Source organism: Butyricimonas sp. Marseille-P2440, from assembly GCF_900091675.1.
Taxonomy (GTDB): Bacteria; Bacteroidota; Bacteroidia; order Bacteroidales; family Marinifilaceae; genus Butyricimonas; species Butyricimonas synergistica.
The window spans coordinates 461,374-504,807 of the sequence record NZ_LT594607.1; the positions used below are offsets into that span (position 1 = coordinate 461,374).

General features: G+C 44.5%; 39 protein-coding genes, 1 tRNA gene and 1 rRNA gene. 26 read left to right on the forward strand and 15 right to left on the reverse strand.

Translation table 11 applies throughout. The annotated features are described in order from the left end of the window. Positions 1–193 precede the first annotated feature (193 nt). Complete coding sequence (locus BN8899_RS03330) at positions 194–1,195, reverse strand: ornithine carbamoyltransferase (protein WP_065218281.1); 1,002 nt, start codon at positions 1,193–1,195, stop codon at positions 194–196. 96 nt (positions 1,196–1,291) lie between these two features. Further along, the gene (locus tag BN8899_RS03335; RefSeq protein WP_018338286.1) at positions 1,292–2,260 is read right to left on the reverse strand and encodes a carbamate kinase; all 969 of its coding nucleotides are present in this window, start codon (positions 2,258–2,260) and stop codon (positions 1,292–1,294) included. A gap of 248 nt (positions 2,261–2,508) precedes the next feature. On the opposite strand from BN8899_RS03335, the gene BN8899_RS03340 reads away from it, so the two are divergent. From BN8899_RS03340 to BN8899_RS03365, 6 genes are all read left to right on the forward strand, one after another. Next, the gene (locus BN8899_RS03340; RefSeq protein WP_051082733.1) at positions 2,509–2,820 is read left to right on the forward strand and encodes an FtsB family cell division protein; all 312 of its coding nucleotides are present in this window, start codon (positions 2,509–2,511) and stop codon (positions 2,818–2,820) included. Positions 2,821–2,824: 4 nt separating this feature from the next. Continuing rightward, on the forward strand, positions 2,825–3,250 hold the full coding sequence (gene ruvX / locus BN8899_RS03345; RefSeq protein WP_065218282.1) for a Holliday junction resolvase RuvX: 426 nt from the start codon (positions 2,825–2,827) through the stop codon (positions 3,248–3,250). A gap of 1 nt (position 3,251) precedes the next feature. After that, a complete protein-coding gene (gene def / locus BN8899_RS03350) occupies positions 3,252–3,812 on the forward strand; it encodes a peptide deformylase (protein ID WP_018338283.1) in 561 nt (186 codons plus the stop codon). Positions 3,813–3,829: 17 nt separating this feature from the next. Then, positions 3,830–5,773, forward strand: coding sequence for a ComEC/Rec2 family competence protein (locus tag BN8899_RS03355; RefSeq protein WP_065218283.1), 1,944 nt, complete (start codon positions 3,830–3,832; stop codon positions 5,771–5,773). Positions 5,774–5,845: 72 nt separating this feature from the next. Further along, positions 5,846–7,189: a Trk system potassium transporter TrkA gene (trkA, locus tag BN8899_RS03360; protein ID WP_065218284.1), complete on the forward strand. Its 1,344-nt coding sequence runs from the start codon at positions 5,846–5,848 to the stop codon at positions 7,187–7,189. Then, the gene (locus tag BN8899_RS03365) at positions 7,186–8,634 is read left to right on the forward strand and encodes a TrkH family potassium uptake protein (protein ID WP_065218285.1); all 1,449 of its coding nucleotides are present in this window, start codon (positions 7,186–7,188) and stop codon (positions 8,632–8,634) included. The genes trkA and BN8899_RS03365 overlap by 4 nt, the downstream gene beginning before the upstream one ends. 49 nt (positions 8,635–8,683) lie before the next feature. Here BN8899_RS03365 and BN8899_RS03370 read toward each other — a convergent pair whose 3' ends face one another. The 8 genes from BN8899_RS03370 to BN8899_RS03405 all read right to left on the reverse strand — a co-directional run bounded on the left by BN8899_RS03370 (position 8,684) and on the right by BN8899_RS03405 (position 14,932). Beyond that, on the reverse strand, positions 8,684–9,292 hold the full coding sequence (locus BN8899_RS03370; RefSeq protein ID WP_065218286.1) for an L-threonylcarbamoyladenylate synthase: 609 nt from the start codon (positions 9,290–9,292) through the stop codon (positions 8,684–8,686). Between the two features lie 10 nt (positions 9,293–9,302). After that, complete coding sequence (fsa, locus tag BN8899_RS03375; RefSeq protein WP_018338278.1) at positions 9,303–9,959, reverse strand: fructose-6-phosphate aldolase; 657 nt, start codon at positions 9,957–9,959, stop codon at positions 9,303–9,305. Between the two features lie 108 nt (positions 9,960–10,067). Further along, the gene (locus tag BN8899_RS03380) at positions 10,068–11,315 is read right to left on the reverse strand and encodes a YeiH family protein (RefSeq protein WP_018338277.1); all 1,248 of its coding nucleotides are present in this window, start codon (positions 11,313–11,315) and stop codon (positions 10,068–10,070) included. An 88-nt stretch (positions 11,316–11,403) separates the two neighbouring features. Continuing rightward, complete coding sequence (locus BN8899_RS03385; protein ID WP_018338276.1) at positions 11,404–11,784, reverse strand: SRPBCC domain-containing protein; 381 nt, start codon at positions 11,782–11,784, stop codon at positions 11,404–11,406. 61 nt (positions 11,785–11,845) lie between these two features. Next, on the reverse strand, positions 11,846–12,439 hold the full coding sequence (locus tag BN8899_RS03390; protein ID WP_018338275.1) for an OmpH/Skp family outer membrane protein: 594 nt from the start codon (positions 12,437–12,439) through the stop codon (positions 11,846–11,848). Between the two features lie 90 nt (positions 12,440–12,529). Further along, on the reverse strand, positions 12,530–13,204 hold the full coding sequence (locus BN8899_RS03395; RefSeq protein WP_018338274.1) for a peptidase associated/transthyretin-like domain-containing protein: 675 nt from the start codon (positions 13,202–13,204) through the stop codon (positions 12,530–12,532). Then, a complete protein-coding gene (locus tag BN8899_RS03400; RefSeq protein WP_026207619.1) occupies positions 13,191–13,811 on the reverse strand; it encodes an RNA polymerase sigma factor in 621 nt (206 codons plus the stop codon). The genes BN8899_RS03395 and BN8899_RS03400 overlap by 14 nt, the downstream gene beginning before the upstream one ends. Beyond that, entirely contained in the window at positions 13,802–14,932 is a 1,131-nt protein-coding gene (locus BN8899_RS03405) for a glycosyltransferase (RefSeq protein WP_018338272.1), read from the reverse strand. The genes BN8899_RS03400 and BN8899_RS03405 overlap by 10 nt, the downstream gene beginning before the upstream one ends. Positions 14,933–15,061: 129 nt before the next feature. Between BN8899_RS03405 and BN8899_RS03410 the strand changes: the two genes are divergently transcribed. The 5 genes from BN8899_RS03410 (at position 15,062) to lysA (ending at position 21,998) form a co-directional block, all read left to right on the forward strand. Beyond that, positions 15,062–16,252 carry a 6-phosphofructokinase gene (locus tag BN8899_RS03410; RefSeq protein ID WP_065218288.1) on the forward strand — a complete coding sequence of 397 codons (1,191 nt, stop codon included), beginning with the start codon at positions 15,062–15,064 and terminating at the stop codon, positions 16,250–16,252. Positions 16,253–16,921: 669 nt separating this feature from the next. After that, positions 16,922–18,283 (forward strand): TrpB-like pyridoxal phosphate-dependent enzyme, encoded by a 1,362-nt coding sequence (locus BN8899_RS03415; RefSeq protein ID WP_065218289.1) that lies wholly within the window; start codon positions 16,922–16,924, stop codon positions 18,281–18,283. Positions 18,284–18,333: 50 nt separating this feature from the next. Next, positions 18,334–19,185, forward strand: a complete 852-nt coding sequence (gene prmA / locus BN8899_RS03420) for a 50S ribosomal protein L11 methyltransferase (RefSeq protein WP_065218290.1) — start codon at positions 18,334–18,336, stop codon at positions 19,183–19,185. 314 nt (positions 19,186–19,499) lie between these two features. Beyond that, the gene (locus tag BN8899_RS03425; RefSeq protein WP_065218291.1) at positions 19,500–20,819 is read left to right on the forward strand and encodes an aspartate kinase; all 1,320 of its coding nucleotides are present in this window, start codon (positions 19,500–19,502) and stop codon (positions 20,817–20,819) included. A 33-nt stretch (positions 20,820–20,852) separates the two neighbouring features. After that, on the forward strand, positions 20,853–21,998 hold the full coding sequence (gene lysA / locus BN8899_RS03430; protein WP_065218292.1) for a diaminopimelate decarboxylase: 1,146 nt from the start codon (positions 20,853–20,855) through the stop codon (positions 21,996–21,998). Positions 21,999–22,078: 80 nt separating this feature from the next. Here lysA and floA read toward each other — a convergent pair whose 3' ends face one another. Together floA and BN8899_RS03440 are read right to left on the reverse strand one after the other, a co-directional pair. Continuing rightward, positions 22,079–23,065 carry a flotillin-like protein FloA gene (gene floA, locus BN8899_RS03435; RefSeq protein ID WP_018338266.1) on the reverse strand — a complete coding sequence of 329 codons (987 nt, stop codon included), beginning with the start codon at positions 23,063–23,065 and terminating at the stop codon, positions 22,079–22,081. Between the two features lie 3 nt (positions 23,066–23,068). Next, positions 23,069–23,536 carry an NfeD family protein gene (locus BN8899_RS03440; protein ID WP_018338265.1) on the reverse strand — a complete coding sequence of 156 codons (468 nt, stop codon included), beginning with the start codon at positions 23,534–23,536 and terminating at the stop codon, positions 23,069–23,071. Between the two features lie 296 nt (positions 23,537–23,832). Between BN8899_RS03440 and BN8899_RS03445 the strand changes: the two genes are divergently transcribed. From BN8899_RS03445 to BN8899_RS03510, 14 genes are all read left to right on the forward strand, one after another. Next, the gene (locus BN8899_RS03445) at positions 23,833–24,729 is read left to right on the forward strand and encodes an Rpn family recombination-promoting nuclease/putative transposase (RefSeq protein ID WP_065218293.1); all 897 of its coding nucleotides are present in this window, start codon (positions 23,833–23,835) and stop codon (positions 24,727–24,729) included. Between the two features lie 600 nt (positions 24,730–25,329). Further along, positions 25,330–29,067: a PL29 family lyase N-terminal domain-containing protein gene (locus tag BN8899_RS03450; RefSeq protein ID WP_065218294.1), complete on the forward strand. Its 3,738-nt coding sequence runs from the start codon at positions 25,330–25,332 to the stop codon at positions 29,065–29,067. 25 nt (positions 29,068–29,092) lie between these two features. Beyond that, positions 29,093–29,653 carry a hypothetical protein gene (locus BN8899_RS03455; RefSeq protein WP_065218295.1) on the forward strand — a complete coding sequence of 187 codons (561 nt, stop codon included), beginning with the start codon at positions 29,093–29,095 and terminating at the stop codon, positions 29,651–29,653. Positions 29,654–29,841: 188 nt separating this feature from the next. After that, positions 29,842–30,504: a hypothetical protein gene (locus BN8899_RS03460; RefSeq protein WP_148375247.1), complete on the forward strand. Its 663-nt coding sequence runs from the start codon at positions 29,842–29,844 to the stop codon at positions 30,502–30,504. An 87-nt stretch (positions 30,505–30,591) separates the two neighbouring features. Beyond that, positions 30,592–31,146: a hypothetical protein gene (locus BN8899_RS03465; RefSeq protein ID WP_065218297.1), complete on the forward strand. Its 555-nt coding sequence runs from the start codon at positions 30,592–30,594 to the stop codon at positions 31,144–31,146. 561 nt (positions 31,147–31,707) lie between these two features. Next, on the forward strand, positions 31,708–32,346 hold the full coding sequence (locus tag BN8899_RS03470; protein ID WP_065218298.1) for a DUF6266 family protein: 639 nt from the start codon (positions 31,708–31,710) through the stop codon (positions 32,344–32,346). 156 nt (positions 32,347–32,502) lie between these two features. Beyond that, complete coding sequence (locus tag BN8899_RS03475; protein WP_065218299.1) at positions 32,503–33,162, forward strand: hypothetical protein; 660 nt, start codon at positions 32,503–32,505, stop codon at positions 33,160–33,162. Between the two features lie 166 nt (positions 33,163–33,328). Continuing rightward, a complete protein-coding gene (folE, locus tag BN8899_RS03480; protein ID WP_065218300.1) occupies positions 33,329–33,955 on the forward strand; it encodes a GTP cyclohydrolase I FolE in 627 nt (208 codons plus the stop codon). 18 nt (positions 33,956–33,973) lie between these two features. Continuing rightward, the gene (fabD, locus tag BN8899_RS03485) at positions 33,974–34,849 is read left to right on the forward strand and encodes an ACP S-malonyltransferase (RefSeq protein WP_018338254.1); all 876 of its coding nucleotides are present in this window, start codon (positions 33,974–33,976) and stop codon (positions 34,847–34,849) included. A 168-nt stretch (positions 34,850–35,017) separates the two neighbouring features. Beyond that, positions 35,018–37,078, forward strand: coding sequence for an HD family phosphohydrolase (locus BN8899_RS03490; RefSeq protein WP_231932253.1), 2,061 nt, complete (start codon positions 35,018–35,020; stop codon positions 37,076–37,078). Positions 37,079–37,095: 17 nt separating this feature from the next. After that, positions 37,096–38,127: a LacI family DNA-binding transcriptional regulator gene (locus BN8899_RS03495; RefSeq protein ID WP_065218301.1), complete on the forward strand. Its 1,032-nt coding sequence runs from the start codon at positions 37,096–37,098 to the stop codon at positions 38,125–38,127. A 132-nt stretch (positions 38,128–38,259) separates the two neighbouring features. Beyond that, entirely contained in the window at positions 38,260–39,186 is a 927-nt protein-coding gene (locus tag BN8899_RS03500) for an ATP-binding cassette domain-containing protein (protein WP_018338251.1), read from the forward strand. 3 nt (positions 39,187–39,189) lie between these two features. After that, positions 39,190–39,912: an ABC transporter permease gene (locus BN8899_RS03505; protein WP_018338250.1), complete on the forward strand. Its 723-nt coding sequence runs from the start codon at positions 39,190–39,192 to the stop codon at positions 39,910–39,912. Positions 39,913–39,925: 13 nt separating this feature from the next. Beyond that, positions 39,926–41,425, forward strand: a complete 1,500-nt coding sequence (locus tag BN8899_RS03510; RefSeq protein ID WP_018338249.1) for a GldG family protein — start codon at positions 39,926–39,928, stop codon at positions 41,423–41,425. Between the two features lie 6 nt (positions 41,426–41,431). On the opposite strand, the gene dapA is transcribed toward BN8899_RS03510, so the two are convergent. Together dapA and BN8899_RS03520 are read right to left on the reverse strand one after the other, a co-directional pair. Then, positions 41,432–42,307 (reverse strand): 4-hydroxy-tetrahydrodipicolinate synthase, encoded by an 876-nt coding sequence (gene dapA, locus BN8899_RS03515; protein WP_065218302.1) that lies wholly within the window; start codon positions 42,305–42,307, stop codon positions 41,432–41,434. A 1-nt stretch (position 42,308) separates the two neighbouring features. Beyond that, positions 42,309–42,827, reverse strand: coding sequence for a DUF6913 domain-containing protein (locus BN8899_RS03520; RefSeq protein ID WP_065218303.1), 519 nt, complete (start codon positions 42,825–42,827; stop codon positions 42,309–42,311). Between the two features lie 164 nt (positions 42,828–42,991). Between BN8899_RS03520 and BN8899_RS03525 the strand changes: the two genes are divergently transcribed. Beyond that, positions 42,992–43,064: transfer RNA gene (locus tag BN8899_RS03525), tRNA-Arg, on the forward strand. Between the two features lie 245 nt (positions 43,065–43,309). Here BN8899_RS03525 and rrf read toward each other — a convergent pair. Next, positions 43,310–43,420 (reverse strand): 5S ribosomal RNA (rrf, locus tag BN8899_RS03530). Positions 43,421–43,434 lie beyond the last annotated feature (14 nt).

The window sequence follows — 43,434 nt, forward strand, 5'->3', positions numbered from 1 at the left end:
ATTATTAAAGATTCCTCGAGCGGATGTTACATTATTTTCATAAAATCCCTTCCAAAGCCACTTCGTATATGCACTCTTAAGCCGTTCAGGAATACAAGGTAGAGCACCATACAAGAAGGAACATATATCCCAAAAGGATAAAAAAAGCCGTCTTTTGGAGAAGACGGCTTAAATTATATTTCAAAAACTAGTATTAGTCACCTAAAGTAGCCACCATCACGGCTTTGATCGTGTGCATACGGTTCTCGGCCTCGTCGAACACGATGGAGTTCTCCGATTCGAACACTTCCTCGGTTACTTCCAAGCCGTTCATTCCGAATTGCTTGTAAACGTCACGACCTACTTGAGTTTCCAGGTTATGGTATGCCGGCAAGCAGTGCATGAATTTGCAGTTCTTGTTTCCTGTCAATTCCATCACGCGTTTGTTCACCTGGTAAGGAGTCAACAATTTGATACGCTCTGCCCATACTTCAGCAGGCTCGCCCATGGATACCCACACGTCGGTGTACAAGAAATCGCAACCTTTCACGCCTTCTTCCACGTTGTCGGTTATCGTCACCGTCGCACCGGTTTCTTCAGCGATAGCCTTGCAAGTAGCCACCAGTTCGGCATCCGGCTGCAATTCTTTCGGGGCAACGATACGAACATCCATACCCATTTTGGCACCACCGACCATCAAGGAGTTACCCATGTTGAAACGGGCATCACCGAGATAAGCGAAAGTCACTTTGTTCAACGGTTTGTCGGAATGTTCCATCATCGTCAGGAAGTCGGCAAGGATCTGGGTCGGGTGGAATTCGTTGGTCAAACCGTTCCACACGGGTACTCCCGCGTATTGAGCCAGCTCCTCAACGATAGCCTGACCGAAACCACGGTACTCGATACCGTCATACATACGACCTAACACGCGAGCCGTGTCTGCCATAGATTCTTTCACGCCGATTTGTGATCCGGAGGGACCAAGATAGGTCACGTGAGCACCTTGATCGTGAGCGGCAACCTCGAACGCGCAACGGGTACGGGTAGAAGTTTTCTCGAAAATCAAAGCGATATTCTTACCTTTCAAACGAGGTTGTTCGGTTCCGGCATATTTTGCCTTTTTCAGGTCGGCAGCCAAATCCAACATGTATTTGATCTCTTTCGGGGTGAAGTCCAACAACTTCAAGAAGTTTCTGTTTCTCAAATTAAAAGCCATAATTTTATAATTTTAGATTTATGATTTCAGGTTTCTATTCTCTTGAAAACCGGTCAAAATTACAATATCCCATCGAGAATAAAAAAACATTTTCAATTATCTTCTGTCGTCCTCGTATTCCATCGTGATCTTGGAGCCATAACGACGGTCTTCCAACTTGGTCGCTTCCGTGATCACGGATTTCTGCCCGCCATTCTTCACGAAACGCAAGCAAGCACGAATTTTCGGCGCCATGCTTCCCTCGGCGAATACGCCTTCCTCGAGGTATTTCATGGTATCGGCATAATCGAGGAACTCGAGTTTTTGCTGGGACGGTTTCTTGTAATCCTTGTATATATAAGGTACGTCCGTCAGGATGTAGAACTCGTCAGCTTTCACTCTCGTCCCGACCATGGCGGAAGCCAAGTCCTTGTCGATGACGCCTTCCAGGGGTTGAATATCCCCGTTCTCGTCGATATACACGGGGATACCGCCGCCACCGGTTGTAATCACGATGTTGCCTTCGCGAGCCAAACGCTCCACGAGGTCGGCATTCATGAAATCTTTCGGGTCCGGGGAAGGTACCACGCGGCGCCATCCTCCTTCTACCTTGATTTCTTCCTTGAAAATCCAACCTTTTTCCGCGGCTAATTTATCCGCCTCCGCCTTGGTATAGATTTTACCCACGCGTTTCGTGGGGTTCTGCATTGCCGGGTCGTTCTTGTCCACGATTACCTGTGACACCATGGAGATCACGTTGCGTTGCAAACCATGTTCTTTCAAGATATTACGCAAGTTACGCTCGATCATGTACCCGATCTGCCCTTGCGTGAAAGCCACGCAGGTATCCAGCGGCATGGCGGCGTTGCCATACATCTCCGCCCCGGCAGCGTTGTCCATGAGCACGTTTCCTACCTGCGGACCGTTCCCGTGCGAGATAATCAAATTGTATCCATCTTTAATCAAGTACACCAAATTTTCCAACGTGTCTACCGTGTTGGCATTTTGCTCCTCGATGGTTCCTTTCTGGTTTCCTCTTAAAAGAGCGTTTCCACCTAACGCGATTACCGCTAACTTCTTTTCCATTTCTAGTATTTTATTGTTATTCTTCTTTTTATCTATAAATTCTGAAAACACAAAGCTAATGAATTTAGTCACACGAAAAATAGGGAAAGTTCTTTTTTATTAATTTATAAAACACTGAAAATGAATGCGATGTATAAATATTCCCGCCGTTTTTATAAATATGCAGCGCGAAATCGTGATTTTACCCGTATGGAAAAAAATTACACGGGGATGCATCTTAACCATCTCTTTTTTTGTACCTTTGCATCATGCAAGACGAAAACAAAGAAACATCGAGGAATTTGTTTCAGCGATTTGCAAACAAATACACGATAGTGGGGCTGCTATTTGTTGTTTGGATCGCGTTGTTCGATAAATATAGTTTTATCGACCAGCTACAGTTGCGCGCGAAAATCAGCCAGATGGAGAAGGAGAAGAAATACTACCAGAAGAAGATTGAAGAGGACAAACGCAAGAAAGATGAGTTGTTGGGAAACAGGGATAACCTGGAGAAGTTCGCGAGAGAACAGTATTTGATGAAGAAAGAAAACGAGGATATTTTCATTATCGTAAAGGATTAGGGTATTGGGAAGAATTGTTGCTATCGATTACGGGAAAAAAAGGGTTGGCGTGGCGGTTACTGATCCATGCCAGATCATCGCCAACAGTCTCACGACGGTCAAATCACACGAGATATTACAATTTTTACAGGATTATTGCTCGAGAGAAAAAGTAGACCTCATTGTCGTGGGGCATCCCAAGCAAATGGACAACTCGGACTCGGAAAGTATGGCGTATATCAAACCGTTCCTCACCGCGCTCAAACGCAAATTCCCGGATATTCCTATTGTCATGTATGACGAACGCTTCACCTCTGTCTTGGCACACAAGGCGATGATCGAGGGGGGAGCCAAGAAAAAACAACGTCAGGATAAGGCGATTATCGATGCCATTAGTGCCACGATCATATTGCAATCCTACATGGAATCACAAAGAAATATGAATTTTTGATATGCTGTTACCTATTTACATTTACGGACATCCGGTACTTCGGAAGGTATCTGAAGACATTACCCCGGAATACGAGGGGTTGGGCAAACTGCTCGAGGATATGTGGCAAACCATGTACGAGTCGGACGGGGTAGGACTCGCCGCTCCCCAGATCGGGAGGAATATACGCGTTTTCGTCATTGACGGGAACCCGTTTGAAGAAATTGACCCGGACTGCAAGGGTTTCAAAAAAGCGTTTATTAACGCGCATATACTGGAACGCTCGGGGGAAGAAGTCCCCTTCAACGAGGGATGCCTAAGCATACCCGGCATTCACGAGGACGTGATGAGAAAAGACCGGATTAAAATTGCTTACCGGGACGAGAACTGGGAGGAACACGTGGAGGAATTCACGGGAACCCGTGCACGCATCGTGCAACACGAGTATGACCACCTGGACGGCATCGTGTTCACGGACCACCTGTCCGCATTGAAAAAACGCTTGCTGAAAGGGAAATTGAGCAATATCAGTGCCGGAAAATTTAAACAAAACTATCGGGTGGTTTTACCGAAACTGAAATAAAGGAGGGAGGGAGGTTCATGCATCCTATCCACTGGCACCGGTACCCGTACCTTTTCCTCGTGATCCCTTTGATTTCGGGCATTCTGGCTAGTGAATACGTTGCATTCGTCCCTTCCCGGATGGTTCTTTACACGCTGATCGGTTCGCTGCTTCCGCTCTTTTGTGCTTCCCGGATGCCCCGGGGAAGATACTTTTATGCCGTTACATTTTTGTTCCTTTTCTTGACAGGCGTGTATTGCCACCGCCCCCTCGACCTTTCGTTTACTCCCGGGAAAGTTTACACGCTAGAGGGGCGTTGCACGCGGATCATACCTCCCGACAAGGCTGTCATCTCGTCGAACGGGATACAAGTATTTACACAATACGGAGATTCCGTTCGTTTTTCTATCGGGGATTCGCTTTTGCTGAATGCCAGGATTTATCCCTTGACTTCAAGCGGGAATCTACATGAATTCGACTACAACACGTACCTTCGCCATCAGGGTATCCAAGCAAGGTGCGTACCTCTCTCGCCCCCGAAACACACGGGGCACTCGGAAGACATTCGTTCCTTTTGCCATTCTTTACAAGAATCCCTACAACATAAATTAGCCGCAATTGTTCCTGACAGCACAACTTACAACCTACTCACGGCTCTCTGTCTCGGCAACCGCCAAAGCCTTGCCCCGGACACGAAACAATTATTCCAAGACACGGGAACCATCCACCTGCTCGCCATTTCCGGATTACACATCGGGGCAATCTATCTCTTGCTACTTTACGGGCTGCGCCTTCTCGGCTTCAAGAAACGCAAATACACGCTCGTGCTGATTCCCTTATTATGGCTGATCACGGGGATTACCGGATTGTCGCCCTCCGCTTGCAGAGCCGCCACGATATTGAGTTTTATTATCGTCGGGGGAGCATTTCAACTGGATTATGTACCACTGAATGCCATAGCCGCCGCGGCATTCTTCACGTTGCTTATACAGCCGGAACTGCTTTATTCCGTGAGTTTTCAAATGTCATATGCCGCCTACACGGGTATCACGCTTATCTATCCGTTGACTGTTATCAAGAAAAAAGACCTCCCGCCGGTTGTCCGGAAAGTTTACACCCTCCTTTGTATCAGTTTTTCGGCACAGATACTGACCCTCCCGGTTATGGCCTATCACTTCCACGTGATCAATTTGAATAGCATTCTGTTCAATCTCGTTGCCGTTCCGGTAGCGACATTGCTACTTTATCTTGGCATCGCGTTACTTGCTTTACCTGTATTTATAAGTGCATACCTCGCGATGCTCTTGACAGGGATTACATATGCCCTGCTGCATTGCCTCCGGATATTTTCCCGTATCGCCATAAACCTGCCGGACTTACACCCGACTATTTTCCATATCATATTGATATACACGATAGCCTTGCTAACCATTCTTTACCTGAGAAATCGCCAGCGACGGGGACTGCAATTACTTTGTGGCGCAGTTTGCTTACTCGTTACTTTTACTTACGGACATACCTTCTACCGGCAAAACCGGCAAGAAGTCGTCGTGTACAATCGTTACCGACACTCCACGATACTGTTAAACCACAAGGGATATTACACGTTTTTAAAATACACGGACAATCCTTCACGGCAATTGGCTTACACGAGGGCGAACAAGTTACACCCGTTAAGAGGAAGCGATGGCTTTATCGGAAAGGGAATCACGTACGCGGACAACCAACTATACATACGCGAGCAAACAATCACCATAGCCGATCACCTTCACCCGGAATTACCGGGGCAAGGCACCTTAATTATCACGGAGAATATCTATCCTCCCACGGAAATGACAAAGAATTCATATCCTCATCAAATCATTCTGGATCAATCCAATTCTCCCCGATGCACCCAAGCATGGGATGATTTTTGCCGCGAAAGACAAATCCCCTTGTTCAAGACAAAGGAACTAGGCTCTATCGTGATCCCCTTAGAATAAAAATTGCTACATTTTTCTATGTTATTCGAATTATAATTCTTTATTTTGCCAGTTAATTAACACCTAACAAAAATGGACATAGTAATAGCGGGAGCCGGAGAAGTAGGGACACATCTCGCGAAAATGCTTAGTAAGCAGGAACATAATATCATGTTGATTGACAATGACGAAGAAAAGCTGGAATTACTTGAAAGCCAGCTGGATGTCATGTCTATCGTGGGATCATGTACCTCCATCGGCGCACTTAAAGATGCCGGTGTTCGCAAATGCGACTTGTTCATCGCGGTAAATCACCAGGAAGATCAAAATATCAACTCGGCAATCCTAGCCAAAAAATTGGGAGCGAAACAGACTATTGCACGAGTAAATAATAGTGAATACCTGGAAAATGAAAACACGGAATACCTGAAAATGATCGGCATCGACTCGTTGATCTATCCGGAACGCTTGGCAGCGGAGGAGATTGTCGCCTCACTAAAGCAAAGCGGTTCCCGGCAACTACACGAGTTCTCGGACGGTCGCCTGCAATTATTGGGTATCAAATTATGGGATAACGCTCCAGTCCTCAACCTCACCTTGATAAAAATGGCAGAGAGATACGGGGCGCAACACTTCCGCGTGGTGGCAATCAAAAGAGCCGAACGCACGATCATCCCCAGGGGAAACGATTCTTTCCGTTACGGGGATCTCGTGTTCATTGTGACCAAACCGTTTTATGTCCCGAATGTTTTCGCCCTTTGCGGCAAATCCCAGTACGAGGTCAAGAATGTCGTCATCGTGGGAGGCTCCCGTATCGGGATAAAGACGGCTTCCTTGCTCGAGAAAAACTATAACGTCAAGATTATCGAGAAAGACCGGGAGAAATGTATCCTCATCGCCGATAAATTAAAATCGACCCTGGTCATCAACGGCGACGGTCGGGATCTTGCTTTGCTACGAGAGGAAGGGATTAAGAACACGGACGCTTTTATCAGCGTGACGCATTCTTCGGAAACCAATATCCTCTCTTGTTTATTAGCCAAAAAATTGGGAGTTAAGAAAAGTGTCGCGGAAGTAGAAAATATCGACTATATCGACCTTGCCGAGAACATCGGGATCGGAACACTGGTAAATACGAAATTGATTGCCGCCTCACACATCTACCGCTACACGATGAACGTGGACGTGAAACACTTGAAATTCCTCACCTTCTCGGAAGCAGAGGTATTTGAGGTTACGGCTGAACCCGGCTCCAAGATCACTCGGAAAACATTGGCAGACATGAGCTTTCCGGAAAATGCTACCGTGGGTGGTGTCATTCGCAACGGGGAGGCCATTATCGCCAAAGGGGATGTTCAGATTGAAGCGGATGATAAAGTTGTAATTTTCGCCTTGCCCAGTGCGGTAAAGAAAGTAATCAAATTGTTCCAAAAATGATTAACTTTAGGTTCATTACCAACATTATAGGAAAACTCCTACTCGTCGAGAGTGCCTTTTTGATACTTTGTATCATTGTTGCCGTGATATACCAGGAAAATGATATGATGGCATTCGTGTATTCTTCCGCCATCACACTTGCCGCCGGAAGCCTGATGGCTTTCACTGTCAAGGTGAAAGATCGGGTACTTGCCAAAAAGGACGGATACTTCATTGTTACCAGTACGTGGGTGATGTTCACCATATTCGGCTGCCTTCCTTTCTTGTTCGGGGGTACCATTCCTTCCATTCCGGATGCCATATTTGAAACGATGTCCGGCTTCACGACAACGGGGTCAAGTGTCGTAAACGATATTGAAGCCCTACCGCACGCCACTCTATTCTGGCGTTCGCTGACTCAATGGATGGGGGGACTAGGAATTATCGTTCTGTTGCTGGCGATACTGCCAGGTCTGGGTATTGAGGGGCGCGACCTCTTTGTTGCCGAGGTCACCGGTCCCACGCATGACAAATTCACGGCAACTTTCACTTCCACTGCACGGCGTATGTGGTATCTTTATATATCTCTAACGGCTGCAGAAACCTTGCTTCTTCTACTAGGTAACATGGACTTGTTTGATGCTATCTGCCACTCGTTCACGACCATGGCTACCGGGGGATATTCCACGAAACAGGATAGCCTTGCCTACTGGAATTCTTCTTATATCCAGTACATTGTCACCATATTCATGTTTATTGCCGGAACGAACTTCGGCTTATTATATATTTTGATTCACGGGAAAATACAAAAAGTATTCCGGGATGAAGAATTCAGACTATATTTTTTCATCATCGTGATTTCAAGTACCATTATCGCCGGAGTATTGTATTTCAAAGGATATGACGATCTGGAATTAAGCATACGGGAAGCCCTGTTCCAAGTCGTTTCTATCATCACGTCAACAGGTTTCGCCACAGCAGATTATTTGCTATGGCCTCCTTTATTAGGAAGCATCATTTTCGTTCTCCTGTTTACCGGAGCTTGCGCGGGCTCCACTTCCGGTGGTCTGAAATGCATCCGGCTGAATCTGTTATTCAAGAATTCGTTTATCGAGATGAAGCGAATCATACACCCCAACGGGGTCATCAATGTAAAGTACAACGGAAAAAGTATTCACCCAAACATCATGACAGGAGTCATGGGTTTCTTTATTCTCTACATCCTTATTTTCGGGATATCGAGCGTGATTATGTCTTTGTTCACGGAAGATATTGCCACCGCTTGCAGTGCCGTCATTACCAGCATGAGTAATGTAGGACCGGGATTCGGGGAAATCGGTCCCATGAGTAATTTCGCCCATTTGAACGATTTTGCCAAGATTTTCCTATCCATCCTGATGATGGTAGGACGCTTGGAAGTATTCACCGTGCTGGTATTATTCAGCAGAGCTTTCTGGAAAAAGTAATCGTTTATATAAATAAAGAGAGGCTTTGGAACGAAGCCTCTCTTTTATTTTATAACTCACCCAATCCCTGTCGGGAAACTACAATCTCGTCACCGGTACAATCTATCACGGTGGAAGGAACGTTATTCCCGTATCCTCCGTCAATAACCAAATCGACCAGGCGACCATATTTCTCGTGAATCAATTCAGGATCTGTGATATATTCCTCCACCTCACCTTCCTCCGCCTTCACGGACGTTGTCAACAGTGGACCTCCCAATTCATCCACGATAGCTTGCACGATAAAATTTTTCGGGATACGAATACCGATCGTCTTACGTCTATTCATCAGAGCATTAGGCAATTTACTAGTAGCAGGCAACACGAACGTGAAAGGTCCCGGCAGATAGTGTTTCATCAACCGAAATTCCTCGTTAGTTACCTTAGCGTAAGCCGCGATATTCCCCAAATCCTTACAGATCATGGAGAAATTAGCCTTTTCCGGCTTTACTTTGCGGATAGCCGATACACGCTGTACGGCTTTCACGCTATTAATATCACACCCGATCGCATAAATAGTATCGGTCGGATAGATAATAACACCTCCATCACGTAAAAGCTCAACGATCTTTCGAATTTCCCTATCGTTAGGGTTATCCTCGAATAAACGTACAAGCATGATTGTAGATTTACGAGTTTACTTTCTTGTGGTCAGCCAGGAATGTTGCCAAACCGGAATCCGTCAACGGGTGTTTCAACAAACCTTTGATAGCGCTTAACGGACAGGTAGCCACGTCGGCACCAGCCTCAATACATTGTATAATATGTTGCGTGTGGCGGATCGAAGCAGCCAATACTTGAGTATTGAACCCATAGTAAGCATACATATCCACAATCTTCTCTACCAGCTCGATACCATCGCTGCTGATGTCATCCAAACGTCCCACGAAAGGAGAAACATAAGTCGCACCAGCCTTAGCTGCCAGTAAAGCTTGTCCCGGAGAGAACACTAATGTGCAGTTCGTACGGATACCTTTATTCGTGAAATATTTAATCGCCTTGATTCCATCGGCAATACAAGGAACTTTCACCACGATATTCGGGTGCAAAGCTGCCAAAGCTTCCCCTTCTTTAATCATCCCCTCGTAATCCGTGGCAATCACCTCAGCACTTACGTCACCATCCACGATATTGCAAATCTCAACGTAATGTTTTTTACAATTCTCGTCACCTTTAATACCTTCTTTTGCCATTAATGACGGGTTAGTTGTTACTCCGTCCAATACACCAAGGTCATTTGCTTCCCGAATCTGGTCAAGATTTGCCGTATCAATAAAAAATTTCATCTTCTATTATTTTTTGCGTTTAACTTCAAAAATTATGGACAAAATTACAAACAATATCGGTAATCCAATCATATTTAGTTTATAAAGTTTATAAACTTCACGAACTGACTAGGCAATAAGCCCGAAAAGTATCCAAGCCACGAACAACGTGAACACCACGTTAAAAGCTTGTGCACCCAGGAAAGCATACGTGGAGCGGCGATTCTCGGAAGTTATCAGACTTTTGAAATCGGTTTCCAAACCGATTGACATGAAAGCAAGAGCAAACCACATCCCCTGTATATTTTTCAATATCGGTTTTGCTTCCGAAACGACCTCCGGACTCACGAGAAAAGAGAAGACGAGAGAAGCCGCAACGAATCCTAACACGAATTTAGGAAAACGCAACCAAATTACTTTCAACGTCGGTTTCTCTTCTGCCACATCCTTTTTCGAATACGACCAATAGATACTGATTAAAAAAGCAGCAACGCCCAAAAGCACGTTCTGCGAGAACTTCACGATCGTACTGGTTTGCAAGGCGACCTCTCCGTAGATAGCTCCCGTGGCTGCCACGGCTCCTGTTGTATCGATTGTTCCCCCAATCCAAGCCCCCGCCATATCTTCCGGCAACCCCATCAACTTTGCCAAACCGGGCATGATCAAGATCATCGGCACGGCGACCACCAACACGAGGGATACCACGTATGAAAGTTTCGTTTTATCACCCTTTATTGCCCCAGCGGTTGCCACGGCAGCCGAAACCCCACAAATGGACACGGCACTGGAAAGCATCAGTGACATCTCTTTATCAATCTTCATCTTGCGGCACAGCCAGAAGCAAAAATTCCATACAGTGAAAACCACCACGCAAGACTGAATCAGCCCCAACGCCCCGGCTTTCAACAAATCGTCGAAAAGTACGGAAGTACCCAATAGTACCAAACCGATCTTCACGAACAACTCAGAGGAGAGCGATTCTTTCAACCACTTGGGAATAGAAAACACATTACTAATAAAAAGCCCAATCAAAAGACTGAATATCACGGTTTCGAATCCCCAATCTTTCAAGAACTTATTCCCCCCTACCACCATAGCCAAGAGGGTCAGAAAGAAGACCACGGGAAAACTAGCGGCAACGGTCTTCCACTTTTTCCCGGCAAGACATCCTGCCAGTAATGCCATGAAAAACATGAAGCAAAAGACGATTAAAGCGTGCCCCACGTTATCCAAGGTAAACACTTTATTTATTAATGCATCGGCATCAGGCCAACTGAATGAAGGCCAATGCGGTTTCAATTGAAATACGATCAAAAGGATGATAAACCATCCGACGATAGTAGAAGTCCAATCTTCCGAAATCTTTAACTTGCTCATGTGGAAATCTATTAATTAGTGAATAATATACCGGGCAAAGTTACGATCGGAAGTCGAATGTATAATCCGTATTTTTACTGATTTACACTTAGTACATTTCCAGCATCCCCTTTATAGAGCCCAAGTAGTATTCTTTCCACCCTTCCACGATCTCCTCGAATACATCGTCCGGAATATTCGTGTGCTCCAGCTCCACCCGGGTCTGCGATCCCTCTTTTTTCAATTTCAAGGTCACGATGGAACGCTCCTCCGTCTCGCCAAAGAACCATTCTTGCACCAGCAAACGATTGGGCTTTACTTCCAAGTTCACCCCGCATATATCACCTTCCCACAAGGAAAAAACAAATCCTTCCTCCGCTTTCATTTCTGCAGGATAACCACTCCATATTTCTATCTGGAAAGGATTGGTCAACGCCGTGAACACTTCCTCCGGGTCTGCTGCAATATCTACCGTGTATTTAAAGTTCATCTTCTGTTATATGATAAAAGAAAAGGCTGATTTCTCAGCCTTTCCCTGTATATTTTTCTGCCTATTTTTTCGGGTATTGGGCATTCAATAAGTTTACAACCTCGTTGGTAATGTCAAACCCTTTTTGGGCAAACAACACGTTACCACCTAACGTTGTGCTCAGGATCAACTCATAGCCCCGTGATTTATTATAATCGGTAAGGAAGTCCGTGATGGCATCGTACAATTTACGATTGATTTCCATTTGTTCCCGTTGGGCATTCTCGCTCATCTCCTGTTGGAGTTTTTGCAGGTTTTGTTGTTTAATCAACAACTCGGTTTGAGCCTGTTCTGCTCTTTCACGGGTAAGGAATCCATTATTCTCCACTCTGCGTTGGAAATCAGCCACTTCCCGATCAAGATTCTTTGCCTTCACATTCAATTCAGTACGATTCGCTTCCAATTTCTTCAAAAACGCCTCGTTCAACTCCCTTGATTGAGTATAATTATTGAGCAAAGTGTCCATGTTAATGTAGACTATTTTTGCCTCTGCATTCACAGTTGCAACTCCGTCTTGACTGCCCGTACTCTTACCATTCCCGGAGAAATGTAATATATACAAAACGATTACAGCAATCAGCAATAACACATTTAATCCTATCGACAAATTCTTCATAAAAACGTAACTTTGATATTAATAAATCGATTCACTGAAAACTTTGCCCACACGTGGCTTGTTTCGAATACAAAGATAATCTTTCTTCTTTTAGTTATCCGATTTTTCTCTTTTTTCTATATAAAAAATTTTCTTTAACAGGTCAATTTCCTCTGTTCTTATCACTTTGCCTTTGTCCGCCATACGGCGTGCCCGCATCAAGCCCTGCAACGCGGTAAGCGTATTTGTACCGACACCCAACTTCACGTCGACCATGCCCTTCATCTCCACCCGACGGGCGAAATCATTGATTACCATTTTCTGGTTCATTTCCCGATCCATCTCTTTCACGGGACGAGATGCGGCATGAACTGCCTGATTCATATTATTACGGGCATTTATCAAGTTGGCGTCCATCTTGAATTCCTCCATGAAAAAACGAGGCAATACCATGACTTCCGCCAATTCTATCGTATCTCGTACCATAAAAATTCCCAGGAGATAATCGTCTTTTTTCAACGTGTCGGATACGACAACCCTTACACTCTCGAAACCGATATGCGAGAAGTATAGAGTGTCACCGACTTTCACGTGCACGGAGAAGCGCCCTTGTTTATCTACCCCCCGAACTGCCTGCCCCAAACGATAGACCGCCTCGGGCAAAGGCTGCACACTGTCACGGTCACAAATCACGCCTGTCAGAAATATACTCTTGTCACTCGTGTTTTGTCCCCGTAAACCCAAACATAAAAAGATCAAAAGAATAAGAAGACTACGCTCTCTCATTTTCTCTGGCTATCTCGGTGTTCTGTAAAATATTCAGCAACAACTCTCTAGCCCGAAACAATTGAGCTTTCACAGTCCCTAACGGAATCCCCAGCTCCTGAGCGATCTCCTCGTAAGAATATTCCTCAAAATAACGCAATTCAATCAATTTACGATAGCGCCCTTTCAACATGGCAACTTTCTCTCTCATGAACTCCGCCCTTTGGTTGCGAATCGTTTCCTCCTCCGGAGTCAACACGTCAGCCGGAATACTATTAATATAGCCGCGATCATCCGGATTGATGTCATCCTTATCCAAGGAAACAATCTTTGCTTTCTTCTTCCGGATAAAATCAATCGTGTTGTTGGAGGCGATTTTAAACAACCAAGTACTAAATGCGAATTGAGGAGAATAGTAATTCAAACTCCCGAAAGCCTTCTCGAAAGCTTCGAACATCAAATCCTCTGCGTCTGTCCTATTATTTACCATCTTCAGTATCATAAAATATACTGAATCCTTATACCTTTTAAATAACTCGGCATAGGCTTTTTCATCTCCCGTAATAGCCCTTTTCACGATCTTGTAATCGTAGAGGGCTTTCTCTGACAAGTTGTTTGTTAGCTCCATTTCCTCCTATTAAAAAATGAGTATCCATTCCAATACCATCGATAAACGAAACCGATAGTGCTAATAATAAACGAAGTTAGGAATAATTTTTTTTGTTTCAGACAAATAGCGCAAATATTTAACAATATAAAGTCTGTTAAAAATGCCACAGCCACTATCGCGAATATATATATCGGATATAGACCCATGATAACTAAATAAATAGCAAGTGCATAAAATAACAAACGCACTATCATACCTTTATCTGTCCCTAATCTCTCCGTCATTGTCAATCTCATCTTGCTAGCATAATAATATGATATTTCGTTTACGTCTCCTTTTTTGTCACTTTTATCAATTATCACGTATGTGTCCGGGATTTTTGTCATTTTTATTTTTCCAAACTTCGATAATTCCCTAACCATATCGTTATCGTATCCCAAATACGACTGAGAGTTCTTCGCAAACCCTCGATTACTGATGTAATACGATTTTCGGTAAGCCATGTTACATCCATCCCCGAAAATATATTTTTTATTTTTCACCAAAACCATCATTTCCAGGAAACGAAGAAAACGAAAAGCACGCCATGTAGCAACCAAATGTTCCTCCGGTTCGTAATTTGCATAACCTACAACTGCCGCGGTGTTTTTATCGAAACAAGCTTGCATGGTCTTTACCCAATGCATCGTGGCAGGCCTGCAATTTATCTCTGAAAACAACAGAATGTCGTATTTTGCGGCAAGCACCCCAATATTTATTGCCAGTTTTTTCGTGAAACGAAATTTCGTGTCAGGATAAATACGCGTACTCCTTAATTGTGGATAATCCTTCTGAATCTCTGCCAACACGTCCTGCGTGTCGTCCTCGGAACACTCGTCAACCACGATAACCTCGAATTTATCATACGCCTGCATCAGGAAACTAGGCAGATTCCTCCGCAATGCCTCCGCGTTATTATGGGCGGTAATAATGACAGACACGCCTTCCTGCTCCGGCTTATCAAGCGGTTTCCCTCCCCGGTACACGATAACAACCCGCCGGATCATCAGGTACATATAAACGCATAACAACATGAGCAATAGTATTGCCCAATACTTCAACATTCCCGATTCTTCCCAAAATACTTGCAAACTCTCCATTTCAAATAATAATATGTTTTCTCGATAAAAAACGGACAAATATAGTCACTTTAATAACGAAATTAACGTATTAATTAAATAATTTCATGTATATTAGTTCGATTTTACTAACATAAAGCTACTACAATTATGATACCACAAAAAACAAGAGGAATCATAGGAATACTCACCGGAGGAGGAGATGTTCCCGGTTTAAATCCCGCCATACGGGCAGTGACTATCAGAGCCTTACGCGAAGGTTACAAGGTTATCGGGATACGAAGAGGCTGGGGTGGTCTGATTGACATCGTGCGGGACCCCGAATACGACAACTCGAATAACTTTTTCGAGCTAACCGAAGAAATCGTGAACAAAGCCGGGCGCACCGGAGGCACGTTCCTTCACACATCAAGGACTCGAGCGTCCCATGTACCTAGAGCTAATGTCCCCAAGCACTTGCAAGACAAATACACGGATGACATCAACGACCTAACACCCGAAGTTCTTAAAAATCTCGAGTTCATGGGCATCGACTATTTAATCCCGATCGGGGGCGACGACACGTTGAGTTACGCTGTCCGCCTGAGCCAGGAAAGCGTCAAGGTGGTCGCCATTCCCAAAACGATGGATAACGACGTGCCGGGAACAGATTATTGTATCGGGTTCAGTACCTGTATCACCAGGACGATTGCGCTCACGCACGATTTGCGCACCTCTGCCGGGTCTCATGAACGCATCCTCGTTCTGGAAGTCTTCGGTCGCTATGCCGGTTTCACTGCCATGCTGCCCACGTTGGCAGGAGCAGCCAACCGTTGCGTGATCCCGGAATACGAGTTCAACATTGAACGCCTGACAGAACTACTCTGCGAAGACCGCTTCACGAACCCGAGTAAATATTCGGTAGTCCTCGTGTCAGAAGGAGCTACCTTCTCCGGAGGCAACATGATCTTCCAAAGCGAAGAAACTGATATGTTCGGGCACAAAAAACTCGGGGGTATCGGTAACATGATTGCCGAACAATTGAAAAACCTTACCCCGCAATTCAACCACGGGCAAGTAATCAACACCATCACTCAAAAATTAGGCTATCTCGTGCGCTGCGGCGATCCCGATGCCCTCGACTCCATCGTCCCCATGGCATACGGGAATTTAGCCCTTGACCTTATAAATAAAGGACTACACGGACGCTTGGTCATCCTTCGTAACGGACGCTATGACAACGCCCCGATTGAAATCGTGACTAGCAGTAAAAAGCTGGTTGATGTTCAGAAATTTTATCACACAGAAAGGCTCCGACCGAAATACAACAGTTTCGAATTCATGCCACAAATGATATTATAAAAACAAACACCCCTTACCGGGGTGTTTGTTTTTAATTAATACTATCAACCTCCACGACTACTTCCGACTCCTCGATGACAGCACCTGCCGGTTGTTGGTTTTCATTATAATTGACAGCATGTTACAAAAAGGTGGGTCACCATCACGGCCCCACCTTGACAAATTTAGAATTTTCAAAAAATTGTTACGGAAATCATAACAATATCTTATGTAACACGTTAAAACTCACAAAAGAAATGCCTCCGGACTCTATTAAACTAAGATCCCACTCCGAATTTAATACGTGCATCGCACGCCGGAGGCAATCTCTTCCGCGCAATACACGTTCTTTTATCTTAATTCGAGTGGGATGCTGCAAATGTAAGCAATTAATTCCACAAACGACGAAAGTCGAACGCAATTTTCTTGCCTGAATTAATATCTAACAACATTATTTCTTATTTCGGATTTGGAAAAAAGAAAATCAATGGTTAGTTTTGTAGCCACAAAAGACAAAAAAGACATGATATACAATCAACACATAGCCCTTACTTGGTGGTGGCACCTCTTTAAACTTCATAGTAAACAATGAGGTTATGTGATTGTATTGCATAATTGAAAATATAGAGAGAGCCTATTGTTTACTGACAATAGGCTCTCTCTTTTTTATTCACCATTAAATCAAAAAACATGAAACAGATCAAGAAAATTTTGCTCACGGAGCAAGAAATGCCAACAACATGGTATAACATTGCGGCAGATATGCCAAACAAGCCCCTGCCGCCGCTCCACCCGGGCACGAAACAAGCGTTGAAACCGGAAGACCTCTACCCGCTGTTCGCCGAAGAACTGGCAAAACAAGAGTTTTCCATGGAACGCTACATCGAAATTCCCGACGAAGTGCAAGATTTGTACAAGATATGGAGGTCTACCCCTCTCGTGCGGGCATACGCGTTAGAGAAAGCACTCGATACCCCGGCAAAGATTTATTTCAAAAACGAGGGCACCAGCCCGGCAGGTTCACACAAGCCCAACACGGCTATCGCCCAAGCTTATTATAATTATAAACAAGGTATCAAACGAATCACCACAGAAACCGGAGGGGGACAATGGGGTACGGCACTTAGCTTTGCCTGTCAGCATTTCGGGCTAGACCTGAAAGTCTTCATGGTGAAAGTCAGCTACAACCAGAAACCTTACCGCAAACTGATGATGAACACATGGGGGGCCGACGTTATCCCCTCCCCGAGCAATCTCACGGCTGCCGGAAGAAAAATCCTGAGCGAGCACCCCGACTCCCCCGGAAGTTTAGGAATCGCTATTTCCGAGGCTGTAGAATTGGCGGCACAAGACCCGTTCACGAACTACTCGCTGGGTAGCGTGCTGAACCACGTGTTGCTACACCAAACCATCATCGGGGAAGAAGCCCTCCTACAAATGGAAAAAGCAGGAGACGAGCCGGATATCGTGATCGGTTGCTTCGGCGGCGGATCAAACTTCGCCGGAATCAGCTTCCCGTTTATCCGCCGCAACCTGAAAGAAGGCAAACACACGCGGGTTATTGCCGTGGAACCGCAATCCTGCCCAAAACTTACGCGGGGACAATTCCAGTATGACTTTGGCGACACGGTAGGACTCACCCCACTGCTCCCCATGTACACGCTGGGACACGACTTCCAGCCAGCAAGCATTCACGCGGGAGGCTTACGCTACCACGGGGCAGGCGTACTGGTCAGCCAATTGCTAAAAGACCGACTCATGGAAGCCGTGGCTATCCCGCAACTGGAAACCTTCGAGGCTGGCATCCTGTTCGCTAAAACCGAGGGAATCATCCCCGCCCCGGAATCCACCCATGCCATAGCCCAAGCTATCCGGGAAGCTAAAATAGCCAAGGAAGAAGGGACAGCCAAAACCATTCTATTCAACCTATCCGGACACGGCATGATCGATCTGTTCGCCTACGAGCAATACCTGGGAGGCAACTTGCAAAACTTCGAACTCTCCGACCGGGAAATCGCCCGTTCGTTGAATAAACTCGAGAATCTCATCTGAAGAGCATAGCTATCTGATTTTTTGCTACATTTGCAAAAAAATCAGATAGCATGTTTTATACAGAACTTACTTTCCATATCACTCCCCACGTGGAGGACATCGCCGACGCGCTTATCGCCGAACTAGGAAACCTCGGGTATGACAGTTTCTCGTACTCCGACGATGGTTTCAAAGCCTACATTCCCTCGAAAGATTTCAAGGCAGAACAAGTTGAAGAAATGGAACTTCTCTCTTTCTTCCAATCCTTGTACACCATAACCTGGGAGAGAGCCGAAATCGAAAATCAAGACTGGAATAAAATATGGGAAGAAAACTTCACCCCGATACTCGTGCAAGATCGCATCCTCGTGAGAGCTGGTTTCCACCCAACCATCGAAGGCATCGAGCATGAAATCATCATCGACCCGAAAATGAGTTTCGGAACCGGACACCACGCCACCACCGCACTGATGCTGGAAACCATTCTCGACATGAAACCCCGCTTCGCGGGCAAAAAAGTACTCGACATGGGTTGCGGGACTGGCATCCTTTCCATCATGGCAGCACAAGCCGGGGCAACCGACCTCACGGGTATCGACATTGACGACTGGGCATACAACAACGCCATGGAAAACATCGCCACCAACAAGGTTCGGAACATCCGTATCCTGATTGGCGATGCTACTTTACTGGACGGCAAAGACCGTTATGACATCATCCTGGCAAATATCAACCGCAACATACTGCTCAACGATATGCACGCCTACGTGAACGTACTGAACCCGGAAGGTTATCTCATCATGAGCGGTTTCTACACGGAAGATATCCCCATGATACGGGACGAAGCAGAACGCCTGGGACTCACGTACCAATCGCACAAGGTGAAAGACAACTGGACTGCCGTTATCTTTCAAAACCTGTAACTCTGCAACTTGCAACCGGCAACGTGGCGAAGCCACCTGAGGGAACGGCGTTAAAAAAATTAACGCCATTCCCTCAATCGTTAATATCTTAACAAGCACTTGTTTTTTCAAATTCATTGTGCAATATTTGCATCGTGAAAAACACAAAAGTAGAATGATGAACCAAAGTATAAATAAATATAAACACATGATGTGCATGCAAAGGCTCTTTGCAGGCTAACGTACTGTTGTGAAAAAAACTGACGAAAAAGCCTGTGTGAATACACGGGCTTTTTTTATGTGATAAAATGAACGATAAAACTAAAATAAGACTTATGAATGTATTAAAATTTGGAGGCACCTCTGTCGGTAGCGCACCACGAATCAAAGAAGTAGCAAAACTCATCTCGAACGATCAACCCAAAATCGTAGTACTCTCCGCTATGGCAGGAACTACCAACACATTGGTTGACATCACCAATTACCTGTATCGAAACGATCGCCAGGAAGCCCTGACCACGATACAAAACCTGGAACTCGACTACCTGATGACCATCAGCGAACTCTATGATACGGAAGCCTACAAGCACAAAGGCCAAGAATTCGTGCAAACGATCTTCACGTACCTCCGTTCCTTCGTCAATAAAGATTTTTATCCCCTGCAAGAAAAAGCCGTGGTGGCACAAGGAGAAATCATCTCCACCACCCTCACGCACTTCTACTTGCAGGAGCAAGGCATCCCCTCCACGTTACTCTCCGCTCTTGATTTCATGCGTATTGATAAAGATTGCGAGCCGGATTATTTCTACATCGAGCAAAACTTGAAACGCCTGCTCTCCAACCCTGCCACGGAACGCATCATCATCACCCAGGGATTCATCTGCCGGAACGCCTACGGCGAAATCGACAACCTGAAAAGAGGGGGAAGCGACTATTCCGCCGCCCTTATCGGTGCTGCCATCAAAGCCAACGAAATCCAAATATGGACAGACATCGACGGCGTGCACAACAGCGATCCCCGTTACGTGAAAAACACGAAACCCCTTCGCAGCCTGTCTTTCGACGAGGCAGCAGAACTCGCTTACTTCGGGGCAAAAATACTACACCCATCCAGCGTGCAGCCCGCCAAGAAAGCAAATATCCCTGTCCGCATGAAAAATACCATGAACCCGGACGACGAAGGCACCCTGATTACCAAGGAAAGCCCCGTGCGAAACTTTAAGGCTGTTGCCGCGAAAGACGGTATCACCGCCATAAAAGTAAAATCCAGCAATATGCTCTTGGCATACGGTTTTGTCCGGAAAGTATTCGAGATATTCGAGGCATGGAAAACCCCGATCGACATGATCGCCACCTCGGAAGTCGCTATTTCACTGACCATCGACAACACCTGCCACCTGGAAGACATCAAGAAAGATCTGACCAAATACGGCACGATCGAAGTCGAGGAAAACTTATCGATCATCTGCATCGTCGGCGACTGCTCCATCAACAACCACGGCTTAGCAGCCAAAGCCCTCACCGCCTTGCAAGACGTTCCGCTACACATGATCTCGTACGGGGCAAGCGAACACAGCATCTCCCTGCTTGTTAAACAGGAAGACAAACAACGCGCACTGGAAGCCCTTAGCGAGAGATTGCTGAATGAAGAGTAAACGAGTCCCTTAAGCCTATAAATCAAATTGAAAATGAATATAGAAACCATCAAAACATTCCAATCTTTAAAGACACCTTTCTATTATTACGATACCGCACTCTTGCGGGCAACACTCCAAGTGGCGGCACAAGAAGCAGAGCACCATGGCTTTCACCTGCACTATGCCATTAAAGCGAATGCCAACCCGAAAATACTGGAAATCATCCAAGGCTATGACATCGGGGCAGATTGCGTCAGCGGCAACGAAGTTGCCCGAGCCACGGAATGCGGTTTCCCTGCCAATCGTATCGTCTATGCCGGGGTGGGCAAAAGCGACGAAGAAATCCGGCTAGCACTGGAACAGGAAATATTCTGTTTCAACTGTGAATCCCTACCGGAAATTGAAGTCATCAACGCCATCGCCGGGGAACTAGGCAAGAAAGCATCCGTCGCCCTTCGCGTAAACCCGAACGTGGACGCCCACACCCACCATTACATCACGACCGGGATCGAGGAAAACAAATTCGGGTTCTACCTCTACGACTTGGATCACGCCATTGCTGCCAGCCGGAACATGGAAAACATTAACCTGATCGGCTTGCATTTCCACATCGGCTCCCAGATCACCGACCTCACCGTGTTCCGGGGACTTTGCCTGCGAGTGAACGAGATACAGGCACGCCTCAAAGAGCAGGGTATCCTCCTCCCCCATATCAACTTCGGCGGAGGCTTGGGCATCAATTACGATTGTCCCACCTGCGGCTTGATCCCCGACTTCGCCTCTTATTTCCAGGTGTTCGCGGACTTCTTCGAAGCCCAACCGGGGCAACAGCTACACTTTGAACTCGGACGTTCACTCGTCGGGCAATGCGGCTCTCTAATCTCCCGTGTCCTGTACGTCAAAGAAGGAAAACACAAGAAATTCGTGATACTCGATGCCGGCATGAACGACCTCCTGCGTCCCGCCCTTTACCAGGCATTCCACCGCATCGAAAACCTCACTTCCGTACAACCGCACGAGAAATACGACATCGTGGGACCCATCTGCGAATCCTCCGACTGTTTCGGCAAAGACCGTGACCTCCCCGCCACCCACCGGGGCGACCTCCTCGCCATCCGCTCCTGTGGAGCCTACGGCGAAGTCATGGCTTCCCGGTATAATCTAAGAGAATTAGCAGGTTCTTACTTTTCAGAATAAAAAATGAAGAGGTTGTGTCAAACTTTTAGGGTTCACTTCAAACGCTGGCACAACCTCTTATAAAAATCTGAATCTACTTCTTATTTCTGTGTATTCTTTTTATCGTTCGGCTTAGCGATAGACTCACGCATACTGGTATCCGCCTCGATATTCTTCATTTTATAGTAATCCATAACACCGAGATTACCATTACGGAAAGCTTCAGCCATAGCACGAGGCACCTCGGCTTCCGCCTCGATTACCCGGGCGCGCATCTCTTGCGCCAAAGCCTTCATCTCGTGTTCCGTGGCAACAGCCATAGCACGACGCTCCTCGGCTTTTGCCTGGGCGATTTTCAAATCAGCCTCAGCCTGATCGGTTTGCAACTCGGCCCCGATATTCTTACCGATGTCAATATCGGCGATATCAATAGACAAAATCTCGAAAGCGGTACCGGAATCCAATCCCTTGTTCAACACCACCTTAGAAATAGAGTCCGGATTCTCCAACACTTCCTTGTGCGAACCGGCAGAACCGATAGACGACACGATTCCCTCGCCCACACGAGCCAAAATAGTTTCTTCCCCGGCACCACCGACCAACTGGCGGATATTCGCCCGCACAGTAACCCGCGCTTTAGCGATCAACTGGATACCGTCCTTTGCCACCGCAGCAACGGGAGGAGTATTAATCACTTTCGGGTTCACGCTCATTTGCACCGCTTCGAACACGTCACGACCAGCCAAGTCAACCGCCGTGGCAATCTGGAAAGTCAAATCAATATTCGCTTTAGAAGCCGACACGAGGGCGTGCACCACCTGTGCCACGTGACCACCTGCCAGATAATGGGCTTCCAGAAGATCGCGATAAAGTTCCAAACCGGCTTTCTTCCCCTCGATCATGGCTCGCACGATAATAGTAGGAGGCACTTTTCTCCAACGCATCAACACGAGTTGCAACAAAGATACTTTCACGTCGGAAACCAACGCTTGAAACCACAATCCGATCGGAATAAAATAGAGTATCATCCAAAGCAGGAATAATCCCCCCGCAATGACCGCTACCAGAAAAAACAAACTATTATCCATCCTTTATTCTGTTTTTAATTTAACAATTATCTTATTTTTATACACCTTCACTACTACTACTTCCCGGTTCTCCTCCACGTACCCCGAGCGGGATTCCGCTTCCACCACGCTATCCCCGATCCGCACTTTCCCCATCGGAGCCAAACGCCCTTGCGCCACCCCGACATCACCTTCTTTGATCGAATCGTCGACACCTTCCACGGTACTATCAATCTGGCTATTCAATTGCATCCGCCTCCATGTCTTCGAGCGCAAAGCGTACCACGTCACCCCGAACCCGCAAATCGCCGTCCCGAGCAAGGTAAAATGCCCCACGGTCGTGCCCATGGTGGAATAAGCCACGTAAATCGCTACCGCCACACAACCGATGCCAAGTATCCCGGCTACATTCACCCCGGGAAACACGAGAAACTCTAGAATCAACAGGACAAAACCTATCGCTATGAGCATGAATAACACGAACCACTCCATATTCAATATTTTTTGCTAAAGATACATTTTTTCGAGAAATATACACGCGTTATCACGCTGAAAAATTCAATATTTCTCCTTCCCTTCTCTTACCCTTCCGGCAAACATCTATCGACCAACTATTGATCATTTATCCATCATCTATTGTATTCGGGAATAGATGATGGATAAATGCCCGGCAATTCATCCCCTCGTGCCAGCCGGAAGGGCAAGGGAAGTGTACAAGAATAATATCGCAATTAACGTGAATGTTCCAAAAAAATAATAACTTTGTGAGATTACTAATTGTTCGCATTATGGAATTACACGACAGGTACATACGATTTGACTGGGCCATCAAACGTCTACTCAGGAACAAAGCGAATTTCGGGGTACTCGAAGGGCTTTTAACCGTGTTGCTCAACAAAGAGATTCACATTATAGAGATTCTCGAGAGCGAGAGTAATCAACAACACGAGGATGACAAGTTTAACCGGGTCGACATCAAGGCACGCGACAACGAGGACGAGATTATCATTGTCGAGGTACAAGTTACCCGTGAACTATACTATCTCGAGCGTATCCTTTACGGGGTAGCCAAGGCGATTACCGAACATATCGAGCTAGGGCATATTTACTCGGAAGTGAAAAAAGTGTATTCTATCAGCATACTTTATTTTGACATTGGCAAGGGGGACGACTATCTCTATCACGGACAAAATTCATTCGTGGGAGTACACACCGGAGATTTATTACAGATCACAACGAAAGAAAAAGATACCATCACCCGGAGGCTTCCCTCGGAGATATTCCCCGAGTACATCCTCATCCGGCTAAACGAGTTTGACAAGGTAGCGGTAACCCCTCTGGAAGAGTGGCTCGATTACCTGAAAAACGGGCATATCCGTCCCGACACGCAAGCCCCGGGATTAGCGGAAGCCCGACAAAAATTAATCTATTACAACATGGACAAAGCAGAACGGGAAGCCTACGACCGCCATGTAGATGCCATCATGATCCAAAACGACGTGTTAGGCACAGCAAAGCTGGAAGGATTGATTGAGGGAAGAGCGGAAGGAAGAGCGGAAGGAAGAGCCGAGGGAAGGACGGAAGGTCTTATGGAAGTAGCCCGCAATCTAAAAAAAATAGGCATACCTATTAATACTATTGTGGAAAGTACCGGGCTAACCATCGAAGAGATTAACAACCTGTGATATTCCAAGTTGCCCACCCGACCGTGGCGAATGATGTAAAAAATGAAGGGTTGCCGAAAGTTGCCGGCAACCCTTCGTTTATATAAATTTTTTTCTATAGAAGATTTTTTCTACTAAACATTCGATAACATTTTTCAACAACACAAATATATTCCAACACCCCCTCTCGCTCTTTCTATCAAAGCAAATTTCGACATTCGCCTTTCGCGAAGCTAAAATAGGTTAGCCTAAATTCTTTTTATTCTAACGTTTATTATAAATTTGTGATGCGGTCACCCCCGTGAGTGTTTGTAAAATGCTAATTATTCTTTATATTTGTGAGTCGTTTAGAGAAATCGAAACGAAGACATTTTAATGAAAAGCGTTTAGTTTTATCCTTGTTTTGAAAATCGCCAGTTTTTATGCAGGAGGATAAACGGTACAAACGCTCATGCTTGCCATATATACAATTCTGTTTATATAATGGGCTAGCGTGGGGTGACTGTTTATTTCTGCAAAGGTGTTTGGCGATACCTCAAAACGGATAAACTGAGAGTTCCCACGCTATTTCTTTTATAATAATTTACCTTCAGGGAATCGGGGTTACAAAAGTATGGTTGTATGTGGAATTTATTTACTCGTTTTTTCAAGTGCCGGCACTTGATATGGCTCTCGATCCTATGCGTTGCTTTCGCGGGATGTAAAGATGATTTCGATGACAGTGAGTTACGCGACCAAATCGCGGATTTAGACGGGAGGCTAACCACCCTCGAAAAGTTGTGCGCGCAGATGAACACGAACATCTCGTCCATGCAGACGATCGTCAACGCACTGCAGCAAAATGATTACATCACGGGGGTTACCCCTATCATGGAAGGAGGCAACACCATCGGATACACGATTACGTTCATGAAAAACAAACCGATCACCATCTACCACGGGAAAGACGGGGAAAAAGGAGAAGATGGCATTACCCCACGATTCAAAATTGAAAACGGCAGGTGGATGGTATCACGGGACAACGGCAGCACGTGGGAGGATGCAGGACAAGCCACAGGCGAGCAAGGATTACCGGACATTACTTTTAAGTTAAAGATAGAAAACGGCAGATGGCTGATCTCGTGGGACAATGGCGCCACGTGGGAAGATGTAGGACAAGCTACCGGAGATCAAGGACAACAAGGGGCAGCAGGCATCACACCACAATTCAAAATCGAATTCGGGAACTGGTTCGTTTCCTTTGACCACGGGACAAACTGGAGCCTCCTAGGGCAAGCTACCGGAGATAAAGGGGAAGATGGAATAACTCCTGTTATCGGGATAAAACAAGACACGGATGGTATCTATTACTGGACATTGAATGGCACTTGGCTTTTGGATGACAATAACCAAAAAGTCAAGGCAGAAGGAACCGATGGAAAAGATGGACACCCCGGAGAAGACGGCAAACCCGGTCAGGATGGTACCCCGGGAAAAAACGGAATCACCCCGTTATTAAAGATAGAAAACGAGCACTGGTGGTTGTCCTACAACAATGGTGAAACCTGGACAGACCTCGGGCAAGCCAAAGGAGATGATGGGGAAAATTTTTTCAAAGAAATTGACAACTCATCGGATAGTTATATTATTATCACGCTGTTGGACAACACTACCATAAAACTTCCAAAACTCAATCCTCTGGAAATTCATTTTGACACGCAAGACCTTATCACCATTGCCAATAAAGGAAGCAGAGATATTCATTACACGACGAGTAATGCCGACGAGAATACTACCGTTGAAGTAATTTCTACAACAGACTTAAAAGCCAAAGTTATCGCAGAATCACCTTCGAAAGGCGTGATACATATAGAGGCACTAGGCAGCGTGGACGAATATAGTCATGTTCTAGTCTTTATCTCGGATAGCGAGTCACGAGTTACTATGGCAAAATTAACGTTTGAAGAAAGCGTGATTAAATATACTTACAACTCAAACTATGAAGTAGCACCCGAAGGAGGCATATATCCCATCCATTTCCTAACCAATACCGAATACGAGGTTATCGTTGAGGAACCCGCGACGTCATGGATTTCCGCCGCACCACAATCTCGCACCATCGAAAATCACGAGGTATCGCTCTTCATTCAACCCAACACGGGAGAATTTCGAACCGGAACAGTTATCGTGCGTGACAAGCACAGCAATATGCAATTGGCATACACGATCATGCAAACAGCACCCCTAGAAAAACAATTAAAGAAAGAACGTGAAGCCCTTATGGATTTATATAACGCTACAAATGGCACATCATGGACAAAGCAAACAAATTGGGGGAGCGATAAACCCGTTAGCGAATGGCATGGAATAAACTGTCGTAAAGATGGCACAATATATGAAATAGATTTAGGTTCAAATAATTTAAGTGGAGAACTTCCAGCAAGCATCGGAGAATTTGATAAAATTTTCTTCATTGATTTATCTGAAAATCAACTTACCGGAGCACTTCCCCAAGAAATAGGAAATTTAAAACAACTCCTTTCCCTCAAGATATCTCGTAACAATTTCACAAACTTAGATGCATTAAAACTCTGCCCAAGTATTAGTTTACTAGAAATAGGTGTCAATAAATTTAGCAATCCAGATAATTGTTTTGAGATTATCTCTCAACTCATTCATTTAGATTATCTAAGCATGTTTGGAAATGCGAATTTCTGTGGTCCCCTCCCCCCCTCAATCACCAAGATTATGGATCTTCCACTTTTGAATCATTTTGACATCAATCTGTGCGGATTCGGGGGAAACATTCCGACAGAAGTACTACAACACCCGCGTTGGAATGATTTCGTATTCCATATTCTTCCGCAAACAACAATGGATAATCAACCAATAGGTAGTTCTATCGGAGGTTTTAACATGGAAGGGATCACGTACAAAATTGCAGACTTCTCGGTGAAAGACATCAACGATGCCACGTTAGATTCTCGTGTATTAAAACAAAATAAATTAACCCTTATCTTCCCGATAACAAGCGGTAACGAGTATGGACTACGAAAAACACAAGCACTCCACAAAGATTATCGTGAAAAAGGACTTGGTATCATCTCTTTCTTCCGATTATGGACCCCACAAGATCCTGCCGAAAAGGAGGAAGAAGAAAAATGGGTGCAGGATATAATCAAAAAATATGACATGCCATGGCACAATTTCATTGAAGACAGCTACACAAATCGGATTCATAATCTTCCACGATATTGGACTTCTTCCTCTGGACCTGACAATTCCTACCCATCCGGCTGCATCATCGTGGATAGTGAAGGCTATGTACTTTACAATGCCGATATAGACGGTACGGACGGGGTGCGAGATTTTATCGAATCTATGCTTGGAAGAATTGACACCTATGAATCCACCGATTATTCTCGCGATGGAGAAATTAAAACCATCCAAACGGCTTCCCTCGGGAACGGGATTGACCTCGTGCTTTTGGGTGATGGCTTTACAGACCGAGATATCGCGGATGGCAGCTACGATCAAATAATGGAAAAAGCCGCTGAAAATTTCTTCTCCTCGGAACCGATCGCTTCTTATCGCTCCTATTTTAACGCACGCAGCGTGAAAGTCGTGTCAAAGCACGGACGATTCTCCGACGGGCACGAAACCGCCCTATCATGTAAATTCGAGGGAGGCACACTCATCACGGGAGATGATAACAAATGCATGGAATACGCCCGGAAAATAAGTAATTACGATCCGTCCCGAACAGTCATTCTCGTGGTATTAAACGACAACCGCTACGCGGGAACTTGCTACATGTATCACGCCAACAACTTGTCTATCGCTTATTGCCCGACCGTGGATGGATATTCAAGCGAACGTTTCGTCCAGATCATTAACCATGAAGCGGTCGGTCACGGGTTCGCGAAATTGGGAGATGAATACTACCACGAGCAAAATGGGGCAATTCCGGTAAATGTGATAGAAAACTATCGACAAGAGCAAACAAACGGTTGGTGGAATAACATTGATTTCACGATCAACCCGGAAGAGATCTCTTGGAAATCATTCCTGACAGACAACCGTTATCGGACCGAAAACCTCGGCATCTTCGAGGGAGCTTTAACCTACCCGCAAAACGTGTATAAATCTACGACCAACAGCATCATGAACACGAACACGGGTATCTTCAACGCCCCCAGCCGAGAAGCAATCTATAAACGCATCATGCAATTGGTCCACGGGAATGATTGGCAATATAGTTATGAAGATTTTGTTGCACAAGATTTGAAAAACATCCCGTCCGCAACCTCTAAGGCTCGTATGCCCCAAGGGGTTCCCGCGGAATTCGTTCCGTTGCATCCTCCTGTAGTGAAAAGATAGATATAACATATTAAAAAACACATTTATGAAGAAAAAACCGACTGTATTTATTCGAGATGGTCAAGTCAGAAGTTACGAAGACCCATTGCGTCGTCTTGCTCCTGTAGAGAAGATGAAGTCTACGAAAACAAAGGAAGCAAGCGATTCTAATGAAGTAGAGAAAAAAAATTCTAATGCAACACCTTATTCAAAAGAGACTCCATCTCGTGGCAAGAAACGCCCATCATACAAGGCGCTTTATTTCATTTGTGTGATTGTGCTTATAAATATACTATCAGACAACCTATCAATGATAAGTGAAGCATTGACCGAGAAACTATCAATGATAAGTGAACTATTGACCGAGAAACCATCAACAATAGTCAGGCTATCGACGGAAGAACTATCCAAAGAAATTAGAAAAGAAATGTCTAAAAATTTTCGCGCTGAAAATTTAGATGTAAAAATCGCAGACTTCATCTTAGTTCACAAAAGTGGAAATATTTATACTGGCATACTCGAAACGATAGAACCTGAGGGGAAGTTTAGTTATGATGTAGAAGTGATATATGATGGCAATTCTTATAAATACACGATAGAACCATAGTAATCCAATAATTATCACGTTATGAATCTGTAAGATATTTTATATAGAAACAGGAAAAGCCTTAACGAGCGAAGACGCTTGAAGGCTTTTAGCGTTATGGATTATAGCCATTGTTCTAGCGATTTTTAATAAGATTCAAGTAAACGTACATAATCAAGACCAAGAATACATATTCAAATTTTGAAATTATGAAAAGAATATTATTTGTTTTCGTTGTTTGTTGCATGACAAGTGCTTGCACGCATAAAGGTGAAATCGGTTTAATTTTATTACAAAATAAAATTGATTCTCTAGAGAATTGTGTGAGAGTTTTGAGTATCGAAAAAGATAGTCTTTCAAAGATTGCTTCTCGCTGGGAGTATGGACGGGATTCATATCTTTATGCAAATGATTATCCCGGAGGTAATTCAATGTCTTGGAGATGGGAAGTTTCTCTTTCTCAGTTGAAGTTTGAAGAAGATGTGTTTGATAAGAGATTGGTAGAAATTTCTAAAGAAAGTGAACATTATAAATATCATGATGGTTGTGTGTCTTCACTTAGGAATAATTACACGTTGCCTGAACATTCTCGTTTTTTTGTAGTTGACACAGATTTTGAAGTTGACAGGTTTAATTACTTTATGTCGGTGGTCATGGTTAATACAATAGCAGATATCGTGCGTCGTAAAGCGACAGAATTAGTATGGAAAGAGAAAGATATATCCAGGGTGGAAGCCAGCTACTTGATAAATGATTGTGTCGGTTTATTATACAAGAAAATGTATTCTACATATAATGGTGACTATAAAAAGGCAACAGAAGAGAGAATAAAAATTTTTAATTACTATATGGATGTTGAAGACTTATGGTAAGTCGTGCTAAAGTTGCACGAGATCAGCAATATTTTTATTGATTCGTGGTAGGTTAAGATTAATCACTAATTGCGTAAAATGAAAGTTATGGAAAAAGGGTTAGTTTCATTAATTGTTGTTGGTATTGGTATACTATTAATAGGTGGGACCTTGTTGTTCTTCCACGGATTGAACAGGCGTATACTTAAACAAGAATTTCATTACGATACACTTTTTGTGCAGTCACCGACTTCACAAAATATCGTTCCTAAAGTGATCAAAACTTCTTCGCGAAAGATATCCCCTCTTCAAGAAAAACAAGAATTTCATAATGCCGATATAGAAAAAGCTTTAAAAAAAGGGATGAAAATTATTAAAACGGGGTTGTTAGAACAAGGATTCACGGAAAAAATGGCTGCATTTTATATTGGTAAATGGAATACAACTTTGCAACTTCTATTAGCTGTAGGGAAAGCAGAACCCCCAAAAGAGGGAAAAAAGCTTGAGAATTTATTAAAAGAGAATCAAGAAAAATTCCAAAGAGAAAAAATAGAAAAAGGACTATCAATGCTTTTGTACCTTGCCGTTAATGGTGATCCTAACAGCTTCTGGGATTCAATAGTAATGTTGTACGGGGCTATCGCATTAGGAACATATTATTAATAGCCTGAAAACGGCATAGGGTATACAGGAAAAAATATTTCAGCGAAACGCTCACTACTGGAGATGTTTCGCTGAAATACATAAAACGGTCCTGAACAACATTTTTATCCAAAACGAAGCACATCTCCCCCTTCCCGCAACACGAAGAATCATACACCGTACAATCCACAATTTTTTCTCAACATTACTTCCAAATCAACCACAAAATTCATGATAGAAATAAACACATGATTCGGGGTAAAAAATATCGGCTTTCCGAGAAAAGTAGCAAAAACTCGACGCAAAGAATGTGAATGTTTTCCAATTTGTGCAATTCACACAAAAACAACAAAAATTTAACATCAAACAATGAATTGAATTTTAGTGATTTACACGTTTAAAAACTCAAAACGCTCCTCACAAAAACTTCGCGAAAAAAGTGTCGACTTCTTATATATCTATTTGGAAAGAATTCATTTTTCAGATACCTCAAAAAGAGGTTATGAAGATTGAATTTTAATCCCTCTCGTCCAAGTGAGTTGGAGGGAGAAAAAATTATATAATTTCTAATTTTTTCATAGTATGGGAAAAATTACTCCAGATCCAATAGCTAACTATTGGGGGCGTATTGGTAAGATCTCTTACTACATACGCGAATGCGAGAACATGGCTCGCAAAAGTTCATCTGCCGGAAAAGCTTCCGATTCCCCGGCAGCCGTTGCACAACGGATGAAGTTCGGAAGGTTGATTAAACTATCCCGGGAACTTGCCCCGGCAATCAAACTCGGGTTTCCCCAACGCAAGAGAGGACAATCGTCGGCAAACACCTTCACGTCCTTGAACAAAGGGATTTGCACAGTGGAAGGCGATGCCGTAACCGTGGACTACGAGCAATTGCTATGCGCGCAAGGATCGCTCACGGAACCGGACGTCACCGCCACGTACAACGCTTCGACTTCAAAAATCGTGTTCGAGAACACGAGCATGGGAGACTTCGCGTATTGTAACGCGGACGACAAGACGTACGGGGTGCTGGTGAACACCCTACGAGGTGGATGCCGGGTGATTCCTCTTCGCGAACGAGGGGAAAGCGGTTCGACAAGCGCCACTCTCCCGGCAAAGTGGGAAAAAGAACACGTGAAAGTGTACGTTTTCGCCACGAGCGCAAACGGGAAAATGGCTTCTCCATCTGTCTGCATCACGCTGGCAGAAGAGGCTTAACGCTAGAGAGGGGGCTCCCCCCCCTCTAGTTTATAAAGTTCATAAAGTTGAACCTCCGGTTCCTAAAGTTTATAAAGTTTCAAATATCACAAGCTTATGGTTCATCATATTATCACTACTTTATATCTCATTGTCAAATATTTAAATTATTGTATTATGAAAGTAAAAGATTTTATCAACGGACTATTCCAAGGAAGACACAACAACCTTATTTTCTACACGAGGGGCGACGAAACGTATGTCCGGCGGTATGCCATTCCCGGTAAAAAACGGAAATGGGAAATCGAGGGACGCAGTCCCAAGCAGCGCGCCGTGGCGATACGCTTCAAGGCGGTACAAGTTTTTTACATGACGTTCGCCAAACAGGTGTCGCCCGAGATCTGGCGCATAGCGGCAAAAGCAAAGGGACGATATGCCTCGAACATGTTTTTTTCGAAGAATTTTCACTGCTTCGGGGATGAAGGGGAAATCGTCGATTTCGAGAATTTCAAGTTCACAGCAGGGGCTTTACCTCTCCCCTGGAATCTGGAAATAACCGGGGAAGGTCCTCTATTCAAGGTCACGTGGCAAGAAGAACGGACATGGAAAACCGTGGCAGAAACGGACAGATTACAAATCGGGGTATTATACGACAACGATCCCCGTATACCCCGGGTCGCCATCCAGGTGAAAGGAAGACGCGGAGAATTGCATGGAGAATTTGCCCTCGACTCATCCATCGGGAAAAAGGCGCACGTGTACATTTTCTTCCGCGACGAAACCGGCACCAAGTTCTCCGCCAGCCAACACGTTCACGTGGAAATAAATTCATTATAACATGAATAAAAACTCGATCCATGAAATTCCAACGGGAAATTTCCCGTTGGAATTTCCTTACTATTCCGGTTCCCAATTTTCAATTCTCGATTATTATATTTTACTTTGTACCGAATTTTTCATTACTGACACGAGTGATAAATCAAGCACATAAAAGAGAGTTTGAATGAAATACACGGAATTGGATGACAGCGAAGAATTCTACCGCAAAGTAGAATACTACAACAAAACAAAGACCGAACAATTAAGTTTCCATTATAAAGAAATACTGAAACTGTTGGGCGAAGACCCCGACAGGGAAGGTTTGGTAAAAACCCCTTACCGCGTGGCAAAAGCCATGCAATTCATGACAAGGGGGTATCACGAGAACCCGGAGGAAATCCTGCGGTCGGCTCTCTTCAAGGAAGATTACCGCCAGATGGTCATCGTGAAAAACATCGAGATTTATTCCATGTGCGAACATCATATGCTACCTTTTATCGGGCAGGCACACGTGGCGTATATCCCGAACGGGTACATCACCGGCTTGAGCAAAATTGCACGGGTGGTGGAAGCCTTTTCCAGAAGACTGCAAGTACAGGAGAGATTAACGAACGACATAAAGAACTGCATCCAGAACACCCTCAACCCCTTGGGCGTTGCCGTGGTGATCGAAGCACAGCACATGTGCATGATGATGCGGGGTGTGCAAAAACAAAACTCGGTGACAACGACTTCCGACTTCAGCGGTGCGTTCGAGAAACTCGCCACGCGGGAGGAGTTTATCCGATTAATTAGTAACAAATTTCATTAAGAAATAAACAAAACGAGTATGAAAAAAGCATTTGTTTTCCCAGGACAGGGAGCCCAATTCGTGGGAATGGGTAAAGATTTATATGAAAACTCCCCCGAGGCAAAAGAATTATTTGAGAAAGCGAACGAAATATTAGGATTCCGCATCACGGACTTGATGTTTAACGGAACCGACGAAGACTTGAAACAAACCAAGGTAACCCAGCCGGCAATATTCCTTCACTCCGTGATTTTAGCCAAATCACTGAACGAAAAACCGGATATGGTAGCCGGGCACTCGCTCGGGGAATTCTCCGCGCTCGTGGCTAATGGTGCACTTTCATTCGAAGACGGATTACGCCTGGTACACGCCAGAGCTCTCGCCATGCAGAAAGCCTGCGAGGCAACTCCTTCCACGATGGCAGCCATCCTCGGGTTACCGGATGAAACAGTTGAAAACGTACTCGCCGAAATCGACGAAGTTGTCGTGGCAGCCAACTACAACTGTCCCGGACAAATCGTGATCTCCGGCTCCATGGAAGGCATCGCCACCGCTTGCGAAAAATTAAAAGCGGCAGGGGCTAAACGGGCTCTCCCGTTGAAAGTAGGTGGAGCGTTCCACTCTCCCCTCATGGAGCCCGCCCGGCAGGAATTGGCAGACGCGATCAAGAACACGCATTTCTCCAAGCCCTCTTGCCCGGTTTATCAAAACGTGAACGCGAAACCCGTGTCCGACCCGGAAGAGATCAAACAAAACCTAATCGACCAGTTGACGGCATCCGTGCGCTGGACTCAAACCGTGCAGAATATGCTGGCTGACGGGGCTTCTTCATTCCTTGAAATCGGTCCCGGAAACGTTCTTCAAGGCTTAATCAAAAAAGTAAGCTCCAACGTAGAAACCGCGGGAATACAATAAGCATTATTTGCCCATGGCAAATATTACTGGTTGCAGGTTAAACACGAACTTGTAACTTGCAGGGCCGAAGGCTCAACTTGTAACCTGCAACAATTTTAAAGCCTCCCGATAGGAGGCTTTAAAATTTTATTATATCTTTGAACAAAGATAATTCTATAACAATCGGATATGCTAAGTAATAAAAATAAAAAGCATCGTACTATTCAACACGTGTTCAAAATCAGTACGATCGTTATTATCTGCGGTATAATCGTTTTGCTACTTCCCAAAATAGAGGGGTTCAAATATTCTTACCAAAAAGGAATGCCGTGGAAATACGAAACGTTGATCGCCCCCATTGACTTCCCGCTACACAAAAGTTCAGAAGAAATCACCGCCGAAATCGAAAAAATACGGGAAGAACAACCTCCCATTTTCAATTACACGGAAGGAAGTTCGGAAGTACAAATCAACAAATTCGCCGAGAAAATAAGCGAATATAAAACCACAAACAACGGAAACGACATCAACAAAATCGTCAACAAGTTGCGGGATATATACTCCCAAGGGATTCTTTTGATGCCGGAAAAATTGAACACCAACAAAATTAAAAACATATTGATCGTCAAGGACGGTATCGCCAGGGAGGAGAAATTCGCCAATGTTTACACGCTGAAACAAGCGTACGAAACCCTCGTTGAATACGTGAAAAGTCTGCATTTGGCGACATCGACAGAGGAAAAGATACTCAGCATGGGATTGAATAACTATATCAACCCGAACTTGGAATACGACCTCTCCAAAACAGCCCTAGCTGTCGAAAGCAGTATCAAAAACATCACGCCCACCCAAGGCATGGTGAACAAAGGGGATATCATTATCTCGAAAAACGATCTGGTCACGCCCGAGGTATATAAAGTATTGGAATCCTTCCGGATAGAACACGAGCAAAGTCTAGGTTCAACCGTGGACAGGATCAGAATCACCGCGGCTCAAACCATCCTGACACTGATAGCGATACTCAGCTTCTCGATATTTCTTTACATATCCCGGAAAAGATTGTTCTATAACACGAAAGACTTCTTTTTCCTGTACAGCATGTTCTTGTTGACGATAGCCGTTGGAAGTATCAGTTATTTCCAAAACATTAACATACTTGCCATTCCGGTCTTATTTTTCCCGATTATCGTGAATATACTGTTTGGCACACGCCCGGCGCTCTATTTGCTATTAGGAACCACCATGCTGATCTCGTACTATGCCCCGAACAACTACATGTACTTCTTCATGCAGATTTCGGCAGGCATCGTGGCAATGTTCAGCCTCTCCCACCTGCAACGCCGGTCACAACTATTCATCGCGCTAGCGTTGATATTCGTGACCTACGTGCTCGTTTACGGGGCATTCACGCTCATACAAGAAGGGACGTTCTCTCCGAAACACTTCTTCGCGATACTCTTGTTGTTAATCAACACGGCATTATTAAGTTTGATATATCCCGCCCTATACCTCGTGGAAAAACTTTTCGGGTACACCTCGGAAATTAGTTTGTTGGAATTTTCCAACCCAAACCATCCCGTGCTACGTAACCTCACGAAAAAAGCACCGGGCACCTTCCAACATTCCCTCATGGTTGCCAACCTGGCGGAAGAAGCGATATATCATATCGGTGGCAGCCCGCTGTTGGCACGTACCGGGGCATTATACCACGACATTGGGAAGACCTACAACCCGATCATGTTCATCGAGAACCAAACGGGAGGACTCAACCCGCACAGTTCCCTGGATTTTGACGAGAGCGCCCAAATCATCATCGGACACGTCACCCAAGGTTTGGAACTTGCTAACAAATACAAATTGCCGGAAGCAATCAAGAACTTTATTCGCACGCATCACGGCAAAAGCAAGGTGAAATATTTCTACTACTCATTCAAGAACAAATACCCGGATCGGGAAATAGACGAATCGCTATTCACCTATCCCGGACCCGACCCGGTGAAAAAAGAATGCGCCGTGGTGATGATGGCAGATGCCGTGGAAGCCGCTTCCCGTGCGTTGGAAGTAAAGGACGAGGAAAACCTGACAAACCTGGTAAACAATCTTATAGACGGTATGCTCCAGGAAGGCAGATTCGCCAACGCAGACTTGACATTCAAAGATATTTCCACCGTGAAACGGGTATTCACCGAGATGTTGATAAACGTCTTCCATGCCCGGATAGCCTACCCGAAATTACAAAAAAAGTCGTGACCTAAACATATTCATATATGACAACACAAAAGCCAATAACGATCAAAGACATTGCCGAAAAACTAAAGATTTCAGTATCCACAGTTTCCCGCGCATTGAAAGACAATCATGAAATCAGCGCAAAAACCCGCAAGAAAGTACAGGATTTAGCCAAGCAACTCGGGTATAGACCCAACCCACTTGCCGTCGCGCTGAAAACACACAAAAGCCACTCTATCGGGGTTATCGTGCCCCAGATCGTGAGTACGTTCTACGCCACCGTGGTAAAAACAATCGAGGAAGTTGCAGATGGTTACGGGTACAATGTTTTGGTTATCTCCTCGAACGAAAATTTCCAGAAAGAACAAAAGAGCGTGGATGTATTACTGGCAAACCGGGCAGACGGCATCATCATGGCATTATCCCATGAAACAAAAGAATTCGACCACGTGAAACAGATCCAAGAATCCGGAATCCCCGTGGTTCTATTCGATCGTACAACAAGCTCCGTCGAGGGAGTATCGAGAGTTGTCACGGATGGGGTAACTGCCGCATTTCAAGCAATCCAACACCTTATATCGGTAGGCTGCAAGAAAATAGCCATTCTAACCGGACCGGAGCAAATCACAATTGGCGGGAATCGTATGAAAGGCTACCTGAAAGCATTGGAGACCAACAATATCCCGATAAAAGAATGCTATATCCGTCACTGCTCGGACTTCACCGTGCAAGCCGGTAAAGAAGCTACACTACAAATACTCGAAATGAGAGAAAGACCGGACGCCATATTTGGCATCACGGACGACCTGGCAATCGGGGCTATCGAAGCCATAAAAGAAAAAGGATACAATATCCCGGAAGACATTGCCGTGGTTGGATTCTCGAACACGAAACGTTCCCGGTACATGAATCCCACGGTAAGCTCTATCAACCAATTCCCGGAAAAGATTGGAAAAACCGCAGCAGAATTACTGTTCGAGCAAATCACGAACAGCAGGCACGCCAGGGTAAGAAAAGAGGTCGTCAATTGCGAATTGATCGTGAGAGAATCCTCCGACAAACATAATTAAATTATAACGGGTTCAAATGTAAAAACTTAACACCATTGATTAAAACGTTGTTAATTACTCGGTTAAAGATTATTAAAGCGGCAAATCATAGGTTTGAATGACTATTTTTGTAGAAATAAATAACAGCAGCCCATGGACGTCATTGTGGAAAAATTAAAAAAGTCTTTCGAGGGACATATTGCCGTGGATTCCATCTCTTTCAAAGCAAAGAGAGGAGAAATTCTTGGGCTATTAGGTCCTAACGGGGCAGGCAAAACAACCACGATGCAGATACTATCCGGGTACCTCTTGCCCGATCGAGGGAACATTAATTTCGGCGATTATTCCATCTGGAAACAAGCGGGCAAGATCAAAAAGGTTATTGGATACCTCCCGGAACACAATCCGCTGTACTCGGAAATGAACGTCATCGAGTTTTTGTTTTTCATCGGGAAGCTCCAGGATATCCCGAAATACAAAATGACGTCACGGGTTCTTGACATGATCCGCTTGTGTGGATTGGATAACGAAAAACACAAGAAGATACACGAACTGTCCAAAGGGTATCGACAACGCGTGGGAATAGCTCAAGCGCTCATCCACGACCCGGAAGTGGTTATCCTCGATGAACCGACGACAGGACTCGATCCGAACCAGATTTTCGGCATCCGGAAAATCATCAAAACCATCGGGCAGGACAAAACCGTGATCCTAAGTTCTCACATTCTATCCGAGATAGAAACCACTTGCGATCAGGTAATGATCATGAGCAACGGCAAAATCGTGGCAAACGGCACAACATCCGAACTTCGTAGGAAATCCGACTCGGACTACAGCCTGAAACTAGGAATCAAGGGTGACAGCATCCCCGTCATTCACGATGCGTTATGCTCGCTTCCGAATGTTTTACACGTGGAGCTCATTCAGGAGCAAAACTTCGAGCTCCAATGTAAACCTGAAGTAGAAATTGAAAGAACTATTTTTGACCTTTGTCGGGAACACAATTGGTATATCAGCGAACTGACTCCCGTGCAGACTAGGTTGGAAGATATATTTCGCGAAGTCACTCAAAACGAATAATTCATGAGCGCAGTTAATGTCATCATAGATAAAGAATTAAAGGTCGCTTTCAACTCATTGGCAACCTACATCATCTACACGGTTTTCTTTTGTATCACCGGATTCATTTGCTGGTTCTCGTGGAAAAACGTGTTCTATTCCGGACAAGCCTCCTTGAACTACTTGTTTAACGTGTTCTACTGGACGCTCTTTTTAATGATTCCCGTTCTCACCATGAAAAGCATATCAGATGAACGGAAAGACGGAACTTTCGAACTTTTGTTCACGAAACCGATCAAACCGTGGCAATTCCTTTGTGGCAAATTCTTCGCGATACTCCTGCAAATCATATTTTGCCTGGTGTTGACACTACCCTACTATATCACGCTGACTTCTCTCGGGCACGTGGATCACGCCGCCGGAATTTGTGGCTACCTGGGATTAATTTTGGTCAGCGGTTGCTATATCAGCATGGGAATATTCGCATCTTCATTGACTTCGAATACCGTCGTCGCCTTCTTCCTATCCTTTGCTATCGGGATCTGGTTCCAATTCCTTTTCGAATTTATTGCAGAATTATTCAACTCCGGTTTCTTGGCAGCTTTTTTCACGTATCTATCCATGGGAGAACACTTCGATGCCATACCCCGCGGGGTAATTGACACCAAAGACTTTGTATATTTTATCAGTATTACAACCATATTCCTTGCCTTGGCAAGGTACTTTATCAGTAGAACCCGAGCTTAATATTTGACCCGTGATGAAAAACAGATTTATATACAACCCCACTTTCCTGATTTTATCACTCGTTGCGATAAATATTATCTCCTATTTTGTCTTTATCAGAATAGACCTCACGAGCAATAAGAAATATTCCTTGAGCCCCGTGAGTAAAAACATGGTAAAGAATATCGACAAGGATGTCACCGTGACCCTCTTCATGTCTGAAGGGCTTTCCCAGGATAAAATGAAAATGGGACGGGAATTCAAACATTTATTGAAAGAATACAAAACACTTAGTAACAAGGCATTCACTATCAACACCATTGTCCCGGACAACGATTCGAAAAAACTTCTTGCTCTTGAATCCGGCATACACCCCTTCCTACAAGAAAGCACGGAAAAGGATATGGCAAAAATTCAAAAAATCTACTTTGGAGCTGTTATACAAATCGATAATAAAAGATCGGTTATCCCGATTATCAGCCAGCATACCCCATTCGAATACGAAGTCACCCGTATGCTAAAAGAAGCATGCGACACCACAAAACCGACCATCGGTTTCTTACGGGGACACAATGAAACATTACTAGATAATATCAAACAAATCAGGCATGAACTTTCCCGGAATGCACATGTAGAACCTATGCTCATTGACCCGTTCATCGACCTGAACGAGTACAAGGTGATCTGTATCGTGGGGCCGAAAGACACTTATAGCAAGGAGGAAATAAAGCAACTTCAACAATACCTGAAACAAGGAGGAAGATTATTCATTGCCTTACACCATGCCATAGGACAAATCACCACGAACCAAAATAACGGTTTCATCAATCGTGTCGGTCTTGAGGATATGTTACAAGAATTTGGGCTTAAAATCAATTACGATTTCGTGGTAGACAACTATTGTGGACGGATTCGGGTACAATCACCAGGACCTTTTTTCCGGTATCATGACGAACTTACATTTCCGTACATGCCTACTATTCAAAAATTTAGCTCTCACGTGATAACAAACGGGTTGAATGCCATCTCCCTACTATTCGCGAGCAGTATCACCACCGTGAAAACCACATCTTCTTATACTTTTACCTCATTAGCAAGGACTTCCCCAATATCCGGGGTTCAAGAAGTACCCGTGTTCTTTGATCTTCAAAAAACATGGACAAAACATGACTACAATCGTCCCAACAGCACCGTGGCAGCCTTGTTGAATAATGAAGATGATAAAAGTGCCATTATTGTCGTTTCAAACGCCAGTTTCATGGAAGACAACGATTATGACGCACTTCTGCTGGATAACATCAGGTTTGCCATAAACTCTATCGAATGGTTGGCAGATGATTCCGGTTTAATCAAACTCAGGAACAAATACATCGTGAACCAAACTTTGGAACCGGTAAGCAATTCTTACCGGACATTCCTGAAGTATTTCAACTTCTTCTTACCGATCGTGATTATTTTGGGAATCGCACTATTTCAATACCGACGTTACAAGATCAAACGGCTAAGACGTTCCCAGGCAGGATATATCGATTAGGTGATATTACTCACCTAATCGTTTAAACTTCTGGTATAAAGTATCACTAACCTCACACAAAGGAGCCCGTAGTCTTTGACTGGCAATAACACCTTTCACGTGTAAAGCTGCCTTTACTCCTGCTGGATTTCCCTCTTCAAAAAGTGCCTTGAACATCTCCCCCAATTTCAAGTGGATATCCTTTGCCTCCCTGAATTCTCCTTCCAAAGCCAAATGCACCATAGAAGTAAACTCGTGTGGCATTACATTCGCGATTACCGATATTACCCCGCTTCCTCCAATAGAAACCAGTGGCAGAGCTATCCCATCGTCGCCAGACAAGAAAATAAAATTCTCAGGCATCCCGGCTATAATAGATGTAGCCTGTTCAAAATTTCCAGAAGCTTCTTTGATAGCAATAATATTCTCAAAATCATGAGCCAGCCGCAGAGTGATCGCTGCCGTCATGTTCACGGAAGTACGCCCCGGGACATTATACAAGATTACAGGTAGGGGAGAATGCTCGGCAATAGCCTTAAAATGATTGTAAAGCCCCTGCTGGGAAGGTTTGTTATAATAAGGAGTAACGCTCAATATTGCATCCCCCTGCTTCAAATAAGGCAATGTGGCAAGCTCCTGCACCACCTGAGCCGTATTATTTCCCCCAACTCCCAGAACGATTGGCAGTCGTCCGGCATTCTCTTCCACGATCACGCCCACGACATAAGCTCTTTCCTCTGCCGTCATCGTCGCAGCCTCGGAGGTTGTACCCAAAGCCACCAGATAATCGACACCACCGTCTATCACGTAATTTACCAAGTTCCTTAAAGAACTCTCATCTATATTTCCTATTTCGTCAAATGGGGTGACCAAAGCAACTCCTACTCCCGAAAACTTTTTCATTTCAATACGTATTTATCTTTGTGAATAACTTGAATAAACGATCAATAAAAATGTCTACACGCTGAACGTTAGCAAAAACGATATCATGCTCTATCCCTTCCCTAGGCATACCAACTTTACAAGCAGTCTTTGCGTATCGTACGATATAATCCCCCAAAATGTCTGGCTTCACGGATAAGTCGATAAATAATCCGTCTTTTCTCTCTAGCAATTCCTTCAATTTCATATCTCGGAATTTTCCTCCATAGAAAATAGAAGCTTCATCGGTATATAAGACCTTCTCCACACGTTCAAACACAGATTTAGACTGCCGTATAAAAGAAAGCAAGTAGACATTCATATGCTTTGCCAATAGTTTCTGGATTCGTTCTATTTCTGTCCAAGAAACATCTTCAGCTATCCAAAACAATGTACATTCCTTTACCGCCTCTAAATTCTGAAACGCCAATATCCTCTCGTCTTTGACAACCATATTTTTGATATGATGCTTCTTGAGTCTTTCTGTTATGTATTTAAGCATATTCTTTATCTGTACTTGAACAACCTAACACAAAAGTAGTAATAAAAACTATACGCACCTCCCTTTGTTATTTTTCAAACATAAAAAAAAGTATTTGAAAAAAAAGCTCTAAACTCTTGCATAAACAAAGAACATTCTCTACCTTTGCCACGCAAAATAAACAAGGACTCGTAGCTTAATGGATAGAGCACTTGGTTACGGCCCAAGAGGTTGTGGGTTCGACTCCCGCCGAGTTCACAAAAATCCCTTGAAAGACATCTTTCGAGGGATTTTTTGTATCTACACTCCTTATCAGCATTGCCGACTTCTCCTCTATAAACAGAAGAAAAGCTAGTGTCAAAATAAAGCGTCGGAACAAACAGAGAAATCATCAAATCAAAAGATCGGATTGTATTGGGATATATTTTAAAGAGGTGCTTTTTTAGAGCAAGAATTAAAATTCAAACAAAAAAGAGCGAGTCATTTGAACTCGCTCTCTCTAAATTTGGCATCGACCTACTCTCCCACCTTTCGGCAGTACCATCGGCGCTAACGGGCTTAACTTCTCTGTTCGGGATGGGAAGAGGTGGATCACCGTCGCTATAGACACCGTTTAATAAAATTGAAA

Bases quoted from the DNA above. Each gene is read 5' to 3' on its own strand.
- BN8899_RS03330 (WP_065218281.1), bottom strand. From the start codon at position 1,195: ATGGCTTTTAATTTGAGAAACAGAAACTTCTTGAAGTTGTTGGACTTC.
- BN8899_RS03335 (WP_018338286.1), bottom strand. From the start codon at position 2,260: ATGGAAAAGAAGTTAGCGGTAATCGCGTTAGGTGGAAACGCTCTTTTA.
- BN8899_RS03340 (WP_051082733.1), top strand. From the start codon at position 2,509: ATGCAAGACGAAAACAAAGAAACATCGAGGAATTTGTTTCAGCGATTT.
- def (WP_018338283.1), top strand. From the start codon at position 3,252: ATGCTGTTACCTATTTACATTTACGGACATCCGGTACTTCGGAAGGTA.
- BN8899_RS03355 (WP_065218283.1), top strand. From the start codon at position 3,830: ATGCATCCTATCCACTGGCACCGGTACCCGTACCTTTTCCTCGTGATC.
- trkA (WP_065218284.1), top strand. From the start codon at position 5,846: ATGGACATAGTAATAGCGGGAGCCGGAGAAGTAGGGACACATCTCGCG.
- BN8899_RS03365 (WP_065218285.1), top strand. From the start codon at position 7,186: ATGATTAACTTTAGGTTCATTACCAACATTATAGGAAAACTCCTACTC.
- BN8899_RS03370 (WP_065218286.1), bottom strand. From the start codon at position 9,292: ATGCTTGTACGTTTATTCGAGGATAACCCTAACGATAGGGAAATTCGA.
- fsa (WP_018338278.1), bottom strand. From the start codon at position 9,959: ATGAAATTTTTTATTGATACGGCAAATCTTGACCAGATTCGGGAAGCA.
- BN8899_RS03380 (WP_018338277.1), bottom strand. From the start codon at position 11,315: ATGAGCAAGTTAAAGATTTCGGAAGATTGGACTTCTACTATCGTCGGA.
- BN8899_RS03385 (WP_018338276.1), bottom strand. From the start codon at position 11,784: ATGAACTTTAAATACACGGTAGATATTGCAGCAGACCCGGAGGAAGTG.
- BN8899_RS03390 (WP_018338275.1), bottom strand. From the start codon at position 12,439: ATGAAGAATTTGTCGATAGGATTAAATGTGTTATTGCTGATTGCTGTA.
- BN8899_RS03395 (WP_018338274.1), bottom strand. From the start codon at position 13,204: ATGAGAGAGCGTAGTCTTCTTATTCTTTTGATCTTTTTATGTTTGGGT.
- BN8899_RS03400 (WP_026207619.1), bottom strand. From the start codon at position 13,811: ATGGAGCTAACAAACAACTTGTCAGAGAAAGCCCTCTACGATTACAAG.
- BN8899_RS03405 (WP_018338272.1), bottom strand. From the start codon at position 14,932: ATGGAGAGTTTGCAAGTATTTTGGGAAGAATCGGGAATGTTGAAGTAT.
- BN8899_RS03410 (WP_065218288.1), top strand. From the start codon at position 15,062: ATGATACCACAAAAAACAAGAGGAATCATAGGAATACTCACCGGAGGA.
- BN8899_RS03415 (WP_065218289.1), top strand. From the start codon at position 16,922: ATGAAACAGATCAAGAAAATTTTGCTCACGGAGCAAGAAATGCCAACA.
- prmA (WP_065218290.1), top strand. From the start codon at position 18,334: ATGTTTTATACAGAACTTACTTTCCATATCACTCCCCACGTGGAGGAC.
- BN8899_RS03425 (WP_065218291.1), top strand. From the start codon at position 19,500: ATGAATGTATTAAAATTTGGAGGCACCTCTGTCGGTAGCGCACCACGA.
- lysA (WP_065218292.1), top strand. From the start codon at position 20,853: ATGAATATAGAAACCATCAAAACATTCCAATCTTTAAAGACACCTTTC.
- floA (WP_018338266.1), bottom strand. From the start codon at position 23,065: ATGGATAATAGTTTGTTTTTTCTGGTAGCGGTCATTGCGGGGGGATTA.
- BN8899_RS03440 (WP_018338265.1), bottom strand. From the start codon at position 23,536: ATGGAGTGGTTCGTGTTATTCATGCTCATAGCGATAGGTTTTGTCCTG.
- BN8899_RS03445 (WP_065218293.1), top strand. From the start codon at position 23,833: ATGGAATTACACGACAGGTACATACGATTTGACTGGGCCATCAAACGT.
- BN8899_RS03450 (WP_065218294.1), top strand. From the start codon at position 25,330: ATGTGGAATTTATTTACTCGTTTTTTCAAGTGCCGGCACTTGATATGG.
- BN8899_RS03455 (WP_065218295.1), top strand. From the start codon at position 29,093: ATGAAGAAAAAACCGACTGTATTTATTCGAGATGGTCAAGTCAGAAGT.
- BN8899_RS03460 (WP_148375247.1), top strand. From the start codon at position 29,842: ATGAAAAGAATATTATTTGTTTTCGTTGTTTGTTGCATGACAAGTGCT.
- BN8899_RS03465 (WP_065218297.1), top strand. From the start codon at position 30,592: ATGGAAAAAGGGTTAGTTTCATTAATTGTTGTTGGTATTGGTATACTA.
- BN8899_RS03470 (WP_065218298.1), top strand. From the start codon at position 31,708: ATGGGAAAAATTACTCCAGATCCAATAGCTAACTATTGGGGGCGTATT.
- BN8899_RS03475 (WP_065218299.1), top strand. From the start codon at position 32,503: ATGAAAGTAAAAGATTTTATCAACGGACTATTCCAAGGAAGACACAAC.
- folE (WP_065218300.1), top strand. From the start codon at position 33,329: ATGAAATACACGGAATTGGATGACAGCGAAGAATTCTACCGCAAAGTA.
- fabD (WP_018338254.1), top strand. From the start codon at position 33,974: ATGAAAAAAGCATTTGTTTTCCCAGGACAGGGAGCCCAATTCGTGGGA.
- BN8899_RS03490 (WP_231932253.1), top strand. From the start codon at position 35,018: ATGCTAAGTAATAAAAATAAAAAGCATCGTACTATTCAACACGTGTTC.
- BN8899_RS03495 (WP_065218301.1), top strand. From the start codon at position 37,096: ATGACAACACAAAAGCCAATAACGATCAAAGACATTGCCGAAAAACTA.
- BN8899_RS03500 (WP_018338251.1), top strand. From the start codon at position 38,260: ATGGACGTCATTGTGGAAAAATTAAAAAAGTCTTTCGAGGGACATATT.
- BN8899_RS03505 (WP_018338250.1), top strand. From the start codon at position 39,190: ATGAGCGCAGTTAATGTCATCATAGATAAAGAATTAAAGGTCGCTTTC.
- BN8899_RS03510 (WP_018338249.1), top strand. From the start codon at position 39,926: ATGAAAAACAGATTTATATACAACCCCACTTTCCTGATTTTATCACTC.
- dapA (WP_065218302.1), bottom strand. From the start codon at position 42,307: ATGAAAAAGTTTTCGGGAGTAGGAGTTGCTTTGGTCACCCCATTTGAC.
- BN8899_RS03520 (WP_065218303.1), bottom strand. From the start codon at position 42,827: ATGCTTAAATACATAACAGAAAGACTCAAGAAGCATCATATCAAAAAT.